Consider the following 57,671-nt stretch of genomic DNA (forward strand, 5'->3'; position numbering starts at 1 on the left):
TCAAAAAGCAGACACATAGAGTCTTTAACTCTTCAACTTTAGAATTTTCAATTTTGAAAAAATAGAACTTTAAAAGAGCCGTGAATTTCACGGCTCTTTTGTTTAAAAAATGAGTTCTACTCTTTCAGTTGGAAAATACAAACAATCAAAAAATCAAGTGTGTTTTTTACACTTGATTTTTTTTATGGGAGTTATTTTAGAATAGTTCAAAATCATCATGGTCATTTTATTGAAATGGTTATTTTTACAATCATTTTAAACTAACAAATTAACTATCTAACTTATGAGTTCTACTTTCAGTTTTTGGGATTACCTTGTATTTATCTGCTATGCAGTGCTAATCCTGGGCGTAGGTTTATGGGTATCTAGAGGTAAAAAAGGGCAAGAAAGAAATGCCGAAGATTACTTCTTAGCCAGTAAATCTTTACCGTGGTGGGCCATTGGAGCATCACTTATTGCAGCAAACATTTCAGCAGAACAATTTATTGGTATGTCTGGATCTGGGTTTGCCGTAGGTTTAGCCATTGCTTCCTATGAATGGATGGCGGCCATTACTTTAATTATTGTAGGTAAATATTTTTTACCAATTTTTATTAATAAAGGATTATACACTATTCCCGAATTTGTGGAACAGCGTTATTCTACCAACCTAAAAACAATTCTTGCAGTTTTCTGGATTGGCTTATACGTTTTCGTGAACCTCTCGTCGGTTTTATATTTAGGTGCATTGGCCATAAAAACCATTATGGGAATAGATCTTATATATGGAGTGATAGGTTTAGCACTTTTTGCAGCCGCATATTCGCTTTATGGAGGACTATCAGCTGTTGCATGGACAGATGTAATTCAAGTATTCTTTTTGGTGCTTGGAGGAGTTATTACAACCTATTTGGCATTGGACGCAGCTTCTAGTGGAGAAGGAATTATTAAAGGTTTTGAAATCATTAGTGATAGAGCGCCTGAGCATTTTGCAATGATTTTGGATAAAGACAATCCAGAGTATGATAATCTTCCAGGTATTTGGGTTTTAATTGGTGGACTTTGGGTGGCTAATTTATACTATTGGGGATTCAACCAATACATCATTCAAAGAACCTTAGCTGCCAAGTCATTGAAAGAATCTCAAAGAGGAATTTTAATGGCTGCTTTCTTAAAGATTTTAATTCCAATGATTGTGGTTATTCCTGGTATTGCAGCGTATGTAATTGTGAACGATCCGGAAATCATGGCTTCTCTTGGAGATTTAGCGCAACATAATTTACCTTCTTTGGATGAGGCAGATAAAGCATATCCATGGTTATTACAGTTTTTACCAACTGGTTTAAAAGGGGTGGCTTTTGCAGCATTAGCGGCTGCGGTAGTTTCTTCATTGGCTTCCATGTTGAATTCTACTTCAACAATTTTTACAATGGATATTTACAAACAATACATTAATAAAGATGCAAGTGACAGAACCACTGTAAATGTGGGTAGAATTTCTGCTGCTGTTGCATTAGTTTTAGGTTGTTTAATTGCTCCACTATTATCAGATTTAGGACAAGCGTTCCAATATATTCAGGAATATACAGGACTTGTTAGTCCAGGTATTTTATCTGTTTTCTTATTAGGGTTATTTTGGAAAAAAGCAACAAACAAAGGAGCTATCATTGGAGTTTTAGCATCTATTCCTATCGCATTATTCTTTAAAGTGGGACCAAATGGTTGGAGCGATAGTCCAATATTTGTAAAGCTTCCGTTCTTGAATCAAATGGGATTAACCGCTATATTAACTATGTTGATTATTGCAGCAGTTAGTTTAGCGCAAAATAAAGGTAAAGAAGATCCAAACGGAATTCCACTTAGTGGAGGTTACTTCAAAACTGGAGGTGTTTTCAATATTGGCGCATTTGCAGTTTTATTAATTATTTCTGCTTTGTACGCCATGTTTTGGAGTGCATAAGAAAAGCATCACTCATCATCATATCAAAAATCCGGATACACTCAGTATCCGGATTTTTTGTGTTTTAAGACTTGGTTTTCCATGCTTTGATAGCGCCTGTAGACCACAAAGCCCATAAAATTAATACAGGTTGAAAAAATAATCTAATCAATCTGGCTTGGTCGGTATCTAACCCAAAAGCATCGGTATGGTTAAGATATTGGGCAATGTTTCCAGGGAAAATCAATACATAAAAAATGGCCAAAGCAATTCCTATCCAAACTTTGTAATTGGTTAAAAAAATCATCCCCAAGCCTAATAGCAATTCTACTACTCCCGAGGCAATCACTACAAAATCTTTAGAAAGCGGAATCCAATTAGGTACCTGTGCTTGAAATTCTTCTCTTTGAAAGGTCATATGTCCAATCGCTGCTAAAACCATTAATGCGCCTAGTGTTATTCTTAATACTGTTTGAAACCAGTTGGTTGGTGTGTTTTTTGAAATCATAAAAAATAAGATTATCGTTGAAGATTTAATCGTTTACGATATAAATATATAGCTTTTTATTTTGAAAGACTATCAATTTAAACAAAAATGAATCTAATTATTTTACTATATTGAATTAAAAATCTGAAAATCATGTTGGTAAAAGTTTACGGAAGTGCCGTTTTTGGGGTTGAAGCTACCACTATCACTGTAGAAGTTGACGTCAATAAAGGAGTTGGTTATCATTTGGTAGGATTACCAGACAATGCCATTAAAGAAAGTAACTATCGTATAGCTTCTGCGCTACAAAATAACGAGTACAAAATTCCGGGAAAAAAGATTACTATCAATATGGCTCCGGCTGATTTACGCAAAGAAGGTTCAGCATATGATATCACGTTAGCCGTAGGTATTCTTGCCGCCAGCAATCAAATAAAAGCCGAAAATTTACACGAGTACATCATTATGGGCGAGTTGTCCTTAGACGGATCTTTACAGCCTATCAAAGGTGCTCTACCCATTGCTATTAAAGCTAGAGAAGAAGGATTTAAGTATTTCATACTTCCGAAAGAAAATGCCAAAGAAGCTGCTATTGTGAATGATATGGAGGTTTTTGGTGTGGAGAACATTAAGGAAGTAATTGATTATTTTGATGGAAACGGAACGCTAGAACCTACCATTGTAAATACCAGAGATGAATTTTATAAAAATCTCGACTTTCCAGAATTTGATTTTTCGGATGTAAAAGGACAAGAAAGTATCAAACGCTGTATGGAAATTGCAGCAGCAGGCGGACATAACATTATTTTGATTGGCCCGCCGGGAAGTGGAAAAACTATGCTTGCCAAACGTTTACCGAGTATTTTGCCACCAATGACTTTGTACGAAGCTTTAGAAACTACCAAAATTCATAGTGTCGTAGGTCGCGTAAAAGATGTAGGTTTGTTAAGTCAAAGACCCTTCAGGTCTCCACATCACACGATATCGGATGTAGCCTTGGTTGGCGGTGGGACTTATCCGCAACCGGGAGAAATTTCTTTATCGCACAACGGAGTATTGTTTTTAGATGAATTGCCCGAGTTCAAAAGATCGGTTTTAGAAGTCATGCGGCAACCGTTGGAAGATAGAGAAGTTACCATTTCCAGAGCGCGTTTTACGGTAACATATCCTTCTTCTTTTATGCTCGTCGCGAGTATGAATCCGAGTCCGGGAGGTTATTTCAATGATCCCGATGCGCCAGTTGCTTCTTCTCCGGCCGAAATGCAGCGCTATCTCAGTAAAATTTCTGGTCCTTTATTAGATAGAATCGATATTCATATTGAAGTGAATCCTGTACCTTTTGAAAAATTATCAAGTAATCAAAAAGCAGAAAGCAGTGTAGAAATTCGGAAACGAGTGACAGCTGCCAGAGAAATTCAAACCAAAAGATTTGAAGATTTGCCCAACGTGCACTACAATGCGCAGATGAATACCAAACAGATCCGAAAATATTGCCAATTAGATACTGCGTCTTTAGAGTTGTTAAAAACTGCTATGGAGCGTTTGAATCTTTCTGCTAGGGCGTACGATCGTATTTTGAAAGTAGCACGTACCATTGCAGATTTAGACAATTCAGAAAATGTGGTTGGACATCATATTAGTGAAGCCATTCAGTACAGAAGTTTAGATAGAGATGGTTGGTTGGGTTAAATAAATTTAGAAAGCCAATTCGCAAATTTTGTCACTTTTTGATAAGGAGCATATCGTAATGGAATATCTAATTTCCCTCGTTTTACAATACTTTTTCTGTGGGTAAACGTGTTAAATGAATGTTTACCATGATAACTTCCGATACCGCTATTGCCAACGCCACCAAAAGGAAGTTCTTTGTTAGTAAGGTGCATCAAAGTATCGTTGACACAACTGCCTCCAAAGGAATAATTTGTTAGAATAGCTTCGGTAAACTTTTTATCATTAGAGAATACATACAACGCCAACGGATTTTCGTAACGTTTCAAAATAACATCTAAATCCTTATCGAACTTATAAATGATAATCGGTAGAATAGGGCCAAAAATTTCTTCTTGCATCAAAGCGCTATCCAAATTAGGTGCATCAACAATCGTGGGAGCTAGGTATAGTGTTTCGGAATCGGTTTGTCCGCCAAAAATCAGTGTTTTATTTTGTAAAAGCGTCGTCAATCTTTCAAAATGTCTTTTATGAATAATTCTAGCAAAATCATCACTTTGCTGAATGTTTTCACCATACATTTTGGTAATCGCTTTTTTCAAAGCATCTACAAGAGCAGTTTTTCTACTTTCATGAACCACTATAAAATCTGGAGCAATACAGGTTTGTCCGGCGTTTACAAATTTTCCCCATGCAATCCGTTTAGCAGCTAATTCAATACTGGCGGTTTCGTCCACAATACACGGACTTTTCCCTCCCAACTCCAAAGTTACAGGAGTTAAATTTTTGGCTGCTGCTTGATATACTTCACGACCAATTTTGGTGCTTCCGCTGTAGAAAATATAATCCCACTGTTGTTTCAAAAGTTGTTGCGCTAATTCTGGGCCGCCTTCAATCACGGTTACGAATTGAATATCAAACACTTTCTGAAGGATCTCTTTGGTTATGGCAGAAGTATGACTCGAAAATTCAGAAGGTTTCAAAACCACACTATTTCCGGCTGCGATGGCTCCAATCAAAGGAGAAATAGCCAACTGAAATGGATAATTCCAAGGAGAAAAGATCAAAACTCTTCCGTAAGGTTGCTTATAAATATATTCTTTCGAAGGAAAATTAAGTAGCGTTCCGCTTACTTTTTCGGGTTTTGTCCATTCCTTTAAATTCGAAATTATAAAAGAAAGTTCAGACAATACAAACTGTGTTTCGGTTGCCATGCTTTCAAATTTTGGTTTTCGTAAATCTTGATAGAGAGCTTCACAAATTGCACTTTCGTGTTGCTTAATAACGCTTTTTAATTTTTTTAAAAGTGTAAGACGTTCTGCAACTGTTGGGAACGAATTTTTTATGAGTATAGACAAAACTTTTCCTTTAAATTGGTTTCTCAGGTTAAAAATAATGGTTAATATTGATGTAACAATGAAACAAGTAAAATCAATTATTATCCGAATTAGCATTATTGTCTACTCCCAAAAGAGTTGATGCAGTTCGGTATATCTATAAGTTAAAGCCTGTATCAACTCACTGATACAGGCTTTTTTTTGTGGTTGAATGTAATTGAAAAACTAGAGTTAACTATTTGTTTTTTAGTTTTTTATGTTTTTATAGCTGCAATTGGATTTTATCCGTTCAGTATTTAAGGTGTTTTATTAAAAAGGAAACCTAATAAATTTGAAATAATAGAGAATAATACAAAGTTTTAACATATAAAATGAGTTTAAAAAAATATAGTTCAATTGTAACCCAAAACGATTCTTTGCCGGCTGCTCAAGCCATGTTGCATGCGTTAGGGTTAACAGATGATGATTTACAAAAACCTTTTGTAGGTATCGCAAGTACCGGTTATGAAGGAAATCCATGTAATGTACATTTAAATGATTTGGCCAAAGAGGTGAAAAAAGGAGTACAAAGTACCAACCTTGTAGGTCTTATTTTTAATACGATTGGTGTGAGTGACGGAATTTCTAACGGAACTCCGGGAATGCGTTACTCGCTGCCGTCGCGCGATATTATTGCAGATTCTATTGAAACTGTTATGGAAGCCATGGCGTATGACGGTTTGGTTACTGTAGTGGGGTGTGATAAAAATATGCCTGGTGCTTTGATGGCGCAATTGCGTTTAAATCGTCCTTCTATTTTGGTGTATGGCGGAACCATAGCTCCGGGATGTCATAACAACAAAAAGTTAGATATCATCTCTGCTTTTGAAGCTTACGGACAAAAAGTAGCCGGAACCATTGATCAGGAGGAATTCAAAGAAGTGATTCACAAAGCATGTCCGGGAGCGGGTGCTTGTGGCGGAATGTACACCGCAAATACCATGGCATCGGCTATCGAAGCTATGGGAATGGCGTTACCTTTTAACTCTTCTATTCCGGCAGAAAATAGCAAAAAAGGTTCAGATGCCGAAGCTGCCGGAGCCGCTTTATTGCACTTGTTGAAAGAAGACATTAAACCAAGAGATATTGTTACTAAAGAAGCTTTGGAAAATGCGTTTCGTTTAGTGACAGTTTTAGGTGGTTCTACCAATGCGGTGTTGCATTTTATGGCAATTGCGCACGCTGCTGAAGTTGATTTTACGTTGGAAGATATTACTAGAATTGGAGAAACTACGCCTTTGTTAGCCGATTTGAAACCGAGTGGAAAATACTTGATGGAAGATTTGCACAACGTAGGTGGAATTCCAGCAGTAATGAAATACATGTTGAAAGAAGGTTTGTTACACGGTGATTGTATAACAGTAACCGGAAAAACATTGGCCGAAAACTTATTAGACGCTCCGGATTTAACCGAAGGACAAGAGATTATCAAAACAAAATCGAATCCAATCAAAGAAACTGGTCACATTCGTGTGTTGTACGGAAACTTAGCAACCGAAGGAGCTGTGGCTAAAATTACCGGAAAAGAAGGATTGAGTTTTACCGGAAAAGCACGTGTTTTTGACAGTGAAACAGCGGTAAATGAAGGAATCAAAAATGGAGAAGTTCAAAAAGGAGATGTTGTGGTGATTCGTTACGAAGGTCCAAAAGGTGCTCCGGGAATGCCCGAGATGTTGAAACCAACTAGTTCTATTATGGGAGCTGGTTTGGGTAAAGATGTGGCATTGATTACAGATGGTAGATTCTCTGGAGGATCGCACGGGTTTGTAGTTGGCCACGTTTCTCCGGAAGCACAAGTTGGTGGCGGAATTGCCTTAGTGAAAACGGGTGACGAAATCACGATTGATGCGGTGAAAAACACCATCAATATGAATGTTTCTGAGGAAGAATTAGCACAAAGAAAAAAAGAATGGAAACAACCTGAATTGAAAATCAAAACAGGAAGTTTATACAAATACGCAAAAACAGTTTCATCAGCCGCCAAAGGCTGTGTAACTGACGAATTTTAATAGATGTCTGGCTTATGGAGACGAAAACTTTGCAGAACAAACAAGAAAACATTGGAGTGAAAATGAAGATCACGGGAGCAGAAGCTGTTATCCGTTGTCTTTTGGCAGAAGGCGTTGATGTCCTTTTTGGATATCCTGGTGGAGCAATTATGCCGGTTTATGACGAATTATTTAAATTTCAGGATAAGCTACATCATGTGTTAACAAGACATGAGCAAGGAGCTATTCACGCGGCACAAGGTTATGCGCGTGTCAACGGAAAAGTAGGAGTGGCCATGGCAACTTCTGGTCCGGGAGCTACAAATTTAGTCACTGGATTGGCCGATGCTCAGATCGATTCTACTCCGGTTGTGTGTATCACAGGTCAGGTAGCCCGTCATTTATTAGGTTCTGATGCATTTCAGGAAACCGATATTGTGGGTATTTCTACTCCGGTAACCAAATGGAATTGTCAAGTTACGATGGCAGAAGATATTCCAGCGATGATAGCCAAGGCTTTTTACATTGCTCGCACAGGACGTCCGGGACCGGTTTTGGTAGATATTACCAAAAATGCACAGTTTCAAGAATTCGATTTTGAATACAAACCGTGTACAGGAATTAGAAGTTATAAGCCAGTTCCGAAGTTAAATGTTGAAAAAATTGAAGCGGCAGCGGCACTCATTAATTCAGCGAAAAAACCTATGATCGTTTTTGGTCAAGGAATTATTTTGGGTGAAGCCGAAGCCGAATTGAAAGCGTTTGTTGAAAAATCTGGAATTCCTGCTGCGTGGACCATTTTAGGATTATCGGCTATGGATTCTGAACATCCGTTGAATGTTGGTATGGTGGGGATGCATGGAAATTATGCACCCAATTTATTGACGAATGAATGTGATGTATTAATTGCTTTAGGAATGCGTTTTGACGACCGGGTTACGGGAGATCTTTCGCGTTATGCAAAACAGGCAAAAGTGGTTCATTTTGAAATTGATCCGGCTGAAATAGATAAAAACGTAAAAACAGAAGTAGCGGTTTTAGGAGATGTTAAAGAAACGCTGGCTGCTATTTTACCGCATATTGAAGAAAAAACATATCCAGATTGGTTAAAGGAGTTTGAAACCTTATACCAAGTTGAATTGAAAAAAGTAATTGAGCCAGAATTGAATCCTGAAAAAGAGGGATTGACAATGGCAGAAGTTATCAATCAAATCAATATTACTTCAGAACAAAAAGCAGTGATTGTTTCAGATGTTGGTCAACACCAAATGTTTGCGTGTCGTTATGCCAAATTCAAACAATCAAAAAGTAACATTACTTCGGGTGGTTTAGGAACCATGGGCTTTGGTTTGCCGGCAGCGATGGGCGCTAAAATGGGAGCTCCAGATCGTCCGGTAGTTGCAATTGCTGGAGATGGTGGTTATCAAATGACCATTCAAGAATTGGGAACCATTTTTCAAACTCAAATTCCTGTGAAAATTGTGGTGTTGAACAATGAATTTTTAGGAATGGTACGTCAGTGGCAACAGTTGTTTTTTGACAAGCGTTATGCTTCTACAGAAATGATTAATCCTGATTTTGTAAAGATTGCAGAAGGGTATCATATCAAAGCGAAGAAAATATCAAAAAGAGAAGAACTTGCCGCTTCGGTTCAAGAAATGATGCAGCATGAAGGCGCTTATTTCTTAGAAGTAATGGTAGAAAAAGAGGATAATGTGTTCCCAATGATACCAACTGGAGCAAGTGTTTCTGAATGTAGATTAAGCTAAGGATTATGGAAAATAAATTTTATACAATTACCATTTATACGGAAAATAATGTTGGATTGCTAAATCGCGTTTCCGGTATTTTCCTTAAAAGGCATATAAATATAGAAAGTATCAATGCTTCTTCAAGTGAGATTCAAGACGTTCATAAATATGTAATCGTAGTGCATACAACAGAAGATTGGGTACGCAAGATTATTGGGCAAATTGAAAAACAGGTAGAAGTGATTAGAGCGTATTATCACACAGACGAAGAAATTATTTATCAAGAATCGGCTATCTTCAAAATTAAGTCAGATTTGTTGTTTGATGAACGCCAGATACAAAACATTATCAAAGAAAGTAATTCTCAAATCGTCACAGTTTCAAGAGAGTTTTTTGTAATTGCAAAAACAGGAAGACGTCACGAAATAGAAGAAGTACATGACAAACTGAAACCTTACGGTATTATGCAATTTGTACGTTCCGGAAGAATTTCAGTCTCTAAAGAAACCATGGAAATCTCTAAAATATTACAAGAGTTTCAGGAAAATTAAATAGAAAAATTAATCAATACGAAATAGAAAATAACAATGGAAAATTATTTCAATACACTGTCTTTACGCGAACAATTGAATCAACTTGGAGTGTGCGAATTTTTGGATGTTTCAGAATTCAGTGACGGTGTAGCAGCATTGGCAGGCAAAAAAGTAGTCATCGTTGGTTGCGGTGCTCAAGGATTGAATCAAGGATTAAACATGCGCGATAGCGGATTAGATGTGAGTTATGCTTTGCGTCCGTCAGCAATTGAAGAAAAAAGAGCATCATATGTAAACGCTACAGACAATGGTTTTGTAGTAGGAACCTATGAAGAATTGATTCCAACAGCAGATTTGGTGTGTAATTTAACGCCAGACAAGCAACATACCAATGTAGTTTCGGCTGTAATGCCTTTGATGAAAGAAGGAGCTACGCTTGCATATTCTCACGGTTTTAATATTGTGGAAGAAGGAATGCAAGTTCGTAAAGATATCACTGTAATTATGTGCGCGCCTAAAAGTCCGGGATCGGAAGTGCGCGAAGAATATAAAAGAGGATTTGGAGTGCCAACATTAATTGCTGTGCACCCTGAAAATGATCCGGAAGGAAAAGGATTGGCGCAGGCCAAAGCGTATGCAGCAGCAACAGGCGGACATAAAGCTGGCGTATTGCGCTCTTCGTTTGTAGCGGAAGTAAAATCTGATTTGATGGGAGAGCAAACCATTCTATGTGGATTGTTACAAACAGGATCGATTCTTTCTTTTGACAAAATGGTTGAAAAAGGAATTGAGCCAGCTTACGCAGCAAAATTGATTCAATATGGATGGGAAACCATTACAGAAGCGTTGAAATACGGTGGAATCACTAACATGATGGATCGTTTATCAAATCCTGCTAAAATTGAAGCCTTCAAACTTTCAGAAGAACTAAAAGATATTATGCGTCCGTTGTTCCAAAAACATATGGATGATATTATGAGTGGTCATTTCTCAAAAACCATGATGGAAGATTGGGCAAATGATGATGTAAACTTGTTAACCTGGAGAAAAGCTACCGGAGACACTGCTTTTGAAAAAACAGCAGCTACAGCCGATGAAATTTCAGAACAAGAATTTTTTGATCATGGAACTTTGTTAGTTGCCTTTGTAAAATCGGGTGTTGAATTGGCTTTCGAAACCATGACAGAAGCAGGAATAATAGAGGAATCTGCGTATTACGAATCGTTACATGAAACGCCATTAATAGCAAATACTATTGCTCGTAAAAAATTATTCGAAATGAACCGAGTAATTTCGGATACGGCAGAATACGGTTGTTATTTATTTGATCATGCGTGTAAACCATTATTAACCGACTTCATGAAAAAAGTAGATACCGATGTTATTGGTAAATCTTTTGGAAGTGGCGATAATAGTGTAGATAATAAAGAATTAATTGAAGTAAATGATGTAATCAGAAACCACCCGATAGAAGAAGTTGGAGCTTGGTTACGAACTGCAATGACTTCAATGAAAAAGATTATTTAGTTGGGAGACAAAACGGCTGCTATGTAGTCCATGCTCATTGGTATGGCAGCCGTTTTTTTTAAATTCGCTTTTTCAAAATAGAGAAAGCAGTATCTTTATAAGCAAGCAACAAATAAGCTTGCTTTACTTTTTAAATTTCCAATTAAATAAGTAGCAGAATTATGCAAGAAGCAGCCACATATTTTCCAAAACTAGAAGCTGTTAAAGAAGCTGCTAAAACATTACAAGATGTTGCAGCAAAAACACCTTTAGCCAAAAATCTTAGATTATCTAAAGAGTTTGAAGCCAATATACTCCTGAAAAGGGAAGATATTCAAATCGTGAGATCTTACAAGATTAGAGGTGCTTATAACAAAATAAGATCACTTACAGAACTACAAAAATCTAACGGAATTGTTTGTGCTAGTGCGGGTAACCATGCGCAAGGAGTTGCCTATTCCTGTAAAGAATTAGGAATCAAAGGAACCATTTTCATGCCGGCTCCAACGCCAAAACAAAAGGTAGAGCAAGTAGCTATGTTTGGAGAAGATTTTGTTGAGATTGTTTTGGTAGGCGATACTTATGACGATTCTTACGCCGCCGCAATGGAATTGTGTACAGAAAAAAAAATGACTTTTGTACATCCGTTTGATGATCAAAAAGTGATTGAAGGTCAGGCTACAGTAGGTTTAGAAGTTTTAGAACAAGCTTCAGAACCTTTAGATTATCTTTTTGTACCTGTTGGAGGCGGTGGATTGGCATCTGGAGTTTCCAGTGTTTTTAAACAACTTTCCCCAGAAACAAAAATTATAGGTATAGAACCACTTGGTGCTCCTTCCATGCTTACATCCATGACGAATGGAGAAAATACAACCTTGGAAGAGGTGGATAAATTCGTAGATGGAGCTTCTGTTAAAAGAGTTGGTGACCTTACGTTTGCAATCTGTAAGCAAAATTTATACAAGATGGCTACAGTTCCCGAAGGAAAAGTGTGCCAAACTATTTTAGATATGTATAACAAAGATGCTGTGGTAGTGGAACCTGCCGGAGCATTAACAATTGCCGCACTCGATTTCTTTAAGGAAGAAATTAAGGGGAAAAACGTTGCCTGCATTATTAGTGGAAGTAATAATGATATAACCAGAACGCCCGAAATAAAGGAACGCGCGCTACTTTATGCAAATTTAAAACACTATTTCATTGTTCGTTTTCCTCAAAGAGCGGGAGCTTTAAAAGAATTTGTTGCCGAGATTTTAGGTCCGGATGATGATATTACCCATTTTGAATATTATAAAAAGACGAATCGTGAAAACGGTCCGGCGGTAGTAGGGATAGAATTAAAGAGCCCTGAAGATCTAGCCCCACTTATAGAACGTATGAAAGCACGTAAATTTTATGGAGAATATTTAAATAACAACCTCGATTTGTTTCAGTTTTTAATTTAGAACTGATAATTGTTAATTTTTTTTCAACTTGAAAATTTCAACTTTTTTATCGTCTGCATAATTGTTAAATTTACAATACTAACTACAAAAAAATATTATTTTGAAAATACCTGAACAATTTCAGATTAAAGAGCCCCTTCATCATAGGACATTCTTAAGTAACGGAGAGCTTAAAGATTGGGAAGGCGAAACTGCGGAAGTATATTCAACCATTTCATCTACCGAAGACTATAAACCAACTTTACTTGGAAGTGTTCCTAATATGGATGAAGCAAGCGCTTTAAAAGTATTAGCCGCAGCTGGTGATGCTTACGGAAAAGGAAAAGGAGCTTGGCCAACAATGAAGGTTTCAGACCGTATTTCGTGTATGGAAAAGTTTGTAGAACAAATGAAAACCAAGCGTGATGAGGTTGTAAAACTTTTAATGTGGGAAATTGGCAAAAACCTACCAGATTCTGAAAAAGAATTTGATAGAACAGTGGAGTACATTTATGATACTATTGAAGATTACAAACAACTAGATAGAGACAGTGCTAAGTTTGAAAAGCGCGATGGTGTGTATGCGCACATTCGTCGTGGACCATTGGGAATTGTATTATGTTTAGGCCCATATAATTACCCGTTAAACGAAACCTTTGCATTGTTGATTCCCGCTTTAATTATGGGGAATACAGCAATCTTTAAACCAGCAAAGCATGGCGTTTTATTAATAACACCGTTGTTAGAAGCTTTTAGAAATAGTTTTCCTAAAGGTGTTGTAAATATCATTTTTGGTCGTGGTAGAGAGGTTGCTGCACCAATTATGAAAAGTGGTAGAATAGATGTGTTGGCTTTGATTGGTAACAGTCAATCTGCTATTGCATTACAAGATCAGCACCCAAATAAAAACCGTTTGCGTTTGGTTCTTGGATTAGAAGCCAAAAATCCGGCGATTATCCTTCCGGATGCAGATTTAAATTTAGCGGTTGATGAATGCATCAACGGAACCTTATCTTTCAATGGGCAGCGTTGTACAGCATTGAAATTAATTTATGTGCACGAAGATATTAGAGAAGAATTCAACAAGCGTTTTGCTGCGAAAGTTGATACGTTGAAATTTGGAAATCCTTGGGATGAAGGTGTCAAATTAACACCGCTACCAGATCCTGAAAAGCCAGCGTATATTCAAGAATTAATTGATGATGCTGTTGCTAAAGGAGCGAAGGTAATTAACAAAAAAGGAGGAGAAACGATTGAGAATTATATTTTTCCACCGGTGTTATATCCTGTAAAAGAAGAAATGAGAGCGTATCAGGAAGAACAATTTGGACCATTAATTCCTATCAAACCATTCAATAGTATTGATGATTTGTTAGATGAAATTGCAGCATCCAATTATGGTCAACAGGTAAGTATCTTTGGGAAAGATGTGTACGAGTTATCTCCGTTGATAGATACGTTGGTGAATTTGGTTTGTAGAGTTAACCTAAACAGTTCTTGTCAAAGAGGACCAGATGTATTCCCTTTCACAGGAAGAAAAGATTCTGCAGCTGGAACTTTAAGTGTACATGATGCTTTACGTTCGTTCTCCATCAGAACTTTTGTAGCTTCAAAAGACAATGAGTATAATTTGGAAATTCTGGAAAAACTACTAGAAACGAAAGTTTCAAATTTCATTAGTACAGATTACATATTATAAAAAATAAGAGTCAATTTTTGAAAACCTGCTAAAAAGCAGGTTTTTTTATGTTCTTTAACTTTTTGTTAGTCAAGTTTCTATAGGCTTATAAGTAATTTGATGTCAGAATTATGACCAACTAAAAGAAATTTGATGAAAAGTATTTTGATTTCCCTTTTTCAAGACTTAGACTTTCAATCTTTAAAAAACAGCTATGAGTGGGTTCCTTATTTGTCTGGAGTAGGAATTACTTTTGTCATTTTGATAGTCGTATACACAATTGCAAATAAAGTAATAAACAGGGTTACCAAACATAGCGATAGTCAACTTACCAAAAGTCTACTTTCAAGACTTAGAACTCCAATTCTACTTTTAATCTGTGTAATCGCACTGTGGGCTCCAATATCTTATACCGAATTACCTGAAAATGTAGTAAATACAGCTATAAAGATTTTGACGATTTTAATGATAGCAATTTTTACGTGGATGGCGATTACAGCGGTACAGTTAATCAAATATTTTGTACTGAAGAAATATGACATCAAACAAAAAGATAACCTCAAAGCACGAAAAATATATACGCAATTTAGAATTATAGAAAGAGTATTGATTTTCATCATATTGATAATATCCATATCTCTGGCATTAATGTCATTTAGTTCTATAAGAAAACTAGGGTTGAGTTTAATAACTTCTGCAGGTATTGGCGGACTTATTTTGGGTTTAGCAGCGCAAAAAGTTTTAGGAGGAATCCTTGCCGGTATACAAATTGCCATTGCTCAACCTATTCGCTTAGATGATGTAGTGATTGTAGAAGGTGAGTGGGGAAGAATTGAAGAAATCAATCTCACATTTGTAGTCGTAAATATTTGGGACGAAAGAAGATTGGTTCTTCCTACTACCTATTTTATAGATAATACTTTCCAGAACTGGACTAGGACAACGTCTCAAATTTTGGGAACCGTATTTATTTATACGGATTATAATGTTCCTTTTGATGACTTTAGAAAAGAGCTCACAAGGTTATTGAAATCTACAGAACTATGGGATGGAAGAGTAAATGTGCTACAGGTAACCGATGCAAAAGAAGGCTCTGTAGAAATGAGAGCATTGATGAGTGCAGTAGATTCTCCTACGGCTTGGGATCTGCGCGTTTATATAAGAGAGCAATTAATTAAGTTTCTTCAAACCAATTATCCAGAAAGTTTACCAAGGTCAAGGGTAGAAATTCATGGTAAGGTAGATGACTTAAAAGACCTTAAAAATGCAGATGGACTAAAATAATTTCCATTCATCAAAATTTTTATGGGTAAATGTTAATTTTAGTTTAATTAGTACTCTTAAAAGACCTTAAAAAACTATGAAAAAAAATTATGTACTCTTATCAATTTCTTTAGTAGCTGTTTGTTTCGCTATTTTAGGATTCAAACCGCAAACTACTAAGACCGTTGTGATTGATGCAGGTCATGGAGGTGATGATACCGGAGTTGTGTACGATAGTATTTTGGAAAAAGATGTGGTAATGAATATTTCAAAATATCTTGAAGAATATAGCGGTAGCAATATGAATTTTGTATTTCTTAGAAGTAAGGATGATTATTTGCCTTTAAGTGCGCGTCTTGAAGAAATTCAAAAAGTATCTCCAGATTTAGTAATCTCTTTGCATCTTGGGACTAATCCAAATGCAGATATTCATGGAGTAGAAGCTTTTATTTACAAAGATTCAACCTATAGTAATAAGCTTTCTGAGCAATATGGAGAAAAGTTATTAAAATCTTTTAATAATACACCGCTTCATGGGAAGGATAACGTTGAGAGCGCAGATTTCTATCTAATCAAAAATTTAAAAGAAACACCAGCAGTTGTTTTAGAGCTAGGGTATCTTTCCAATGCAAAAGATAGAGACTATGTTACCAAAAGTGAAAATCAAAAAAGCATAGCAAAAACCATTGTAAATGCTTTGTAAACTTACATAATTTCTCCCAACCAACTTTTTTTAAAGTTTTAGAGTCAGGTGTTTATTAATATCTGGCTCTTTTTGGTTTAACTAGTTATTAAAAAACCTTTTAAAAAGCTATAACATTGAATGTATATTTTGATTCTTAAATTCGAATAGAATTAAAGTTGAACAAAAAAAATATACTATGAGTTTAGAAAAGAAAATTGCATTTTTAGCAACCGATGGATTTGAAGAAAGTGAATTAACAAGTCCAAAAGAAGCAGTAGAGAAAGAAGGTTGGAAAGCAGAAATTATTAGCATTAAATCTGGTTCTATCAAGTCTTGGGACGTTGATAACTGGGGATCAGATTTTAAAGTTGATAAATTAGTTTCAGAAGTAAGTGCAAACGATTATGATGCATTGGTTCTGCCAGGTGGAGTTATAAATCCTGATACCTTAAGAACAAATGAAGAAGCACTAACTTTTGTGAGAAACTTTTTCAAACAACATAAAATTGTAGCAGCAATTTGTCATGGACCACAAACCTTGATAAATGCAGAAGTAGTAGATGGTAGATCGTTAACATCATATCCTTCCATCAAAAAAGATTTAATTAATGCAGGGGCAGAATGGTACGACAGAGAAGTAGTCGTAGATCAAGGATTTGTAACAAGTAGAACTCCAGAAGATTTACCAGCCTTTAATAGTAAATTAATAGAAGAAGTGAAAGAAGGAAAACATGCCGATCAACATGCGTAATGTTTTTGAATATTGATTTAAAACAAAAATCCCGATCAATAATTTGATCGGGATTTTTTTATATGTTGTAAAAAGAAAGTAAGCTTATGCTAAAACTTCTTTTACTTTATCTGCTGCTTCTTGGAACATTACTGCAGAGTGAACTGCTAATCCTGAATTGTCAATCAATTCTTTAGCAACTTCTGCATTTGTACCTTGTAAACGTACAATAATAGGAACATTGATAGCGTCTCCCATGTTTTTGTAAGCATCAACAACACCTTGAGCAACACGGTCACAACGTACAATACCACCAAAGATGTTAATTAAAATAGCTTTTACATTTTCATCTTTCAAAATAATTCTGAAAGCTTCTTCAACTCTTTTAGCATCAGCAGTACCACCTACATCTAGGAAGTTAGCTGGTTCACCACCTGCTTGCTTAATCAAGTCCATAGTTGCCATAGCTAGTCCGGCACCGTTAACCATACAACCAACGTTTCCGTCAAGGTCAACATAGTTAAGTCCTACAGCTTTCGCTTCTACTTCAATTGGGTTTTCTTCTGTAACATCACGCATTTCTTCAATGTCTTTGTGACGGAAAAGAGCGTTATCATCTATCGTTACTTTTGCATCTACTGCTAAAATTTTATCATCTGAAGTTTTTAAAACCGGGTTGATTTCAAAAAGAGATGAATCAGATTTTACATAAGCAGTATATAAAGCACTAACAAATTTTACCATTTCTTTGAAAGCAGTTCCGCTTAATCCAAGATTAAAAGCGATTCTTCTTGCTTGGAAACCTTGTAAACCTACAGATGGATCAATTTCTTCTGTGAAAATTAAATGTGGAGTTTTCTCTGCAACTACTTCAATTTCCATACCTCCTTCGGTAGAATACATGATCATATTTTTACCAGTTCCTCTGTTTAAAAGAACAGACATGTAGAATTCTGAAGTTTCGCTATCACCAGGATAGTATACATCCTCAGCAACCAACACTTTTCTAACCAACTTACCTTCTGCAGAAGTTTGTGGCGTTACCAAGTTCATTCCGATGATTTGACCTGCAATTTCTTCAACTTCTTGAAGATTTTTAGCAAGTTTTACTCCTCCACCTTTTCCACGTCCTCCGGCATGTACCTGAGCTTTAATTACGTGCCATCCTGTACCGGTTTCAGCAGTTAAATCTTTTGCCGCAGCCACTGCCTCAGAAGCAGTATTGGCTACAATTCCACGCTGAATGCGTACTCCGTGAGAAGCTAATATCTCTTTACCTTGATATTCGTGTAAATTCATCTGTAGCTATTTTAATGTATTTTGTTGATTTATGTTTAGCAATGATTTGGTTTTGAATAAAATCATTACTAGCAAAAATAGAAAACTGATTTATACTACCCTAACTTATGCCAAAAATTATGGTAAATATTTATAGCTAAAAGTTGGAGTAGTATTTTCAGGTTTAAAAATTTATTTCACAAGATTGAATTTTACACTGTCTTTAATATTGGTTGCCGAAGCTCCAATAATAGCCTTGAACTTTCCTGCTTCCGCAATCCAACTATGTTTTGCATCATCAAAATACAGAAGGTCTTTTGCCGAAATCGTAAAGTTTACTGTTTTGGTTTCACCAGGTTTTAGGAACACTTTTTCGAAATTTTTTAGTTCTTTTTCAGGCCTTACTAAGGATGATTTTACATCTGTAATGTATAATTGTACCACTTCTGCGCCGGCAACTTTACCAGTATTGGTAACAGGAATACTTACTTTGATTGTTTCATCTTCATTCATATTCTTCTCATCAACGGATATATCACCATATTCAAAAGTTGTATAACTAAGACCATGACCAAAGCTGAATAACGGTTTTATATCCTCTTTATCAGCATAGCGATACCCAACAAAAATACTTTCGGTGTAGTTTACTTCGCCTTCTTTTCCAAATTCGCCTAATGCATGTGCTGAATTATCTTTTAATTTCACAGGGAATGTAAAAGCCAATTTTCCTGACGGATTTACATCTCCCACCAAAATAGAAGCCATGGCATTTCCTGTTTCAGAACCTAAATACCAACCTTGAATAATGGCAGGAACTTTATCTACCCAAGGCATAGCAACTGCATTTCCAGAAATGTTGATGTATATGAAGTTTTTATTTACGGCAGCGATTTTCGTAATTACATCATCTTGATTATAAGGTAAGCCAAGAGCTAATCTATCGGCACCTTCACAATCTTGATTATCACTTTTGTTAAGTCCACCAACAAAAATAACCACGTCTGCTTCTTTGGCTACTTCAATAGCTTCTTTTAGTAAAGCTTCGGGAGAACGATCGTCTTGAAGATTTTGTCCCGATTTTACTCCGTTGTAATCTCCACTTGCGTCACCAACATAGCCACGAGCATACATTACTTCAACATTATCACCCACACGATTTTTGATTCCGTCTAAAGGTGAAATTTCATATTTTGCTTTAAGAGAAGAACTACCACCACCAACAGTCATCATTTTAATTGCATTTTCTCCAATAACTGCAATTTTCTTTGTTTTGGAAAGATTGATAGGAAGTACATTATGTTCATTTTTTAAAAGAACAATTCCGCCTTCAGCAATGTTTCTGGCTGTTTTTGCATGTGCTTCGGTACCAAAAGATCCAAAAGGTCTTGTGCTATTCATAGTAGTTCTACAAGCTAAACGTAAAATATTTCGAACTTTATCATCTAACTCTTTTGTCCCTACTTTTCCTGATTTGATCATTTCATAGTATGGATCTGCTAAATAATAGGAATCATAAGCGTTGGTTTTTCCCATGGTTAATCCATCTGTCCAAGTACCATATTCCATGTCTAATCCATTGAAAATGGCCTGTTCAGTTTCGTGAACGCCACCCCAGTCAGAAATCACAACTCCGTCAAAATTCCATTCTTTTCTTAAGATATCTTGTAAAAGATATTTGTTGTGGCAGCATTGTTGACCTTTGTATTTGCCATACGCACCCATAATAGCCCAAGCATTTCCTTCTTGAACAGCGGCTTTGAATGCTGGTAGATAAATTTCATATAGCGCACGATCATCAACTACCACATTCACTCCATGACGATCTGTTTCTTGATTGTTTAAAGCGAAATGTTTTACACACGCAGCAACTCCATTTTCCTGAACACCTTTTACATACGGAACCACCATTTGAGCTGCCAGATAAGGATCTTCGCCCATGTATTCAAAATTACGGCCGTTTAATGGTGAACGATAAATATTTACACCAGGTCCTAGCAATACAGTTTTATTTCGGTAGCGGGCTTCTTCTCCAATGGCTTTACCATACGCATATGCCAAATCTCTATCCCAACTAGACGCTAAACAAGTTAGTGCAGGGAAAGCGGTACAAGAATCATTGGTCCAATTTGCTTGTTCCCATTCATCCCATAAAACTTCCGGGCGAATACCGTGTGGACCATCCGTCATCCAAAACTCTGGAATTCCTAATCTAGAAACTCCCGGAGAACTAAATTTTGATTGCGCATGGATCATTGCAATTTTTTCTTCTAAAGTCATTCTCGCGAGCGCATCTTCAACACGTTCTTCCATAGGTTTTGTGTCGTCTAGATACGTTGGAGTTTTTTCTTGTGCATTTGAAAAAAAACTGACAAGAAGAATACCTAAAACGACGAACATTTTGTTTGTCATAAAATTGATTTTTAGTCTTAAATAAAATTTGTTTGTTATACTGAAATTCGAAAATACAACGTTTTAGAAGTGATTCAACTTTGAGAAAGGAAAAAGTAGTGCTTTGGAATCTTCTTGATGTTTATAATCAGATACTTAATATCTGTATAATCGCTGAAAAAGTAGTGAGAATTTAGTTGGTTCATTTAAGATTTCGACGAAAAACCGATTTGCATAACGTGATTTTCAAAATCTTCTCTTGACCCTTTTGCTTTGTTTCTTGCTTTGGTTCTGTAGTTGTAAATAGTACTCAAGGAATATCTTAAAAATGATGCTATTTGCGAGCTATCTGTGATGCCTAATCGTATCAATGCAAAAATGCGTAATTCAGTATTTAATAGCTCATCATTCTTCAAAAGTATCTGTTCGTTATCATTGAGCAGAGAATTGAAATCTTCAATAAAAGTGGGATACAAATTGAGGAAAATACTGTCAAAATTTTGGTATAGTTCTTTTACTTCAGTATTGACTAAAGAATCAGATTTTAAAATTTTGAAAAGCTCTTTGTGTTGTTTTGTAATGGCTAGTTTGTTGAGCGAAATTCTGTAACCATCCAGTTTATCAATATAAGACGAACACATATCAAAAAATTGCGCTATATAAGCTTCCTTGATATGGTTGGACTCCGAAAGATCCTGATTCCTTTGACGTAGTTGTAAATTGGTTTGTTGAATTTCGGCATTTAACGACTCCAATTTAAGATTTGCATCTTTTAAATGCTGTCTAGTTTTTTTAAGCCTTCTGTTCTGTGTATACACAAAAATCAAAGTTAGAATAAGAATACAGCTCAATATTGAAATGTACCAAAGCTGTTTTTGCAATTGATCTTTTTGATGAATTTCTTTTTCAAGATATGCTGTGTTGATGATGTTGTAAAGCTCTGTAATTTGAATAGTCCGGAACTTTACATTACAAAAAAACGCATCTTCCACCGCCGATTCTGTGTATTTGTATGCTTTATCAATGGCACCTTCGTGATAAAAAATCAATGCAAGATTTTGTATAGCCGCGTTGTCTTTTATTGAATTTTGAATATCCGTAATGGCAGCAATACAATAATGTTGTTTTTGCAAGTTTGTTTGATGTTGAATACCATAAATTTCTGCAAGCAGGTAATGCATCATGGCAAAATTCCCATCATGAGTTGTATACGATTTTAAGCTAGAAGAAAGTATGTCTTTAGCTTGATTATATTGTCTTTTAGCGTAAAGCTGTTGTACATATTGAATTTTGAAAGCAATACTTTTAGTTGGAAGTAACCCTAAAAGTGAGTCTCGATAAGCAAGGATTTCTTCGGAATAATTTTGATTGGTTCCATGAGTAGCGTAATGCTCATAAAACTCAATTTTTGTAGCGTAATATAACTGCAATAACTTTTGGGAACTTGTTTTGGTTATAGTATTCAATAAATTTTGAGACTCCAAGTAATTGCCGGCGGTAGAATATAAATTTGCTAATTGCAATGTAGCCTGGGTAAGTAAAGAATCGTTTTCTAGATGTTTAGCAAGTTCCAGATTTTTTTGAATGTAGAAAATAGCAGAGTCTACCTGAAATTTTTTGTATTCTTCATACAGATTTGCTTGAATTTTAAATTTGGAAATGGTTTCAGTTTCTTCTATCAAAAGAGATTTTAATACTTTAATTTTGGTCTGTTTTTCAGTATCAAATTGAGCCTTTTTTTGAATTGTATTTTCTAACAAATTCCATAGAGAATCTTTTTCAGCAAATCCAAATAGATTTACTGAAATACAACAAAACCATACAAATATGAAAAGCTTTTTAAATTTCATTTGCAGGCAAATATAAAGCAATACATTTAGATAAATTTATAGGTTAAAAATCAACTTTTGTTACAAAAATAACAATTTGTTGTATTTTTAGTTTTAATACTGAATTTATTTTCAGCATAGCCTCTACTATCATACTTTTGACAAAAATTGTTTACCATGACAAATGAAGACTTATTAAACGTAGCTCAGGAATTTGGAAGTCCTGTTTATGTATACGATGCGGCAAAAATTGAAAGCCAATACAAAAGATTAACAAACGCTTTCAGTAATGTAAAACAATTGCGAATCAATTATGCAGTAAAAGCATTATCCAATATATCTATTTTAAAATTACTCAACTCGCTAGGTAGTTGTTTAGATACCGTTTCTATTCAAGAAGTGAAACTAGGGTTGTTAGCTGGTTTTGAGCCACAACATATCATTTACACCCCAAATGGAGTTTCTTTAGAAGAAATTGAAGAAGTTGCGCATTTAGGTGTTCAGATAAATATTGATAATCTTTCTGTATTGGAGCAATTTGGTAGTCGTCATCCGGAAATACCGGTTTGTATTAGAATAAATCCGCATGTTATGGCAGGTGGAAATTCTAATATTTCTGTAGGTCATATTGATTCAAAATTTGGAATCAGTATTCATCAAATTCCACATTTACTTCGCATAGTAGAAAACACAAATATGCATGTAAACGGAATTCATATGCATACAGGATCCGATATTTTGGATATTGAAGTATTCTTGTACGCCGCAGAAATTTTATTTGAAACGGCTGCACACTTCAAAAATTTAGATTTTATAGATTTTGGTAGTGGATTTAAAGTTCCTTACAAACCAGGAGATATAGAAACAAATATTGAAGAGCTAGGCGAAAAATTATCGGCTAGATTCAATGAGTTTTGCGCTAGTTATGGTAAAGATCTAACATTAGCTTTTGAACCAGGTAAATTTTTAGTGAGTGAAGCAGGTAGCTTTTTAGCAAAAGTGAATGTAGTAAAACAAACTACTTCAACTGTATTTGCTGGAATTGATAGTGGTTTTAATCACTTGATTCGTCCTATGTTTTACAACTCTTATCATCATATTGAAAATATTTCTAACCCAGAAGGGAGAGAGCGTTTTTACTCTGTAGTAGGATATATTTGTGAAACCGATACATTTGCCAACAATCGTAGAATTTCTGAAATCAATGAAGGTGATATTTTAAGATTTAAGAATGCAGGAGCGTATTGTTTTTCAATGGCAAGCAATTATAATTCAAGATTCCGTCCTGCTGAAATTTTGTGGTACAACGGAAAAGCGCATTTAATTAGAGAAAGAGAAACTTTTGAGGATCTTACAAGAAATCAAGTAGCACTTGATTTTAGTTCTTCGGAAAAAAAAAGTAATAAAAAACGTAAAGAAGATGCGGTAACAGCATAGTCTTTAGGTGTTAGTTAAGCACACAAATAAAAAAGCCGGTTTTTTAAAAAACCGGCTTTTTTTATCATTAAATTTTAAACTAAACTCAAAGATTATGGCTTTTATTTACGAGCCATAACTTTTTGAACTTTTTCAACAATAGCTTTGCTGTTTAGTCCATATTTATCCATTAATTGAGCTGGAGTTCCAGATTCACCAAAAGTATCCATAGTAGCTACAAATTCTTGTGGAGTAGGGGTGTTGGCTGCTAATGTTCTAGCAACGCTTTCTCCTAAACCTCCTAAATAATTGTGCTCTTCACAAGTAACTACACAACCAGTTTTAGCTACAGATTTTAAAATAGCTTCTTCGTCTAATGGTTTGATGGTGTGGATATTGATGATCTCTGCATCGATTCCCAATTTTTCTAACTCTTCACCAGCTTGGATAGCTTCCCATACCAAGTGTCCTGTAGCAACGATAGTAACATCTTTACCTTCGTTGATCATTACAGCTTTCCCGATTTCGAATTTCTGATCTTCTGGAGTGAAAATAGGAATAGATGGTCTACCAAAACGTAAATAAACTGGTCCTTCGTGCTCTGCAATAGCAATGGTAGCTGCTTTTGTTTGGTTGTAGTCACAAGGATTAATAACAGTCATTCCTGGTAACATTTTCATTAACCCAATATCTTCAAGAATTTGGTGAGTAGCACCATCTTCTCCTAACGTTAAACCTGCGTGAGAAGCACAAATTTTAACGTTCTTGTCAGAATATGCAATAGATTGACGAATTTGATCGTAAACACGACCTGTAGAAAAGTTTGCAAAAGTACCGGTGAATGGAATATAACCTCCAATAGTTAAACCGGCTGCAATACCCATCATGTTAGCTTCTGCAATACCTATTTGAAAGAAACGTTCTGGGTTTTCTTTGATGAATTCACCCATTTTAAGTGAAGGTGTAAGATCGGCACAAAGAGCAACCACTTTATCATTGGTTCTTCCTAGTTCCGCTAAACCGGCACCAAAACCACTACGGGTATCTTTTTTTTCTGTATATGTGTATTTTTTCATAATAGTCTTTTTAATAAGAAGAGATTAATAATCACCTAAAGTTTCTGGGTTTTGCTCAAGTGCACTAGCTAATTGCTCATCGTTTGGAGCTTTACCATGCCACTCGTGTGTACCTGCCATGAAGTCAACACCGTGACCCATGCTAGTATGAAGCAATAAACAAACTGGTTTTCCTTTCCCTGAGTTCGTTTTTGCTAATTGTAATCCAGAAATAATTGCTTCTAGGTTATTACCTTCTTCAACTTCTAAAACTTCCCATCCGAAAGCTTCAAATTTATCTCGAAGACTTCCCATGTTCATTACTTCATCTGTAGAACCATCAATTTGTTGCCCATTGTAATCAACAGTAGAAATTAAGTTATCTACTCCTTTTGCACCGGCATACATGATAGCTTCCCAGTTTTGACCTTCCTGTAATTCTCCATCACCGTGAAGGGTGAATACCAAATGAGAATCTTTGTTTAATTTTTTTGCTTCTGCAGCTCCAATAGCCACAGACATTCCTTGTCCAAGTGAACCAGATGCAATTCTTATACCTGGTAAACCTTCATGAGTCGTAGGGTGTCCTTGTAGTCTGGAATCTATTTTACGAAAAGTAGCTAACTCCTTTACTGGGAAATATCCTTTTCTAGCTAAAACGCTATAGAAAACAGGAGAGATATGACCATTAGATAGGAAGAAAAGATCTTCTCCAATACCGTCCATATCAAAACCGTCTTTTAATTCCATTACTTCATTATAAAGTGCTACTAAGAATTCTGTACAACCTAAAGACCCACCAGGGTGACCAGAATTTACATCGTGTACCATTCGAACGATATCTCTTCGAACCTGTACAACTAAATCTGAAAGTTCTTGTTTACTTGACATGCTATATGATTAATTTTAAACGCTAATTTACGTTAAATGAATGCCAGAGCAAAATGAGATGGCATAAATAACTGTTTTAATTCTGTTAACAAATATAAAAATAAATGTAAAATACACACTTATAATAAGTGATTTTTTCTAGTAAATTTTTGTCATACTATCAATATGAATGTATTTTTTTCTTTCAGAAAGTAATAATCATCAAGTCTTACTTATATTTGCCACCTTAATAGATTAGCTGTTATTCAAATGATTTTTGAACTGAATGCAAAAGATGCACAAACCAAAGCAAGAGCTGGTAAAATAACTACAGATCATGGGGTTATTGAAACGCCAATCTTTATGCCTGTTGGAACCGTTGGAACCGTAAAAGGTGTGCATCAAAGAGAATTGAAAGAAGAGATAAATCCTGATATTATTTTAGGGAATACCTATCATTTATATTTACGACCACAGTTAGATATTCTTGAAAAAGCGGGTGGACTTCATAAGTTTATGAATTGGGATAGAAATATACTCACCGATAGTGGAGGATATCAGGTATATTCCCTCTCAGCAAATAGAAAAATCAAAGAAGAAGGTGTAAAGTTTAAAAGTCATATAGATGGTTCTTATCACTTTTTTACACCGGAAAATGTAATGGATATTCAGCGTACAATTGGTGCCGACATTATTATGGCATTTGATGAATGCACACCTTATCCTTGTGATTACGGGTATGCAAAGCGATCTATGCACATGACGCATCGTTGGTTGGATAGGTGTATCAATAGATTAAGTGAGACTGAACCAAAATATGGTTATGAACAAGAGTTATTTCCTATAGTTCAAGGGTCTACTTATAAAGATTTAAGAAAGCAGTCAGCTGAGTACATTGCAAATGCAGGAGCATTTGGTAATGCTATTGGTGGATTATCGGTTGGAGAACCAGCCGAAGAAATGTATGCCATGACTGAGGTGGTTTGTGACATTCTTCCAGAAGAAAAACCAAGATACTTGATGGGCGTTGGTACGCCAATTAATATATTGGAAAATATTGCTTTGGGAGTAGATATGTTTGATTGTGTGATGCCTACGCGTAACGCTCGTAACGGAATGTTATTTACAGCGCATGGAACCATCAATATAAAAAATAAGAAATGGGAAGATGATTTTTCTCCTATCGATGAAATGGGCATTACTTTTGTAGACACCTATTACACTAAGGCATATTTGCGTCATTTATTTGCTGCGAATGAATTCTTAGGAAAGCAAATCGCTTCCATTCATAATTTAGGTTTTTATCTTTGGTTAGTTAGAGAAGCAAGAAAACATATTATTGCCGGCGATTTTGCAACTTGGAAAAACATGATGGTTCAACAAATGAATAAGCGTTTATAGTGAAAATAATAGATTGGTATATACTTAAAAGGTATTTATTAACCTTTACTTTGATGTTACTACTTTTTGTTCCTATTGGAATAATGGTAGACCTTTCAGAAAATATTGATAAAATGATTGCCAAGCAGGCTCCGGCCGATGCTATTTTGTGGTATTATTTTCATTTTACCATTCACTTTGCCAATTTGTTATTCCCGTTTTTCTTGTTCTTGTCAATCATCTGGTTTACCTCTAAATTGGCCAACAATACCGAGATTATTGCCATACTAAGTTCAGGAGTTTCTTTTATGCGTTTTCTACGACCTTACATTGTAGGAGCGTCATTGGTGGCTACCGTTGTTTTTTTTATGGGAATGTTTATTGTTCCGGCAGCAAGTAAAGGGTACAATGAGTTTAGAGCTAATTATATAAAAAGAAACAAACCAAGTCTCAACGCTACCGCACTTTATAATCAAATAAATGATGACGAAATTATTTATGTAAGTAGCTTTAATGGAGGAAATAAAGTAGGTTATAATTTTACTTTGGAACACTTTAATGACAATAAGTTAGAATATAAATTATCAGCACAATCAATCAGGTTTGAACAAAAAGATAGTACATATCATTTAACCAATTACGTAAAACGAACTATAGGCGAAAAAGATGATATAATTGAGCAAGAGCGTGTTTTAGATACTATTTTTCCATTTAAAATGGAAGATTTAGTACCTGTAGATTACGTAGCAGAAACAAAAAATCTTTTTGAGTTAAATGATTTTATAGAAAAAGAAAAACAAAAAGGTTCGGGGAATATAAGTGGATATCAGTTCAATTTATATAAAAGATGGGCTTCTCCATTAACAGCATTTATTCTCACCTTTATTGCCGTAGCGGTTTCATCCATGAAGAGAAGAGGAGGAATGGGAGTAAACTTACTTTTTGGAATTGCCATAGCTTTTGTATTCATCTTTTTTGATAAGGTTTTTGGAGTTTTGGCCGAAAGTTCTGGTTTTCCTCCTTTATTAGCCGTAGCTATTCCAAATATTGTATTTGGAGTCTTAGCCTTCTTTTTACTTCGTAATGCAAAACGATAAACTTAAAAACTACCTTCATCTTCATTTAATTGTTTTTATCTGGGGATTTACGGCGGTTCTTGGAGCGTTAATTTCTATTGATGCACTTCCGCTTGTTTGGTATAGAATGTTATTAGCCTCCATGATTCTTGGAGTTTTTGTTTACAGTAAGAAAAAGAATTTCAAGGTAACTCTTAGATCTTTGTTAGGCCTATTGGGAACCGGAGGTTTAATAGCGCTTCATTGGATTACTTTTTTTGGTGCAATAAAAGTTTCAAACGTATCCGTCACTTTAGCCTGTGTTTCTACAGGAGCTTTTTTTACAGCAATTTTGGAGCCTTTAATTTATAGAAGGAAAATTATCTGGTACGAAATATTTTTCGGTTTACTAGCAGTGGTTGGACTTTATGTGATATTCAACCTAAAAACTGATTATACTTTGGGGATAGTATTGGCGCTCGTAGCGGCTTTTCTGGCGGCATTGTTTTCCATTATAAATGGTAAATTCTCTAAAGTATATGATGCGGGAGTTATCTCTTTTTATGAATTATTATCTGGAGCACTACTCATAACCCTATATTTCTTAGTAAACGGAAATTTCACTAACGAGTTTTTTGATATTTCTTTTAGTGATATCTTTTATTTATTTCTTCTAGCCAGTGTTTGTACGGCCTATGCATTTATGAGTTCAGTAAAAGTTATGCGATTTTTGAGTCCGTATACAGTAATGTTAACCACGAACTTAGAACCGATTTATGGTATATTACTAGCCTATTTTATACTGGGAGATTCAGAAAAAATGAGCTTTCAATTTTATGTAGGAGCTTTCATAATTCTTTCGACAGTAATTGCAAACGGAGTAATTAAAAACAGAAAAAAGAGAAAATCCACCCTAAAGGCAAGGTGAGTTTTTCATAAAGTTTTATATTTGTAGGCTAACAATTTTTAATATTACATAATGGAATATTTAGACTTTGAATTACCCATTAAAGAGTTGGAAGAACAGTTAGATAGATGCCAGGTGATTGGGACTGAAAGTGAGGTAGATGTAACTGATACTTGCAAAAAGATTGAGAAGAAACTTATTGATACCAAAAAAGATATCTACAAAAATTTAACTGCGTGGCAACGCGTTCAGTTATCTAGACATCCATCGAGACCATACACGATGGATTATATCAAAGCTATTTGTGGAGATACTTTCTTCGAATTACATGGAGATCGTACTGTAAAAGACGATAAAGCAATGGTTGGTGGTCTTGGTAAAATAGGAGATCAATCTTATATGTTTATTGGAACTCAAAAAGGATTCAATACCAAAACACGTCAATACAGAAATTTTGGTATGGCAAATCCTGAAGGGTATCGTAAAGCACTTCGCTTAATGAGAATGGCAGAAAAATTCAATATTCCTGTTATTACATTTGTAGATACCCCTGGTGCTTATCCTGGAATCGAAGCTGAAGAGCGTGGACAAGGTGAAGCTATTGCGAGAAATATTATGGAAATGACTCGCCTTAAAGTGCCAATACTTGTATTTATTATTGGTGAAGGTGCTTCCGGTGGAGCTTTAGGAATTGGAGTAGGAGACAAAGTAATGATGTTAGAAAATACTTGGTATTCTGTAATTTCTCCAGAATCTTGTTCTTCTATTCTTTGGAGAACATGGGAGCAAAAAGAACAGGCAGCAGAAGTATTAAAACTAACTGCTCCAGATATGAAGAAACTAAAATTAGTAGATAGTATTGTAAAAGAACCTCTAGGTGGAGCACATTCAGATAGAGAAGCTACGTTTAAAACGGTCATCAAAACTATTGAAGATTCCATGAAAGAATTGAAGAAACTCTCTGTAGAAGAATTGGTTGACCAACGTATGGAGAAATATTTCAACATGGGAGTTTATAAAGAATAGATTTTTTATTCATATTTATATATGGAACCGAAGTATTATTACTTCGGTTTTTTTATCTTATCAACAAAAATTAGTAAGTTATTAACCGTTGTTTTGTTGAAAGATGGTGGATTTAATTCACATGTATTTCAGCAGTTATAAAAATCAATTTTTATACTTTCGTATTTATGGAAAACACCCAACCAATGCAAACAACTAATCCTCGAAAGGGAAATGTAATCAATCTTGAACGTGGAAAAGTCCCGCCTCAAGCTATTGATTTAGAGGAAGTTGTTTTGGGAGCGATGATGATTGATAAAAAAGGTGTAGACGAAATTATTGATATTTTGCATCCGGATGCTTTTTACAAAGAAGCACATAAAGCTATCTTTGAAGCAGTCATTAAACTCTTCGAATCAACAGAGCCAATTGACTTATTAACAGTTTCTACGCAGTTAAAAAAGGATGGAAAACTTGAAACCATAGGTGGAGAGTTTTATTTAATTCAGCTAACGCAAAAAGTAGCCTCTTCTGCGCACATAGAATTTCATGCACGTATCATTCTTCAGAAATATATTCAGCGCCAGTTGATTAAAATTTCTTCGGAAATTATTGAAGATGCCTACGATGAAACTACCGATGTATTCGATTTACTAGACAATGCCGAAGCAAAACTTTATGAAGTAACGCAAGGTAATATTCAAAAATCATCTGAGTCGGCAATGAGTTTGGTGTTGCAGGCAAAAAAGAAGATTGAAGAAATTTCTAATAAAGAAGGTTTGAGCGGTATTCCAACAGGGTTTACCAAATTAGATGCCTTAACTTCTGGTTGGCAGCCAAGTGATTTGATTATCGTTGCGGCACGTCCTGGTATGGGTAAAACCGCATTAACGCTGTCTATGGCACGTAATATTTCGGTAGATCAAGGAATTCCGGTTGCTTTCTTCTCGCTGGAGATGTCTTCAGTTCAGTTGATTACTCGTTTGATTTCTTCTGAAACAGGATTGTCTTCAGAAAAATTACGTACTGGTAAGCTAGAAAAACACGAGTGGGAGCAGTTAAATGTAAAAGTAAAGAGCTTAGAAAAAGCACCTTTATTTATCGATGATACGCCGTCACTTTCTATTTTCGATTTACGTGCAAAAGCAAGACGTTTGTCTTCGCAACACGGAATTCGTTTAATTATAATTGACTACTTGCAGTTGATGACTGCTGGTGGATCTAGCAAAGGTGGTAACCGTGAACAAGAGATTTCCATGATTTCGCGTAACCTAAAAGCACTAGCAAAAGAATTGAATGTTCCGGTAATTGCTCTTTCTCAGTTATCACGTGCGGTAGAAACGCGTGGAGGTAGTAAAAGGCCATTGCTTTCTGACCTTCGTGAATCTGGAGCGATTGAGCAAGATGCCGATATTGTATCGTTTATCTATCGTCCGGAATATTATAAAATAGAAGAATGGGATGACGATGAGCGTTCTCCAACTGCAAACCAAGGGGAGTTTATCGTTGCAAAACACCGTAATGGTGGTTTGGATAACATTCGATTGAAATTCCTTGGTCATTTAGGTAAATTTGATAACTTAGATGATTTTGATACACCTTTCGAGTTTCAGTCTAAGATGAACGATGGGGAAGAAAATCCGTTTGCTACAAACAATCTTCCTAATGCAGATGAAGCTTTTGGAAGCAGCATGAACAGCAATTTTAATTCGAATGATGACGAAGTTCCTTTTTAAGAACATACAAATAATACAAACAAAGAAGGTAAAGAGTTTAGTGCTCTTTACCTTTTTGTTTTTTTATAGTGCCGTAAGTTTTGCCAATTTTATTTTGATTCCAATGGATGCGGAAACGCAGGAGAATCATTTAAAAGCATATGGTATTACGTATTGGGTGTTAACCAAACAACAGAAAGTACAGTGGTTGCTTAACTATAGAGGAGGATCTTTTTTGATGGCTGATGCCGAAGATATTCGTAAAGAATGCATGATTCGCGGGGTTAGTTTTGAAGTAATTTCAAACGGAGAAGCTGCTTCAATTTTGGAAACTATTTCGAGTCCCTCTCAAAATCAGGAATCTGTTATTTTAGAGAAAGCTCCCAAGATTGCGGTGTACACACCTAAAGGAAATTTGCCTTGGGATGATGCCGTAACTATGGTGTTAACCTATGCCGAAATTCCGTATGATAAAGTTTATGATGAAGAAGTGCTAAATGATGAATTATTACTGTATGATTGGTTGCATTTGCATCATGAGGATTTTACAGGACAATATGGGAAATTTTATGGTCACTATAGAGCGGCCGCTTGGTATATTGAAGATAAAAAGAATGCAGAATCCTTTGCTCAAAAAATGGGTTTTGATAAAGTTTCTCAAGAGAAGTTGGCGGTAGCTTTAAAAATAAGAAATTATGTAGTAGGCGGAGGCTTCATGTTTGCCATGTGTTCCGCAACGGATAGTTTTGATATAGCGCTTTCTGCAGAAGGTGTGGATATTTGTGAGCCTATGTTCGATGGTGATCCTTCCGAAGCAAATTATCAGTCAAAAATAGATTACAGTAGAACTTTCGCGTTTACTGATTTTACTTTGGAGAGAAATCCACTGAAATATGAATTTTCATCCATCGACATGACGTCCAAAAGAAGAATTGCCAAAGAAGTAGATTATTTTAGTTTAATGGAATATTCGGCAAAATGGGATCCTGTTCCAACCATGTTGACTCAAAATCATACAGCATTGATCAAAGGTTTTATGGGACAAACCACTAGTTTTGATAGTAATGAAATTAAACCTACAGTTCTAATTATGGGACAAAATAGGAGTAATGGTGAAGCTCGCTATATACATGGTGTAAAAGGAAAAGGTTTTTTTACCTTTTATGGTGGTCATGACCCTGAAGATTATGCACACAAAGTTGGAGATCCTAAAACTGAATTAGATTTACACCCAAATTCACCCGGTTATCGATTAATTCTAAACAACGTATTATTTCCTGCGGCCAAAAAGAAACATCAAAAAACGTAAAATTGTTTATGGAAGTTTTCCAAAAAGAAATGAGATTACCAGCATTTAAGAGAGGTTTTCATTTGATTACAGATATCGTTGAGCGCGAATTTACGGAGCTTCAAAATATCAAATCGGGAATGTTACAAGTTTTTATCAAACACACTTCTGCTAGTTTAACGATCAATGAAAATGCAGATCCAACGGTTCGTAAAGATTTTGAAAGTCATATGAATAAAATGGTGCCCGAAAATGCGCCATACTACATTCATACCTATGAAGGACCGGATGATATGCCTGCTCACATAAAATCATCTTTGATGGGGGCTAGCGTACAAATTCCTATTACAAATGGTAGGTTGAATTTAGGAACTTGGCAAGGAATTTATTTGTGTGAACACCGCAATTATGGTGGTTCAAGAAAAATTGTAATTACGGCGTTTGGTATTTAGGTTTAAACACGTTTAGCAGCCAATAACTGTTCTAAAATTACTTCAACACCTTGTTCATCATTACTTTTAGTAACTAAAGTAGATGCTTTAATAATGTTTGGATGCGCATTTTTCATAGCTACACTAATGGCAGCTTGTTCAAACATTTCAAGATCATTATTATAGTCGCCAAACACTAAGGTTTCCTCTTTAGAAATGTTCATTAGTTTTTGAAGGTCTTGCAATGCATGTCCTTTATTTGCATTTAAATCTGAAAGATCTAACCAGAATTCACCAGAAACTTTTACTTGTAATTTTCCTTCCAAGTGTTTCACAAGAGGATAAATGTGTTCTTCTGAACCTTCAGGACAATATATGGCGATCTTTAAAAAATTATCATTTTCAATTTTAAGTAGATCATCTACCAAATGATATTCTGCATAGAATTCGTGGAAAAAATCTATAAAATCAGGATTATTCTGCTCTATGTAAGCAGCATCTTTACCACAAAGCACAAAAAAGATATTATCTTTCCCAAAGTTGCGAATCATGGAAATAAGTTCATGAATGGTTTCTTTTGGTAAGTCTGTAAGTAATAAGACGTTTTCTTTTTCCTTCGTAACTGCACCATTTTCAGCAATTACCGTAATATCATCTTTTATAGGTTCCAGTTTGTTGATGATGCTGTGGTATTGTCTTCCGCTAGCGGCTGCAAAATGAACACCTTCTTTAGTAAGTTCGTGATATAATTCAAAAAATTTATCGCTAACTCTTCCTTTGGTATCTAGCAAAGTACCATCCATATCGGTTGCTACTAGCTTGATTTTTGATAAATCCATAATTTGATTTTAGTAAAGTAAAAATACTAGGAAATCTTAGATTTCAAAATGAAGCAATGTTATAATAATGATAAACTAAAACAAATCACTATTGAAACGATAAGAAATCAATCTTCTTTAAAACTGATTTTATCGCCCACTTCAACACCCCATTTGTCCATCATTCCTCCATTTACTTCCAATGCATATTGTACTGCTTTTCCTGAAGGTAATGATGTTTCGTCCATTGGTTTTGCATTTTTTGCAAAGCTTACGATTTCTAAATTTTTATTGATATATAAAATATCTAGAGGTATCAATGTGTTTCGCATGTAAAAGCTATGAACAGATTCTCTTGGGAACATAAAAAGCATTCCTCTGTTTTCTTCCATAGTTTTACGATACATCAATCCTGTTTGGGTCTCGTAAGGAGTTTTAGCAACTTCTATTTCTAAATCTTTAATGCTGTTTCCATCGGCGTCTAAAATAGAAAGAGTACCTTCTTTAGTGAATTTTACTTCGGGCATCTCAATATTTTTACCATTTCTGTTCTTATAACCTTTGTAAGCAGAAATTATATAGGTGGAAACTAAGCCTAAACAAATAAGCGCAATTGCAATCTTCGTAAAATGTCTTTTCATACGTTTAATTTTATTGCAGGGCTTGGGGGCAGTTTTATGCTGTTTTTTTTGTTGATTTTCTGAACATTAAAATGATTCCAATGATGATAAAAGGAATACTTAACCATTGTCCTGTAGATAAAACATCTCCAAAGATGGTTTCAAAACCTCCTTGACTTTGTTTTACGAATTCTACCAAGAATCTTACCGTCCAAAGAAGTACAAGAAATAAACCAAAGATATAGCCTGGTTGATTTTTTTTGTCAGTTTTCCAATAAATGTACCATAAGATGGCAAAAACAACTACATATCCAATTGCTTCGTACAATTGAGCAGGATGTCTAAAAGGAATGTTATTTAAAATTTCTGAATACTGAGCATTATTTTCAATCAAGTCATATGCTTTGTTGGCATCTTTGGTTCCCGTAAGGCGCATAGCATCATATTTATTCAGGCTTTCTTCACCACGAATAAATCTTACCGCAAAAGGAAACGATTTTGAAGTTACTTTTCCAATAATTTCAGAATTGAAAAAATTACCCAAACGCACAAAAACACCACCAATGGTAACAGGGATAACAATTCGGTCTAAAATCCAAAGAAGTGTCATATCCTTGTACTTTCTTATAAAAAGGTACATGGCAATGATAATTCCTATGGCCGCACCATGACTAGCTAGCCCAGAAAAACCGGTAAATTCAAAACTAGGTTTTGTTCTTATAGGTAAAAAAACACTCCAGAAATCCTCTGTTAAAAGCTCTGGTTGATAAAAGAATACGTGGCCAAGGCGTGCTCCAACAAGTGTAGCTACCACTGTATAAATAAACAAAGAGTCTAACTGTTCAAGAGGTTTGTTTTCGTTTTGATATATTTTTTTCATGATGAACCATCCCAGAGAGAAGGCTATCACAAACATAAGACTGTAATATCGTAATTGAATAATGCCTAAATCGGCCAAAATTTCACTGGGATTCCAGGTAATACTGCAGAAGTTCATTTAGTTTGTTTTATACAAGGGATAAAGATATAGATAATAGACCAAAAATTGGTTATGATTAATTGAAAATTAAGGAACAGGATCGTATCCGCTGCCTCCCCATGGGTTACAACTAATAATCCGTTTTATAGCAAGCCATCCTCCTTTGAAAACTCCATACTTTTTTAGAGCAGTAATAGTGTAGTTTGAGCATGTAGGCGTGTATCTACATGTTGCCGGAGTTAGTGGAGAAATTACCTTTTGATAAATGAATATCAAAAAAAGAAAAGGAGCTATGCTTATTTTTTTAAATAGATTCATAGCTCCCTTGATTTATGATGCAACGGTAAACGTAGTTCCGTCTTTACCATCTTTAAGTTGTATACCAAGAGCAAGGAGTTCATCTCTGATCTGGTCAGATAATGCCCAATTTTTATCGGCCCTTGCTTCGTTTCTTAATTTTATCAATAATTCAACTGTTCCTGAAAGTGCGTTTTCATTTCCTGTTGATTGATTCCCTTCTGAAGTGCTCGTTAACCCTAACACATCGAAAAGAAAGTTGTGCATGGTCGAAAGCAATAAATCAAGATCTTCTTGAGTAATTGACTCTTTCCCATCTTTAATAAGATTGATGAGTTTTACTCCTTCAAATAGATTTGCAATAAGGATAGGAGAGTTGAAATCATCATTCATAGCATTATAGCAACTCTGCTTCCAGTTTTCAACATCAAAACTAGAAGTATTGGATGTTGCCAGACTTTTTGCAGTTTTAAGAGCTTCCATCAATCTATTGTATCCTTTTTCAGCTGCCAATAGAGCATCATCACTAAAGTCTAAAATACTTCTGTAGTGTGCTTGTAAAATAAAGAAGCGAACTACGTTTGCAGAATAGGCTTTTGATAGATTGCTGTTATTTCCAGTAAATAATTCACCTGGAAGTATGTTGTTTCCAGTTGATTTCGCCATTTTTTTACCGTTTAAAGTAAGCATATTGGCATGCATCCAATAATTTACAGGAGAATGTCCGTTACAGGCTTCTGCTTGGGCAATCTCACATTCATGATGTGGAAATTTAAGATCCATACCACCGCCGTGAATATCAAACTTTTCACCAAGATATTTAGTACTCATGGCTGTACATTCTAAGTGCCAACCAGGAAAACCGTCACTCCAAGGAGAAGGCCAACGCATTATGTGTTGAGGTTCTGCTTTTTTCCAAAGTGCAAAATCTTGCGGATTTTTCTTGTCAGATTGTCCATCTAATTCACGAGTGTTGTGAATCATATCTTCAACGTTACGCTTGCTTAAAGTACCATATTTATGCGCTTCATTGTACTTGATAACATCAAAATAAACAGAGCCATTGATCTCGTATGCATAACCTTTCTCAAGAATATCTTTGATAATTTCTATTTGTTCAATAATATGTCCTGTGGCTGTAGGCTCTATACTTGGAGGTAGAAAGTTAAACTTATCTAGAATCGTGTGAAAGTCTACAGTATAGCGCTGTACAACTTCCATAGGTTCTATTTGTTCAAGTCTCGCTTTTTTAGCAATTCTATCTTCACCTTCGTCAGCATCATTTTCTAAGTGACCAGCATCGGTAATGTTTCGTACATAGCGAACCTTGTAACCTAAATGTTTCAGATATCTAAAAACTAGGTCAAAAGACATAAAAGTTCTTACGTTTCCTAAATGAACGTTGCTATAAACAGTAGGGCCACAAACATACATTCCAACATATCCTTCATTAATAGGAGTAAATTTTTCTTTTTTCCCTGAAATAGAATTGTATAGTTGAATTTCTTGCGATAGATAAAGTTGCATTTGTATTTTGTATTAGTCGCTTATCCTTTTGAAATAGAAAAGGTGTGTGTGTTAAAATTCAGTTTCTAATTTTATGTAGTTTAAGAATTCTCTTCTTGCAGATTCTTCTTTGAATTTACCACCAAACTCGGCAGTTACTGTACTACTTTCAATATCTCTAATACCTCTAGAATTTACACATAAATGTTTTGCGTCTATAACACATGCTACATCATCGGTTCCAAGAACTTTTTGCATTTCTTGAACAATTTGCATGGTTAAACGCTCTTGCACTTGTGGTCTTTTTGAAAAGTAATCTACAATTCTATTCATTTTTGAAAGTCCTACAACTTTTCCTTTAGAAATATACCCTACGTGCGCTCTTCCAACAATAGGTAATAAATGGTGTTCGCAGGTAGAGTAAACTACAATATTTTTCTCTACAAGCATTTCACCATATTTGTATTTATTTTCAAAAGTAGAAGCGCTAGGTTTGTTTTCTGGAAGTAAACCACCAAATATTTCGTTTACAAACATTTTGGCTACGCGCCTAGGAGTGCCTTTGAGGCTGTCATCGGTAAGATCCATGCCCAAAGTTTCTAGAATTTCATACACATTGCTTTCTATTTTTTCCATTTTTTCTAATGGAGATAATTCAAAAGCATCTTTTCTTATAGGTGTGTCGGCAGATGAACCCACGTGGTTATCACCGTATTCTTCATAATGTTGCTCCAAAGCTTTATCAATTTTCATTTGATCCTTGTCTTAAATAAAGACAACAAAGATAGTTAATAATAACGAAACAATGAGTCGTTAAAACTTCATAAAAACTTTAAGGAAATAACAATAATTACTTAAATTTTGTTAAATTTCGGCCCGAAACATGTGAGTTAATGAGAATAATTAATGATTTCTTTAAAATAAGTTATAAGTTTTTTCTGTATAAATTTAATTATTATTAGCTACAGGTGTTTTAAGTTTTCAAATTTTGATTTGAGACAGGCAATAATTCAATTTTCTTAAATAAGTATAACCCAACTAAATTATGACTAATCTTATGATTTGTCACCAAAATTTATGAAAAAACTACTTTTTATTTTACCAATTCTATTCTTTTTGAGCTTTCCTGTTCATTCACAGGAGGAAAAAAGTGTGTGTAACCAAGATTATACAATTAGTGTAGAAAAATGTGATCCGTATGTTTCAAATAGAGAAAAATTTGCAACATTTTCATGGGATTTTTCCAAAATTTCAGACTTTAAATCAGAAGCTATTAAAATTGAAGTTGTACCAATTTTAGATTGTTGGAACGATGTAAATGGTAAAGATTTTAGAGATGAGTTTTACATTGATATAAAAGAGAATGTAGGATCTGTGAAGATTCATCATATAAAAATGAAAGCAAAGTGCTTTAAATGGAGAGTTGTGTTTAACACCAGTTCATGCAAAGGAACAGGTGTTTGGAATTATCATTCTTTTTTGAATTAAATTTTATCTAAAAAAATGAAACCTATGAAGTATTTATACGTCGTTTTTTTAATATTGGTATCTAGTTTTGCATTTGCTCAAGAGGAAACAGGTTCTACATGTGCCGAAGTGCAACCATTCTGTGCAGATGAAACTGGAGAGTTGAATTTTGGTAACGTTTCTGATGGTTCAACTGCGGAATCTGGTGTGGACTATGGTTGTTTAGGGTCTGAACCTAATCCGGCTTGGTATTACTTACAAATTGCAGAACCAGGAGATTTAGACTTTGAAATTTCCCAGACTAGTGACTCAGGAACTGGAATTGATGTTGACTTTATTTGTTGGGGACCTTTTGATACCTATGAATCTTGTGGACCAGAAAATTTGAATCCTGAAACAGAAGTTGATTGTAGTTATTCTGCAGCAGCTGTAGAGAACTTTACTATAACGGGGGCTCAGGAAGGTGAAATATATATATTGTTAATTACCAATTTTAACGGTTCACCGGGAACTATTAGTTTAGGACAAACTAATGGGGATATGACTGGTGCTGGTGCTACCGACTGTTCTATTTTAAATTCATATTTAGGTGATGACCAAGATCTTTGCGATGGAGAATCTTATGCTTTAGATGGAACTACCGAAGGTGCTACTATGTACCAGTGGTATGTTGATATTACAGGAACTGGAAATAACTATGAATTGTTGGAAGGTGTTACTTCACCAGAATATACGGTAAATGAGAACGGTGATTTAAATCCAGGAGAGTACCTGTATATGATATCTGTTTCTAATGAAGATGGTAATGCATCAACAGATGAAGTACTTATTACCATTCATGATTTACCGTTAGCAATACCTTCAAGTGCCGTAGAGCCTTATTCTGTTTGTGAAGATGCTGTGGTAGATGGTTTTGCAGAATTTGATCTTACATCGATGGATGCTACCTTGCTAATTGGACAAACGGAGGTTACCATTTCGTATTATGAGAATTTTGATGATGCAGATTCAGAAGATGGAGCCAGTGCAATTGCAGTACCCGAAGCATACACCAATATTGTTGCAGATGAACAAGAAATATTTGTTCGACTAGAAGATGAATATGGATGTTATAGTACTACCTCTTTTATAATAGTAGTATCAGCTCCTGAGATTACAACTCCTGATGATTTATATTTATGTGATGATGAAAGCAACGATGGTGTTGAAGTTTTTGATTTGACACAGCAAGACGAACAAGTACTTGGTGGTCAAGATCCTTCTGATTTTTCAGTTGTATATTATGAAAGTTTAGAGTTGGCAAATGCAGGAGATACATCAACTGCAATATCAAACCCGGAAGCATATGCCAATACAACCGTAGATGAACAAATAATTTACGTCCGTCTAGAGGATGTTATGTCAGGTTGTTTCAAAGTAACTTATTTTCAGATTGTAGTTGAAGATATGCCTACTGTTATTGCTCCCACCCCATTATACGGTTGTGATTTCGCACCTACGGATGGTTATGTAGAATTCATGTTAACGGAGAAGAATGCAGAGATTGTAAACGGACAATCCAATATCAGTGTAAGCTATTTTGAAAGCGAAGCAGATTATATGAGTGGCGAGAGTCCGCTTTCAAGTGCATATACCAATATAGCCACGCCAACACAGGAACTTTTTGTAGTGTTGCGTAATGTGGTAACCGGTTGTGAAAACTTCACCACCCTTCAATTAGTAGTATCCACACCACCCGTTGCTGTGGCGCCAGCGCCAATGGAATTCTGTGATCCGGACAATGATGGTTATGGCGAATTTGACATAGACGCAGTAGCTAGTGAAGTAGTTCCAGATGACGGAGACTATATTGTAACGGTTCACGAAACGCAATCGGATGCCGATACCAATGTCAATGCCTTTGAAAGCATGTATGAAAACATTTACCCGAATGATCAGACCATGTATGTACGCGTAGAAGATGCTATCACAGGCTGTTATGATGTAGTACCTTTAGAACTGATCGTACATCCAACCCCTGTAGTGCCGGTTAATTTAGAGCCTTTGGAAATTTGTGATGATTCTGTAGCCGATGGCTTAGCAGAGTTTGATTTGAGTCTTCAAAACGAAGCAGTTTACGGCACTCAGAGTACTTCAGAGTTTAGTATCAGCTACCACGCAACCGAAGATGATGCGATAGCTGACCAGAGTCCGTTACCAACATACTATACCAACATCACCCCATTTTTACAAACCATTTACGTACGTTTAGAAACCAACGCTACGGGTTGTTACACGGTGCGTGAGTTTGATCTTATCGTACACCCAAATCCAGTGATCAATCCAGATTATGACAACGAACTAGCTTTGTGTGATGATTTTGGAGAAGAAGGCGATGAAACTTTAATATTCGATCTAACGCTAGAAAATGAAGAAGTAACCGGTGGCGTAGACGGCTATATGGTTATGTATTACGAAACCTTTGCAGATGCACAGAACAATACCAATCAGATCATTCCAGATACAGCATATACCAATTTAGAAAACCCACAAACGATCTTTGTAAGAGTAGAAGATGCCCTTACAGGTTGTACATCGTTCACCACAGTAACCTTAAGAGTGTTGAACAATCCAACGCCGCTTGCAGAGATCGAAGCACAGGAAGCCTGTGATGATGACTTGGATGGCGATGAGAACAACGGCCAAACCGTATTTAATTTAACAGTGGATGAATTGACTATTTTAAATGGCGAAACAGGAGTAACGGCAACCTATTATGAAAACTATGACGATGCTTTTGCAGGTACCAATGCGATTGACAATCCAGAGAGTTACTACAATGTAACCCCTTACAACCAAACGATCTATGTAGCCGTGACCAATAACATGACGGGTTGTTTAACTATTACAGAATTTGAATTGATTGTTCATCCATTACCGGAAGTTACGGAAGAACCAGTATATTATTTATGTGAAGTAGACAACGATGATGTAGAAACCATTCCCTTGACCGATATGGATAGCTTTGTATTGGACGGAGGCGATGCAACCGGACTTGTGATCACCTACCATGCCACTGAAGCAGCAGCTGAGGCCGGCACAGGAGAGATCGTGGGGCCTAACATAACAGTAGAAGGTACCCGAGACATTGCTGCCCGCGTATTGGATACCATCACGGGTTGTGCACAGACACTAGCTTATACCATAGACATAGAACAAGCACCACTAGCAGAAACACCAGAGTCTTACGTACTTTGTGAAAGTTTAACGGCAGAAGGTTATTACAATAACGATGGTGTAGAAGTATTTGATTTAAGCAGTTTAGAAGCAACCATTCTTGCAGGACAGGACCCTAATGGTTTTACGGTAAGCTTCTATGAAAACTATGACGATGCCTTAGCGCAGCTTAATGCTATGCCTTCTGAAGATGTAGCAGCCTATGAGAGCGGTTCAACCATTGTATACGCCGTTGTAACCAATGATGCTACCGGATGTACCAATGGAGAACCTATAGAGATAGAACTGATCGTAGAACCATTACCAGAGATCACGCTATATGAAAAGAATGAAGGGATCGTATGTATCGATGCAACGAACAACCCTGTGATCGGAATGGATCTAGGAGCAGGTTACAGCTACCAGTGGAATACCGGAGCCACCACACCAACGATAGAAGTAACTCAGGGAGGCGAGTACTATGTAACGGTAACCAATATCAATACAGAGAATCAATGTAGTTACACCAGTAACACGGTGGTGTATGAAGAAGCATCGTTACCAAGTGTCACACCAACAGTGATCCAATCAGAGATTTTTAGCGGGAACAATAGTGTAGAAGTGATAGCTGAAGGAACCGGAATCGCCAGCTACACCTATCAGTTAGATGACAATACCCCACAAGACACGGGACTGTTCTTAGGCGTAATCCCTGGTGTACATACCGTAACGATAGCAGAGGAGAACGGCTGTGGAAGTTTAACCATCGAGGTAAGTGTAGTAGACTATATGAAATACTTCACCCCGAATGGCGATGGTGTCAACGATACTTGGAAGATCATCGGATTAGAAAATCAAGAGAATGCACAGATCTTCATTTTTGACAGACAAGGAAAACTGTTAAAACAGATGAGTGCTACCAGTGAAGGTTGGGACGGAACGTACAATGGAAAAATACTCACTTCCAATGACTATTGGTTCAAGGTAGTCTACACCGAACCAAACACTGGCCAAGTGAAAGAATACATCGATCACTTTTCCATGAAGAAATAATCGTAATTAAGAAGTCTCACAAGTATAATAATAACAAAGCCTCCTATTTTGGAGGCTTTGTTGGTTATGATTATGTATAAGATTATTTTCTATACACGGTTATTGTAGTAGTGTCTGATTTGGAAAGAGATGTTTTGGTTTCGATATAATGAGTATAATCATTAAAATCTATTTGTGCAGTATTAGGAGCAAATTCTCCTTCATTTACTGCTTTAATAGTTATTTTAGTTTCATCATTTTTCAAAGGTATTTTTACTTTCAGTTTTTCTTTTGTTACTGTAATATTTTCTTTGTAGATATTTCCATTTCGATAGATACTAACCATGTCTCCATCTATTTTGCCGGAATCATAGATATTCAATTCTATAAAAGGTGTTTTAGTAAACATACTTAGATTTTGTCCTTTACGTAGAATATTCATTCTTAGGGTATCCATTGTTTTTGTGATGCTAATCTTTTCCTTTTGTTCTTCGCTGATTTTTTTTGTTTTCTGAATGACTTTATCTAATTTCTCTGCTTTATTTTCAATTTTTTCAAAAGACATGAGCTCAATTTCACCACTTATGCATTCAGTTCCATCTTCAAAAAGACCAAGAAAATTACCTTTTAGCTTTACTCTCTTATTTATTTTTCTAAGATTCCCATTGAAATGTACATAGCAAAAGTCAAATTGATTAACAGGGGATTTTGTGTAAACGATATCTGTTTCTTTGAAATTTAGTGTGTTTGATTTGGTCTCATAATTTCCTTCAATTATATTCTTAGTTTCATGCTCTCCTCCTAAATCTGTTACAGAGTATCCAGAAATGAGTCCTTCGTTTTCTTCAAGATATATTCTATAAGATATCATTGATGTGTCATTTAATTTAATTACACCGTAATAGTCTTGGTTATCCTGTGAAAAACCTTTAAAAAGGATGAAAAATAAGAATATAGAAAAATAATACTTCATAGTTTTTATGCTAATTGTTATATTTACGCAAATTAAAAATTTTAGCTTATGAATTTCAAAATTATTTTAAGTTTGATGGTACTATTATTAGCTACCAAATTTACCTATGCTTCTTTCCCGGTTGAAAGAGTAGTGAAAACAACTCACGCTCAGGAAACAACTGTAAGTTCATCTGAAGAAGATGAAGAGTATGTTTCACCTGCGGCAATGGCAGGTAAGAAAAGTCAAGGAATTGCAGTTATATTATGGTTCTTTTTGGGTGGATTAGCTGGTCACAGATGGTATTTAGGAAGTCCATGGTATTGGAATGTATTATTTATTATCACTTTTGGTGGTTTTGGAATATGGTGGGTTATCGATTTAATAGATATCCTTACAGGAAATTATCCTGCAAAAGGTGGTTTCAAAAGTGATTTCTTTTAATAGTAGTCGATCAAAATTATGCAAACCCGGTTTTTACCGGGTTTTTTTATATTCACTATTTAGTATATTTACTTTATGAAAAGAATTCTAGTATTGAATGGTCCTAATTTAAATTTGTTAGGAAAGCGTGAGCCGGAAGTTTACGGAGATCAAACTTTTGAAGATTATTTTGTACACTTAAAAAATAAATTCCAAAAAGCAGAGTTATTTTATTATCAATCAAATATTGAAGGAGAGTTATTAAATAAGTTGCACGAAACAGGTTTTGAATATGATGGAATTGTATTAAATGCTGGAGCATATACGCATACATCCGTGGCGTTAGCAGATGCCATAAAGGCGATTACAACTCCAGTGATAGAGGTTCATATTTCAAATACATTTTCACGAGAAGAGTTTCGTCATCATTCTTTTATATCTCCAAATGCTGCTGGAATTATAGTAGGTTTTGGTTTAAAAAGCTATGATTTAGCTATTGCATCTTTAATTTAAAATCGAAATTATATGAAAAAGAAAATCTTAATTGTTTTGGTCAGTTTTTTAGGTGGAATGGGTTTACTTAGAGCACAGGAATCTTCACTGGGTATTAAAGCAGGGGTGAACTTTTCAACACTCACTGGTGATGGTTTTGAAGGTTTAGATAGTAAAACTGGTTATCATTTTGGTATTGTAGGAGAACTTGGAATATCAGAAAAATTTTCAATTCAGCCAGAGGTATTATATTCTACCCAAGGTGCAGAGTCCGAAGATGTTGATTTTGACATTAATTATCTGAATGTGCCAATTCTTGCTAAAATTTATTTTTTAAGAAATATAAGCTTTCAAGTTGGTCCACAGTTTGGATATGTAACAGATCAAAGTGGAGATGGATTTGACTTGGCTAATGTAGATTTAAAAGATTACGATCTTAGCGGAGCAGCAGGTGTTGAAGTGAAATTTAAATCTATTTTTCTTCAAGGGAGATACAATTTTGGACTTTCAGATGTTACCGATTCAGGAACTAAGAACGCTGTTTTTCAGTTTTCGGTTGGATATAATTTTTTGTAAAAAATTTCAGAAAATTTGTTCGGTATAAAAAAAATCATAACATTTGCAGCAGAAATCGAATTATTAACCTTTTAAAAACGAAGAAAATGTTCAAATTAAGTCAACACTTCCGTACTGCACCATCAGGATTAATGGTGAGTTTTCTTCGTGGTTTTTATTGTTCATAGCAAATAAGTTTAAATACTATTTATATAATGAAAAACCCGAAGAATTAAATTTTCGGGTTTTTTTGTGTTTATGCTTTAGGTATTTACTTTCCGAAACTTCCCGAAAATTTAGAATCTGTCGAAAGACATTTTAGAGATTGATGTTCTGCATCAATATGAAAAATTTAAGAAATAAATTATGGGAAGTAAACTCTCTGGGAAAGACCTGATTAAGTTAGGGTTTCCTAAGAATAATAGTATCAATATTGCATTAGGACAAATTCATAGATATCGAAAAAAAGAAAAGAAGTCTGCAATATTAGAAGAGGCAAAAGAAGTTTTATTAATGCCTCAAAAGTTTAAAAATCATGGAACTTGGGGTAAAGTAGCTGAAGGACTCATTGCCCCGGTAGAAATACGAAAACAAGAACTAAGAAATCTAAGAGCTCCATTTTCAATTTTTGGAGAAAATGAAATTGACGCTAGTGCCAAAGAGCAATTGTATAGTGCTTTAAAATTACCAATAGCGGTACAAGGTGCCTTAATGCCCGATGCGCATTCTGGTTACGGATTGCCAATAGGTGGCGTATTGGCCACGGAAAAGGCGGTGATTCCCTATGGAGTAGGAGTAGATATTGGTTGTAGAATGAGCATGTCTATATTTGATTTACCTGAAAGTTTTATGAATGGTAAAGTAGACAAGTTACAAGCTATTTTGCAAAACCATACCAAGTTTGGAATGTATGAAACACACGATCGGAAAATGGATCATGAATTATTTTCAAGATCAGAGTTTAAAGAAATTCCACTTGTAAAAAGTTTGTTGGATAAAGCATATAAGCAATTGGGAACTTCTGGAGGAGGAAATCACTTTGTAGAATTTGGAGTAGCCGAAATTCTAGGAGAAATTCCGGGTGTGAAATTACCTCCGGGAAAGTATCTTTCTGTGTTGTCACACAGTGGATCTCGTGGTTTAGGTGCTAATATTGCCAAACATTATACATATTTGGCAACCAAGCAATGTCCTTTGCCTTCGAAGGTGCAGCATTTAACTTGGTTAGATTTAGATACTCATGACGGACAAGAATATTGGAGTGCCATGAACTTGGCAGGAGATTACGCTAAAGCTTGTCATGATAATATTCATTACCGAATAGCTAAAGCTCTTGGTAAACAAATTGTCGTAACCATAGAGAATCACCATAACTTTGCATGGAAAGAGTTAGTAAATGGGAAGGAATGTATTGTTCACAGAAAAGGAGCTACTCCTGCTTCTGAAGACCAGTTAGGAATTATTCCTGGTTCCATGACAGCTCCGGGATTTATTGTAAAAGGCAAAGGGAATTCAGCTAGTTTAAATTCTGCTTCACACGGTGCAGGGCGTTTATTTTCTAGATCAACATGTAAAAGTAGTTTCACAAAAAGTGAAATGAAGCGCGTTTTAAAAGAAAAAAATGTACATTTAGTTGGTGGTGGTATCGATGAGGCTCCAATGGCTTATAAAGACATTCATAAAGTGATGAAGCTTCAAGATGAATTAGTTTCTGTTCTTGGCACATTTACACCAAAAATTGTAAGAATGGCTTAGATATGGAGACTATTATTCAAATAACATCTGGTCGAGGACCATCGGAATGTACTTGGGTTGTAGCTCAAGTTTTGAAGCGATTTCTAACTGAAGCTAAAGAAAACGGTATTCACTATGAAGTGCTACAAAAAGAGGACGGATTAGAAAACGGAACTGTAGCTTCTGTATTACTTCATTTGAAAGGAGATAAAGTAGAAAGTTTTACAGAATCTTGGTTAGGAACTATTCAGTGGATAGGCCAAAGTAAATTTCGAAAATTTCATAAGCGGAAAAACTTGTTTATAGGTATATTTGCGCTTGAAAAAAATGATTTTGATGAAGTTTCAGAGATGGATATCAAATATCAGGCAACGAGAAGTTCTGGAGCAGGTGGTCAACATGTAAATAAAGTAAGTTCAGCGGTGAGAGCCACCCATTTACCAACGGAAATAACTGTTCAGGCTATGGACTCAAGATCACAGCATCAAAACAAGAAGTTGGCAAGAGAACGTTTATTGTTGAAGTTGAATGAAGATAAATTAAAAAAAGTCCAAGAACAATTTCAGCAAAAGTGGATGAATCAATTAGAGATTCAAAGAGGAAACCCAATAAGGGTGTTTAAAGGATCAGATTTTAAAAAGTTTAAAACTGATAAGAGTTATAAGAAACAGCGACAAGCGTTAAAAACGAGATTGAGAAATGACATCGATTGATAAATACTTGTTTCAGGCTATGGATAGTTATCCATATAGTTTAGAAGAGACTTTGGAGTCTTTGGATTATGCTTTGTCATATGACGAGAATAATACTATGGCATTATGTTTATATGGAAGATTGTATTCCGAACAGCTACAGAAGTTCGATATTGCAAAATCATATTTTCAGAAAGCATTGAGCATTGATATTCAGGCACTAGAAGTATATCCATATTATATTGAAGCTCTTTTGTTTAATGAAGATTATGAAGAAGCAGATACATTGATAGAGTTTGCTTTGAAAATAAAAGGAATTAATAAAATAGAAATAAAGTTAAAAGAAGTGTTGTTGCACGAAATGCAACAAGATTTGTTGAAAGCCTTAGAACTGGCGAAACTTTTAAAATTATATGTTTTTAATTCTGAATGGAATACTGTCATAGAGGAAACAGAAAAAAGACTGAAACAGAAGAAGAAGATTCTTTTTGGAGAACCTAAAAAGAAGAAAAAGGAGAAGAAAAAAGAAAATTCTGATGTAGAAACAAAAGAAAAAGAGGCTAAATAAGCCTCTTTTTTTATTTATATAAAACCGCTCTGTGAGGTTTCAATTCATTTCTAATTGCCAAAGTATGTTCTTCAGATATTGCAATGTAAGCAATAGTATGGTGTTCATTTATCACTTCAAGATCAATTGTTATAAAAGGTAAATCTTTTGCAGAAGCGTATTCTTTTAAATGTATCACATGGTGTTTTGCAGTATGTTCTGCATCAGGACCTCTAAAATCCCAAATAACTTTTAAATCTCTCATTTTTCAGCTACGGAAATTCCTTTTTCAATATAATTTTTAAAATCGATCATGTACTGATAACTAGTTTTTTTAAAGCTGGAAGGCATCAAAAAACCAATAAGTTTCATTTTAAAATTTGTAAACTTAAAGTCGGAAACAGTAATCCACTTGGTTGCATTTTCATCTAAAATTTCAAAATAATTTTCTTGTGTATTGTAAACACCTGTGGTCTCAAAAGTACCATGAAATTCATGCGGAAGATTTTTTTTGATAATGGTTTCCGTCATCTCAATTTCACGATTTCCCATTTGGTAAATCATTTTAGCTTTTGAACCCTCTTCGCCTAGTTCTCCAGAAATTGGAGAAAAACTAACAAAACCTTTTTGCCAATGCTTTAGATTCTCAGTGGAATCAAAGGTTTCCATTACTTTTTTTACAGGCTTTTGTAGAACTATTTCCAGTCTGTATCTCATTATTGGAGGAATGTTAAATTGTAATTAACTATAACAAATAAAACAAAATCTAAATAACGTTATGTTATTTAGTAAGTGAACTAACTATTTGGTAACGATTTTAAAAGTTTTTTTAAAGTTTTCTGTTTGAACAGATACAATAAAAATGTTGTTCATAGGTAACGAGAGTCTCTTATTGAAATTATTAGTTAGCTGAACATTGCTAAAATCAGCAACTCTTTTACCTAACATGTTGTAAATTTCAATAGTAGCTTTCTCGTTTAAACCAGTTATGTATAACGAACTTTTGTTATAGAATACCTTAACCTGCTCATCTTTTTGAAGAACAACCACATCCTCTACAATAGGGAAAGTAAAGCTTGCAGCTTGTAGCTGAGCAATTTGTAGAGTAGAAAGTAGTAGTAATAAAAAGTAAAATTTCTTCATAGAGCATGATTAATGTTAAAAATAAAATTACAACTTTTGTGCCAAATATAATAGTTAAAATCCTAATTTTAAACAATATTTAGGATATGCCACGTTTTTAGCTATTGAATAATTAAAGCTATTGCTTACATTTGTTACCCTAAAAACAAACTAAATTCATGAAAAACACAATTTTTCTAGTGTTTCTAATGCTGTCAGCTCTTACATCAGCACAAAAAAAAGAAGTAATTTTTACCATAGACGAATCACCAGTTTATTCAGATGAATTTATAAGGATTTATAATAAAAATATAGATCTTGTTCAAGATGAATCACAAAAAGATGTTGATGAATATTTGCAACTTTTTATAGATTATAAACTGAAAATTAAACAGGCCGAAGAATTAGGCTTAGATGAAGATAAAAATTTTTTAAGAGAATTTAATGGTTATAAAAGGCAACTTGCAAAAAACTATTTGACCGATACGAATGCCACGGAAAAGTTATTGAACGAAGCATATAACAGATCTCAACAAGAAGTAAAAGCACAACATATTTTAGTTATAGTTGGTGATGCTGCATCTCCAGAAGATACTTTGAAAGCATATAACCAAATTGTAGCTTATAGAAAAGATGCTTTGAAAAATGGTTTTGATGCAGAAATGAAGAAGGTAAACAATGGTAAAACTGTTTATGCGGAAGATCTTGGTTATTTTTCTGCATTTAGAATGGTTTATCCTTTTGAAACCGTTGCTTATAATACCAGTGTAGGTGAAATTTCTCAACCGGTTAGAACTCGTTTTGGATACCACATCATAAAAGTTTTAGATAAAAGACAAAATCGTGGAGAGCTAGATGTGGCTCATATTATGATTGCTTCAAATGCAAAAGACCCTGCTGATGAACAGCAACATGCTAAAGAAAAAATTGATAGAGTTTATGCAGAATTGTTAGGCGGAGCAGATTTTGATGCTATGGCTAAAAATTTCTCAGAAGATAAGGCTTCAGCTCAAAATGGAGGTAGAATGTCCAAAATATCATCAGGAAAAACTACATCACCTATATTTGAAGATACAGCCTTCAGTCTTAAAAATCCTGGAGATATATCGCATCCAATAAAAACAAAATTTGGTTGGCATATCATCAAATTGATCAAGAAATATCCATTAGGCACATTTGATCAAGAAAAAAGAATGCTTGAAATGAAGATTAAAGATGATAGCCGTTCAAAGTATATAACCGAGTCTTTTATAAAGAAATTGAAAGCAGAATATGATTTTTCTGAAAACGAAGAAGGATATAGTTTGGCTTTGAATGCGTTTGATGAGAATCTTAAAACTAGAAATTGGACCTTTGATAAAGGAAATGACAAATACAGTATTGATCTTTTTACAATTAATAATGACGAAAAAGTTACTGCAAAAGAATTTTTAGAATGGATAGAAATTCGTCAAAGAAGATTTAATAATGTGGTAAATGTGAAAGATTTTGTAGCTGAGAGTTATCAATATTTTGTTCAGCAAAAAATAATGGATTATAGAGAAGCACATTTAGCTGATCAAAATGCTGAATATGCAAATATTCTTCAAGAATATAGAGATGGTTTGTTACTTTTTGATTTGATGGAACATCAAATTTGGGATAAAGCTAAAGAAGATACTGTTGGTTTAAAAAAGTTTTACAACGCTCACAAAACTGATTATAAATGGAAAAAACGAGGAACAGTTTCTGTAGCTTCGTGTTCTTCCAAAGAAATAGCAGAAAAAGTAGCTGCTAAATTAAAAAATGGTGTGGCTATTGATGCTATAAAGGAAAGTTTTAATTCAGAGGAGAAAATCAATGTGATGTTCTCAGAAGGTATTATGGAGATTGATAATGACAATTTACCGGAAAATTATACGTTGACAGAAGGAGTTTCTTCTGTATACGAAAAAAACACCAATGAATTTTTGGTAGTAGCGGCTAAAGAAATCAAAGAGCCTGCAATCAAGAAACTAGATGAAGTAAAGGGTCGTGTGATTAGCGATTATCAAAAGTACCTTGAAGATGAGTGGATGTCAAATTTAAGAAAAGGACACGCTATAGAGGTGAACAAAAAAGTGTTGAAAAAAGTAAAACGTAACGTAGGGAAATAAGAGTGAAGTATTTTTTGTACATAATCCTTTCTTTCGTTTTGGTTTCTTGTAATTTAATAAAGAAAGAACCAGAAAAGGAAGTAGTGGCAAGAGTTGGTGAAGATTTTTTGTATAAAGATGAGTTGCTTAGTTTGATGCCAAAAGGGGTTTCTTCCCAAGATAGTTTGCTACTTGTTCAAAATTACATCAACTCATGGGCAACCAAAAGGTTGCTTATGAAAAATGCTCAAAAAAACCTAAGTGAACAGAAAATCCAAGAATTTAATCTGCTAGTTTCAGATTATAAAAATGATCTTTATACAAAGGCTTATTTAGAAGCGCTGGTGCTTCGATCTTTAGATACAATTGTGAAAGATACTGTCTTGTCCAAATATTATGTAGAGAATAAAGACAACTTCAAATTAAGTGAATCAGTTTTGAAGTTGAGATTTATTAGTGTGCCAAAGAACAACGATAAAATCTCAAAATTTAAAGAGAAATTAAAGCGTTTTAATGAAGAAGATCAGCAATACTTAGATTCACTTTCCTATCAATATTCAAACTATATGTTTAATGATAGTGTATGGTTGAAGTCTTCTGAGTTGATCAGGAAAATTCCGCCGTTGAACCAGGAAAATCTGGGGGATTATCTAAAAAAATCCCAATTTTTTGAGTTACAAGATTCATTAGGAGTATATTTGATGCGCGTAAACGATTTTAAGAAAACCAATGATGCAGCACCTTTGGCTTTTATAAAGCCAACAATACGTCAAATCATCTTAAATCAGCGCAAATTAGAATTTATAAGAAATTTAAAGAAAGATATTTTAAACGATGCCATTGAGGATAAGCAATTTCAAATTTATGATGAGAAGGATGAATAAGAATATTTTTGCAGGTATGATGCTTACATTGAGTGTGTTTGGAGCAAATGCGCAGGAAGATGTAGTAGCAATGAATACAGATGAAGTAGTTGCCGAGCCAAAAGATACAACAGTAGTTAGAAATTATGTGAAAGTAGATGGTGTGGCTTCGGTAGTAGGAGATTATATCATTTTAGACTCAGATATTGAAAAAGCATTAATCAGTCTTAAAAGTCAAGATGTAAATACTGATAATATTTCTTCTTGTAACTTACTTGGCAAGTTAATGGAAGATAAGCTTTTCATGCACCAAGCCATTCAAGATAGTATCGAGGTTACAGATACCGAAATTCGAGCAATGGTAGATAGAAGAGTAGATTACTTTTTGGAATCAACAGGTGGAGATTTGAGTAAAGTACTTGAAATTTATAAAATGGACTCTGAAGGTGAGTTACGAGAAGAGTTAACCGAAATCTTGAAAGAGCAAGAGTTAACCAATAGAATGCGTACTCAAATTACGGATAAGATAGAAGTAACTCCAGAAGAAGTTAGACAGTTTTTCTATAGTATTCCTGAAGAGGAAAGACCTACATTTGGGAAATCAGTAGAAATATCTCAAATAGTTGTAGAACCTGAAATTCCTGCTGAAGAAACTGAGAAGGTTGTTGAAAAACTGCGTAAAATGAAAGAAGATATAGAAGATAACGGAGTTCGTTTTTCTTCTAAAGCAATGTTATATTCTCAAGATCCAGGTTCTAAAACAAGAGGTGGGTTGTATGTTGGTATTACCAGAAAATCTCAATTTGTTAAAGAATTCAAAGACATCGCATTTAGTTTACAAGAAGGAGAAGTTTCAGACCCTTTCAAAACAGAATTCGGATGGCATATTTTAACGGTTGATAAGGTGAGAGGTGAACAAAGAGATATTCGTCATATTCTTATTAAACCAGAAATTCCAAGATCAGCAGTGACCAAAGCTAAAGCCGAAATTGATTCTATAAGACAACTAATCTTAGACGATAAGATTTCTTTTGAAGAAGCTGCAAAATCATTTTCAGATGAGAAAGAAACAAAAGATGAAGGAGGAAAATTAATAAACCCTAGGACTTTTGATTTCCGTTTTGAATTATCAAAAATGGATCCTACCATGTATAGTAATGTTTCAGAATTGAAAGAAAGCGAAATTTCTCAGCCAATTTATGAGCAGGATGATAGAAGCGGTAGAATCTATTACAAGATTATTAAAGTGAGTAATTTGCTTGATGATCACAAAGCCGATTATTCAAAAGATTATACACGAATTCAAGAATTGGCGCTTCAGGACAAACAATTGAATGAAGTAAAGGATTGGATTCAAAAGAAAATTAAAGATACTTACATCAGTGTTAGTGAAGATCACGAAGGATGTGATTTTGCAAATGACTGGGTGAAAGAAGAAGACCAATAAAATTTATATGTCAGACGTAAAAACTATTGAAAATCTCGTTGCAAAACATCGAGTACTAAAACAAGAAATAGCTAAAGTAATCATAGGTCAAGAAGAAGTTATAGATCAAATTTTGATTTCTATATTTTCAGGCGGACATTCATTATTGGTTGGGGTGCCAGGTTTGGCCAAAACCTTAATGGTGAATACTATTTCCAAAGCTTTGGGACTTGATTTTAAGAGAATTCAATTTACGCCTGATTTAATGCCAAGTGACATTGTTGGTAGTGAAATATTGGATCAAAATAGGAATTTCAAATTTCTAAAAGGTCCCATTTTCTCCAACATTATTCTTGCAGATGAGATTAACCGAACGCCACCTAAAACGCAAGCCGCACTTTTAGAAGCAATGCAAGAGAAATCGGTGACAGTTGCAGGAACACAATACCAATTGTCAAAACCATATTTTGTTTTAGCTACTCAAAATCCAATTGAGCAAGAAGGAACTTATCCTTTACCAGAAGCGCAGTTAGACCGATTTATGTTTTCTATTGAATTGAAATATCCTTCTTTTGAAGAAGAAGTAAATGTGGTAAAAGCAACCACAACTGATGTTCAAAATGAAGTAAATGCACTGTTTACAGCAGATGAAATTATCAATTTTCAACAGGTGATTCGCAAAATACCGGTGGCTGACAATGTAATTGAGTATGCAGTTCGCCTAGTTGGAAAAACAAGACCAAATACTGAAGGTACTGCAGATATCGTCAAAAATTACCTCGACTGGGGCGCAGGACCTAGAGCATCACAGAACCTTATTTTGGCGGCTAAAACTCATGCGGCAATCAATGGGAAATTCTCTCCGGATATCGAAGATGTTCAAGCGGTAGCCGTTGGTATTTTACGCCATCGAATCATCAAAAATTATAAAGCAGAAGCCGAAGGAATCACAGAAGAAAAATTGATTACGGAACTATTTTAAATTTAACTTCTGAAGAACCCGTTAAAAGTTAGATTTCTTGTATATAAAGTTAGCAATTATAGGTGTTCTCATTAGATTTGTCTTTAATTTATATCAATCCTAAATAACTGTGAAAATTGATTAATTTATAAAAAAGAACTTTTTTTATTTTCAATTCTTTAAATAAACCTTAGTTAGGGGATTAAATCCTTGTCTTAAATTCAGTGATTCATAGAATTCATTAGAAATTTTAAAATCATTATAAAATTTGTAATTTTGTCTGAATAATTCAAAATTCTGAAAACGTTTTGAAAAGAACGTTTTTTTGATTTTAACCTTTATTTATGCAAACGTACAAAGACTATATGACGGAGATAGAAGAGCGTAAAGCTCAAGGTCTCCAACCAAAACCGATTGATGATGCTGCATTGCTTAGCGAAATCATTTCTCAAATCAAAGATGTAAATAATAGTAACAGAGAAGATTCTTTGAACTTTTTTATTTATAACACCTTACCAGGTACAACTAGTGCAGCAGGTGTAAAAGCAAAATTTTTAAAAGAGATTATTTTAGGCGAATCTACAGTAGCCGAAATTTCTACAGATTTTGCTTTTGAACAATTGTCGCACATGAAAGGTGGGCCATCTATCGAAGTGCTTTTAGATTTAGCTTTAGGTAGTGATGAAGCTATTGCAAATCAAGCAGCAAAAGTGTTAAAAACACAAGTGTTCTTGTACGAGGCAGATACAGAGCGTTTGGCAAGTGCTATGAAAGCTGGTAACAGCATTGCTAAAGAAATTATCGAAAGCTATGCGCAAGCCGAGTTCTTTACAAAACTTCCAGACGTAGAAGAAGAAATTCAAGTAGTAACGTATATCGCTGGTGTTGGAGATATTTCTACAGATTTATTATCACCAGGTGCAGATGCGCACTCAAGATCAGATCGTGAATTACACGGGCAGTGTATTTTTGAGCATAACAAAGACATGCAAAAAGAGGTATTAGCTTTAAAAGAGCAACACCCAGATAAGCGTGTAATGTTAATTGCCGAAAAAGGTACAATGGGTGTAGGGTCTTCTCGTATGTCTGGTGTAAACAACGTAGCGTTATGGACAGGTATTTCTTCGTCTCCATACGTTCCGTTCATCAACATCGCTCCAGTAATTGCAGGTACCAATGGTATAGCACCAATTTTCTTAACAACAGTTGGGGTAACAGGTGGTATTGGTATCGACTTAAAAAACTGGGAAAAACAAAAAGATGAAAACGGTAATACCATTGTAGATAAAGATGGCGAACCTATTTTAAAAGAAGTATATTCTGTAAAAACAGGAACCGTTTTAACTATAAATACAAAAGAGAAAAAATTATATAACGGTACTACAGAGTTAAAAGACATCTCTGCAGCCTTAACTCCACAAAAAATGGAGTTCATAAAGGCAGGTGGTTCTTATGCTGTAGTATTTGGTAAAAAATTACAAACCTTTGCTTGTGCAGCTTTAGGGATTGATATTCCTCAAGTTTATGCAGCTTCAAAAGAAATTTCTATTGAAGGGCAAGGGTTAACAGCTGTTGAGAAAATTTTCAACAAAAATGCTGTAGGTACCACTCCAGGTAAAACATTACATGCAGGGTCTAACGTTCGTGTAGAAGTAAACATTGTAGGTTCGCAAGATACTACTGGTTTAATGACGTCTCAAGAGCTAGAAATGATGGCTGCTACTGTAATCTCTCCAATTGTAGATGCTGGTTACCAATCTGGTTGTCATACTGCTTCTGTATGGGATGATAAGTCAAAAGCCAATATCCCTAAATTAATGAAGTTTATGAACGACTTCGGATTAATTACTGGTCGTGACCCTAAAGGTGTGTACCATGCAATGACCGATGTGATTCATAAAGTATTGAATGATATTACGGTAGATGATTGGGATATTATTATTGGTGGAGATTCGCACACACGTATGTCTAAAGGTGTGGCTTTTGGTGCAGATTCTGGTACTGTAGCGTTAGCTTTAGCAACTGGTGAAGCAACAATGCCAATTCCAGACTCTGTAAAAGTTACTTTTAAAGGTAACATGAGAAGCTTTATGGATTTCCGTGATGTTGTACACGCTACACAACAACAAATGTTAAAGCAGTTTGAAGGTGAAAACGTATTCCAAGGTCGTGTTATCGAAGTGCATATTGGTACATTAACTTCAGATCAAGCGTTTACATTTACAGATTGGACTGCAGAAATGAAGGCAAAA

The 57,671-nt window shown here is 35.0% G+C and carries 50 protein-coding genes (2 of these 50 running past the window's edge); 33 read left to right on the forward strand and 17 right to left on the reverse strand.

The window, feature by feature from the left end; translation table 11 throughout:
* Positions 1-65, forward strand: partial view of a CocE/NonD family hydrolase gene (locus tag BM383_RS05000; protein ID WP_093023647.1) — the final stretch only. The gene continues 1,783 nt to the left of window position 1, outside the view; the window shows 65 of its 1,848 coding nt (coding positions 1,784-1,848); its start codon lies beyond the left edge, outside the window; its stop codon occupies positions 63-65.
* Positions 66-283: 218 nt separating this feature from the next.
* The gene (locus BM383_RS05005) at positions 284-1,939 is read left to right on the forward strand and encodes a sodium/sugar symporter (protein ID WP_093023649.1); all 1,656 of its coding nucleotides are present in this window, start codon (positions 284-286) and stop codon (positions 1,937-1,939) included.
* A 64-nt stretch (positions 1,940-2,003) separates the two neighbouring features.
* On the opposite strand, the gene BM383_RS05010 is transcribed toward BM383_RS05005, so the two are convergent.
* On the reverse strand, positions 2,004-2,426 hold the full coding sequence (locus BM383_RS05010) for a DoxX family protein (RefSeq protein WP_177229065.1): 423 nt from the start codon (positions 2,424-2,426) through the stop codon (positions 2,004-2,006).
* A gap of 132 nt (positions 2,427-2,558) precedes the next feature.
* Here BM383_RS05010 and BM383_RS05015 point away from each other — a divergent pair, with 132 nt between their 5' ends.
* Complete coding sequence (locus BM383_RS05015; RefSeq protein WP_093023651.1) at positions 2,559-4,094, forward strand: YifB family Mg chelatase-like AAA ATPase; 1,536 nt, start codon at positions 2,559-2,561, stop codon at positions 4,092-4,094.
* Here BM383_RS05015 and BM383_RS05020 read toward each other — a convergent pair.
* Positions 4,091-5,431: an aldehyde dehydrogenase gene (locus BM383_RS05020; RefSeq protein WP_245766526.1), complete on the reverse strand. Its 1,341-nt coding sequence runs from the start codon at positions 5,429-5,431 to the stop codon at positions 4,091-4,093. The genes BM383_RS05015 and BM383_RS05020 overlap by 4 nt on opposite strands.
* A gap of 350 nt (positions 5,432-5,781) precedes the next feature.
* Between BM383_RS05020 and ilvD the strand changes: the two genes are divergently transcribed.
* The 9 genes from ilvD (at position 5,782) to BM383_RS05065 (ending at position 17,028) form a co-directional block, all read left to right on the forward strand.
* Entirely contained in the window at positions 5,782-7,458 is a 1,677-nt protein-coding gene (ilvD, locus tag BM383_RS05025; RefSeq protein ID WP_093023655.1) for a dihydroxy-acid dehydratase, read from the forward strand.
* Between the two features lie 14 nt (positions 7,459-7,472).
* On the forward strand, positions 7,473-9,206 hold the full coding sequence (gene ilvB, locus BM383_RS05030) for a biosynthetic-type acetolactate synthase large subunit (RefSeq protein WP_093023657.1): 1,734 nt from the start codon (positions 7,473-7,475) through the stop codon (positions 9,204-9,206).
* A gap of 5 nt (positions 9,207-9,211) precedes the next feature.
* Positions 9,212-9,739, forward strand: coding sequence for an acetolactate synthase small subunit (ilvN, locus tag BM383_RS05035; protein ID WP_093023658.1), 528 nt, complete (start codon positions 9,212-9,214; stop codon positions 9,737-9,739).
* Between the two features lie 36 nt (positions 9,740-9,775).
* Positions 9,776-11,248, forward strand: coding sequence for a ketol-acid reductoisomerase (gene ilvC / locus BM383_RS05040; RefSeq protein WP_093023660.1), 1,473 nt, complete (start codon positions 9,776-9,778; stop codon positions 11,246-11,248).
* A 161-nt stretch (positions 11,249-11,409) separates the two neighbouring features.
* Positions 11,410-12,672, forward strand: coding sequence for a threonine ammonia-lyase IlvA (ilvA, locus tag BM383_RS05045; protein WP_093023662.1), 1,263 nt, complete (start codon positions 11,410-11,412; stop codon positions 12,670-12,672).
* A gap of 100 nt (positions 12,673-12,772) precedes the next feature.
* Positions 12,773-14,350, forward strand: coding sequence for an NADP-dependent glyceraldehyde-3-phosphate dehydrogenase (locus BM383_RS05050; RefSeq protein ID WP_394331584.1), 1,578 nt, complete (start codon positions 12,773-12,775; stop codon positions 14,348-14,350).
* A gap of 132 nt (positions 14,351-14,482) precedes the next feature.
* Positions 14,483-15,613 (forward strand): mechanosensitive ion channel family protein, encoded by a 1,131-nt coding sequence (locus BM383_RS05055; RefSeq protein WP_093023666.1) that lies wholly within the window; start codon positions 14,483-14,485, stop codon positions 15,611-15,613.
* A 76-nt stretch (positions 15,614-15,689) separates the two neighbouring features.
* A complete protein-coding gene (locus tag BM383_RS05060) occupies positions 15,690-16,295 on the forward strand; it encodes an N-acetylmuramoyl-L-alanine amidase family protein (protein WP_093023668.1) in 606 nt (201 codons plus the stop codon).
* Positions 16,296-16,473: 178 nt separating this feature from the next.
* Entirely contained in the window at positions 16,474-17,028 is a 555-nt protein-coding gene (locus BM383_RS05065) for a type 1 glutamine amidotransferase domain-containing protein (RefSeq protein WP_093023670.1), read from the forward strand.
* 84 nt (positions 17,029-17,112) lie between these two features.
* On the opposite strand, the gene sucC is transcribed toward BM383_RS05065, so the two are convergent.
* The 3 genes from sucC to BM383_RS05080 all read right to left on the reverse strand — a co-directional run bounded on the left by sucC (position 17,113) and on the right by BM383_RS05080 (position 22,523).
* Positions 17,113-18,306 carry an ADP-forming succinate--CoA ligase subunit beta gene (gene sucC, locus BM383_RS05070; protein WP_093023672.1) on the reverse strand — a complete coding sequence of 398 codons (1,194 nt, stop codon included), beginning with the start codon at positions 18,304-18,306 and terminating at the stop codon, positions 17,113-17,115.
* Positions 18,307-18,477: 171 nt separating this feature from the next.
* On the reverse strand, positions 18,478-20,694 hold the full coding sequence (locus BM383_RS05075; protein ID WP_093023674.1) for a glycoside hydrolase family 3 C-terminal domain-containing protein: 2,217 nt from the start codon (positions 20,692-20,694) through the stop codon (positions 18,478-18,480).
* 185 nt (positions 20,695-20,879) lie between these two features.
* On the reverse strand, positions 20,880-22,523 hold the full coding sequence (locus tag BM383_RS05080) for a DUF6377 domain-containing protein (RefSeq protein ID WP_093023676.1): 1,644 nt from the start codon (positions 22,521-22,523) through the stop codon (positions 20,880-20,882).
* Between the two features lie 156 nt (positions 22,524-22,679).
* On the opposite strand from BM383_RS05080, the gene lysA reads away from it, so the two are divergent.
* Positions 22,680-23,939, forward strand: coding sequence for a diaminopimelate decarboxylase (lysA, locus tag BM383_RS05085; protein ID WP_093023678.1), 1,260 nt, complete (start codon positions 22,680-22,682; stop codon positions 23,937-23,939).
* Between the two features lie 101 nt (positions 23,940-24,040).
* Here lysA and BM383_RS05090 read toward each other — a convergent pair whose 3' ends face one another.
* Positions 24,041-24,994: a transketolase family protein gene (locus BM383_RS05090; protein WP_093023680.1), complete on the reverse strand. Its 954-nt coding sequence runs from the start codon at positions 24,992-24,994 to the stop codon at positions 24,041-24,043.
* A 24-nt stretch (positions 24,995-25,018) separates the two neighbouring features.
* On the reverse strand, positions 25,019-25,864 hold the full coding sequence (locus tag BM383_RS05095; RefSeq protein ID WP_093023682.1) for a transketolase: 846 nt from the start codon (positions 25,862-25,864) through the stop codon (positions 25,019-25,021).
* 249 nt (positions 25,865-26,113) lie between these two features.
* On the opposite strand from BM383_RS05095, the gene tgt reads away from it, so the two are divergent.
* From tgt to BM383_RS05130, 7 genes are all read left to right on the forward strand, one after another.
* Positions 26,114-27,244, forward strand: a complete 1,131-nt coding sequence (gene tgt, locus BM383_RS05100) for a tRNA guanosine(34) transglycosylase Tgt (protein ID WP_093023684.1) — start codon at positions 26,114-26,116, stop codon at positions 27,242-27,244.
* Complete coding sequence (locus BM383_RS05105; RefSeq protein ID WP_093023686.1) at positions 27,244-28,320, forward strand: LptF/LptG family permease; 1,077 nt, start codon at positions 27,244-27,246, stop codon at positions 28,318-28,320. Before tgt ends, BM383_RS05105 begins: the two co-directional genes overlap by 1 nt.
* A complete protein-coding gene (locus tag BM383_RS05110; RefSeq protein WP_093023688.1) occupies positions 28,307-29,206 on the forward strand; it encodes a DMT family transporter in 900 nt (299 codons plus the stop codon). Before BM383_RS05105 ends, BM383_RS05110 begins: the two co-directional genes overlap by 14 nt.
* 51 nt (positions 29,207-29,257) lie before the next feature.
* Positions 29,258-30,211 (forward strand): acetyl-CoA carboxylase carboxyltransferase subunit alpha, encoded by a 954-nt coding sequence (locus tag BM383_RS05115; RefSeq protein WP_093023690.1) that lies wholly within the window; start codon positions 29,258-29,260, stop codon positions 30,209-30,211.
* A 167-nt stretch (positions 30,212-30,378) separates the two neighbouring features.
* Entirely contained in the window at positions 30,379-31,926 is a 1,548-nt protein-coding gene (gene dnaB, locus BM383_RS05120) for a replicative DNA helicase (RefSeq protein WP_093023692.1), read from the forward strand.
* Complete coding sequence (locus BM383_RS05125) at positions 31,907-33,214, forward strand: asparagine synthetase B (RefSeq protein WP_394331585.1); 1,308 nt, start codon at positions 31,907-31,909, stop codon at positions 33,212-33,214. The genes dnaB and BM383_RS05125 overlap by 20 nt, the downstream gene beginning before the upstream one ends.
* Positions 33,215-33,222: 8 nt before the next feature.
* Positions 33,223-33,645: a secondary thiamine-phosphate synthase enzyme YjbQ gene (locus BM383_RS05130; RefSeq protein WP_093023694.1), complete on the forward strand. Its 423-nt coding sequence runs from the start codon at positions 33,223-33,225 to the stop codon at positions 33,643-33,645.
* A gap of 2 nt (positions 33,646-33,647) precedes the next feature.
* On the opposite strand, the gene BM383_RS05135 is transcribed toward BM383_RS05130, so the two are convergent.
* The 6 genes from BM383_RS05135 to folE all read right to left on the reverse strand — a co-directional run bounded on the left by BM383_RS05135 (position 33,648) and on the right by folE (position 38,597).
* Positions 33,648-34,463 (reverse strand): HAD family hydrolase, encoded by an 816-nt coding sequence (locus BM383_RS05135; RefSeq protein WP_093023696.1) that lies wholly within the window; start codon positions 34,461-34,463, stop codon positions 33,648-33,650.
* A gap of 107 nt (positions 34,464-34,570) precedes the next feature.
* Complete coding sequence (locus BM383_RS05140) at positions 34,571-35,083, reverse strand: DUF192 domain-containing protein (protein ID WP_093023698.1); 513 nt, start codon at positions 35,081-35,083, stop codon at positions 34,571-34,573.
* Between the two features lie 34 nt (positions 35,084-35,117).
* Positions 35,118-36,059: a prolipoprotein diacylglyceryl transferase gene (gene lgt / locus BM383_RS05145; protein WP_093023700.1), complete on the reverse strand. Its 942-nt coding sequence runs from the start codon at positions 36,057-36,059 to the stop codon at positions 35,118-35,120.
* 69 nt (positions 36,060-36,128) lie between these two features.
* A complete protein-coding gene (yidD, locus tag BM383_RS05150; protein ID WP_093023701.1) occupies positions 36,129-36,359 on the reverse strand; it encodes a membrane protein insertion efficiency factor YidD in 231 nt (76 codons plus the stop codon).
* 12 nt (positions 36,360-36,371) lie between these two features.
* Positions 36,372-37,865: a cysteine--tRNA ligase gene (gene cysS / locus BM383_RS05155; protein WP_093023703.1), complete on the reverse strand. Its 1,494-nt coding sequence runs from the start codon at positions 37,863-37,865 to the stop codon at positions 36,372-36,374.
* Between the two features lie 51 nt (positions 37,866-37,916).
* Positions 37,917-38,597, reverse strand: coding sequence for a GTP cyclohydrolase I FolE (gene folE, locus BM383_RS05160; RefSeq protein ID WP_093023705.1), 681 nt, complete (start codon positions 38,595-38,597; stop codon positions 37,917-37,919).
* 324 nt (positions 38,598-38,921) lie between these two features.
* Between folE and BM383_RS05165 the strand changes: the two genes are divergently transcribed.
* Together BM383_RS05165 and BM383_RS05170 are read left to right on the forward strand one after the other, a co-directional pair.
* A complete protein-coding gene (locus tag BM383_RS05165; protein WP_093023707.1) occupies positions 38,922-39,332 on the forward strand; it encodes a hypothetical protein in 411 nt (136 codons plus the stop codon).
* 24 nt (positions 39,333-39,356) lie between these two features.
* Positions 39,357-43,559: a T9SS type B sorting domain-containing protein gene (locus BM383_RS05170; RefSeq protein ID WP_177229067.1), complete on the forward strand. Its 4,203-nt coding sequence runs from the start codon at positions 39,357-39,359 to the stop codon at positions 43,557-43,559.
* Positions 43,560-43,641: 82 nt separating this feature from the next.
* Here the strand turns inward: BM383_RS05170 and BM383_RS05175 are convergent, their stop codons facing one another.
* Positions 43,642-44,511 carry a hypothetical protein gene (locus BM383_RS05175; RefSeq protein ID WP_093023711.1) on the reverse strand — a complete coding sequence of 290 codons (870 nt, stop codon included), beginning with the start codon at positions 44,509-44,511 and terminating at the stop codon, positions 43,642-43,644.
* 48 nt (positions 44,512-44,559) lie between these two features.
* On the opposite strand from BM383_RS05175, the gene BM383_RS05180 reads away from it, so the two are divergent.
* The 6 genes from BM383_RS05180 to BM383_RS05205 all read left to right on the forward strand — a co-directional run bounded on the left by BM383_RS05180 (position 44,560) and on the right by BM383_RS05205 (position 48,954).
* Positions 44,560-44,934 carry a TM2 domain-containing protein gene (locus BM383_RS05180; RefSeq protein WP_093023713.1) on the forward strand — a complete coding sequence of 125 codons (375 nt, stop codon included), beginning with the start codon at positions 44,560-44,562 and terminating at the stop codon, positions 44,932-44,934.
* A gap of 75 nt (positions 44,935-45,009) precedes the next feature.
* Positions 45,010-45,426, forward strand: a complete 417-nt coding sequence (gene aroQ / locus BM383_RS05185) for a type II 3-dehydroquinate dehydratase (protein WP_093023715.1) — start codon at positions 45,010-45,012, stop codon at positions 45,424-45,426.
* Between the two features lie 12 nt (positions 45,427-45,438).
* Positions 45,439-45,981, forward strand: a complete 543-nt coding sequence (locus BM383_RS05190) for a porin family protein (RefSeq protein WP_093023717.1) — start codon at positions 45,439-45,441, stop codon at positions 45,979-45,981.
* A gap of 345 nt (positions 45,982-46,326) precedes the next feature.
* Positions 46,327-47,715 carry an RtcB family protein gene (locus tag BM383_RS05195; RefSeq protein ID WP_093023719.1) on the forward strand — a complete coding sequence of 463 codons (1,389 nt, stop codon included), beginning with the start codon at positions 46,327-46,329 and terminating at the stop codon, positions 47,713-47,715.
* Between the two features lie 2 nt (positions 47,716-47,717).
* Positions 47,718-48,407: a peptide chain release factor H gene (gene prfH, locus BM383_RS05200; RefSeq protein WP_093023721.1), complete on the forward strand. Its 690-nt coding sequence runs from the start codon at positions 47,718-47,720 to the stop codon at positions 48,405-48,407.
* Positions 48,394-48,954 (forward strand): tetratricopeptide repeat protein, encoded by a 561-nt coding sequence (locus BM383_RS05205; RefSeq protein ID WP_093023723.1) that lies wholly within the window; start codon positions 48,394-48,396, stop codon positions 48,952-48,954. The genes prfH and BM383_RS05205 overlap by 14 nt, the downstream gene beginning before the upstream one ends.
* A gap of 10 nt (positions 48,955-48,964) precedes the next feature.
* Here the strand turns inward: BM383_RS05205 and BM383_RS05210 are convergent, their stop codons facing one another.
* The 3 genes from BM383_RS05210 to BM383_RS05220 all read right to left on the reverse strand — a co-directional run bounded on the left by BM383_RS05210 (position 48,965) and on the right by BM383_RS05220 (position 50,076).
* Positions 48,965-49,198 (reverse strand): hypothetical protein, encoded by a 234-nt coding sequence (locus BM383_RS05210; protein ID WP_093023725.1) that lies wholly within the window; start codon positions 49,196-49,198, stop codon positions 48,965-48,967.
* Complete coding sequence (locus BM383_RS05215) at positions 49,195-49,650, reverse strand: SRPBCC family protein (RefSeq protein ID WP_093023727.1); 456 nt, start codon at positions 49,648-49,650, stop codon at positions 49,195-49,197. Before BM383_RS05215 ends, BM383_RS05210 begins: the two co-directional genes overlap by 4 nt.
* A gap of 84 nt (positions 49,651-49,734) precedes the next feature.
* The gene (locus tag BM383_RS05220) at positions 49,735-50,076 is read right to left on the reverse strand and encodes a T9SS type A sorting domain-containing protein (RefSeq protein ID WP_093023729.1); all 342 of its coding nucleotides are present in this window, start codon (positions 50,074-50,076) and stop codon (positions 49,735-49,737) included.
* A gap of 158 nt (positions 50,077-50,234) precedes the next feature.
* Here BM383_RS05220 and BM383_RS05225 point away from each other — a divergent pair, with 158 nt between their 5' ends.
* The 5 genes from BM383_RS05225 to BM383_RS05245 form a co-directional block, all read left to right on the forward strand.
* On the forward strand, positions 50,235-52,190 hold the full coding sequence (locus BM383_RS05225; protein ID WP_093023731.1) for a peptidylprolyl isomerase: 1,956 nt from the start codon (positions 50,235-50,237) through the stop codon (positions 52,188-52,190).
* 2 nt (positions 52,191-52,192) lie between these two features.
* Positions 52,193-53,053, forward strand: coding sequence for a peptidyl-prolyl cis-trans isomerase (locus BM383_RS05230; RefSeq protein WP_245766528.1), 861 nt, complete (start codon positions 52,193-52,195; stop codon positions 53,051-53,053).
* Positions 53,046-54,479: a peptidylprolyl isomerase gene (locus BM383_RS05235; RefSeq protein ID WP_093023735.1), complete on the forward strand. Its 1,434-nt coding sequence runs from the start codon at positions 53,046-53,048 to the stop codon at positions 54,477-54,479. Before BM383_RS05230 ends, BM383_RS05235 begins: the two co-directional genes overlap by 8 nt.
* Positions 54,480-54,486: 7 nt before the next feature.
* On the forward strand, positions 54,487-55,440 hold the full coding sequence (locus BM383_RS05240) for an AAA family ATPase (RefSeq protein ID WP_093023737.1): 954 nt from the start codon (positions 54,487-54,489) through the stop codon (positions 55,438-55,440).
* A gap of 323 nt (positions 55,441-55,763) precedes the next feature.
* A protein-coding gene (locus BM383_RS05245; protein WP_093023739.1) for a bifunctional aconitate hydratase 2/2-methylisocitrate dehydratase crosses the window boundary here: on the forward strand, positions 55,764-57,671 show its 5' portion. 870 nt of this gene lie beyond the right edge of the window; only the first 1,908 of its 2,778 coding nucleotides appear in the window; it begins with the start codon at positions 55,764-55,766; the stop codon falls past the right edge of the window.

Source organism: Pustulibacterium marinum (genome assembly GCF_900116665.1).
Taxonomy (GTDB): Bacteria; Bacteroidota; Bacteroidia; order Flavobacteriales; family Flavobacteriaceae; genus Pustulibacterium; species Pustulibacterium marinum.

What these genes read in the sequence shown, in the direction of transcription:
- BM383_RS05005 (WP_093023649.1), top strand. Translation starts at nt 284, where the DNA reads ATGAGTTCTACTTTCAGTTTTTGGGATTACCTTGTATTTATCTGCTAT.
- BM383_RS05010 (WP_177229065.1), bottom strand. Translation starts at nt 2,426, where the DNA reads ATGATTTCAAAAAACACACCAACCAACTGGTTTCAAACAGTATTAAGA.
- BM383_RS05015 (WP_093023651.1), top strand. Translation starts at nt 2,559, where the DNA reads ATGTTGGTAAAAGTTTACGGAAGTGCCGTTTTTGGGGTTGAAGCTACC.
- ilvD (WP_093023655.1), top strand. Translation starts at nt 5,782, where the DNA reads ATGAGTTTAAAAAAATATAGTTCAATTGTAACCCAAAACGATTCTTTG.
- ilvB (WP_093023657.1), top strand. Translation starts at nt 7,473, where the DNA reads ATGGAGACGAAAACTTTGCAGAACAAACAAGAAAACATTGGAGTGAAA.
- ilvN (WP_093023658.1), top strand. Translation starts at nt 9,212, where the DNA reads ATGGAAAATAAATTTTATACAATTACCATTTATACGGAAAATAATGTT.
- ilvC (WP_093023660.1), top strand. Translation starts at nt 9,776, where the DNA reads ATGGAAAATTATTTCAATACACTGTCTTTACGCGAACAATTGAATCAA.
- ilvA (WP_093023662.1), top strand. Translation starts at nt 11,410, where the DNA reads ATGCAAGAAGCAGCCACATATTTTCCAAAACTAGAAGCTGTTAAAGAA.
- BM383_RS05055 (WP_093023666.1), top strand. Translation starts at nt 14,483, where the DNA reads ATGAAAAGTATTTTGATTTCCCTTTTTCAAGACTTAGACTTTCAATCT.
- BM383_RS05060 (WP_093023668.1), top strand. Translation starts at nt 15,690, where the DNA reads ATGAAAAAAAATTATGTACTCTTATCAATTTCTTTAGTAGCTGTTTGT.
- BM383_RS05065 (WP_093023670.1), top strand. Translation starts at nt 16,474, where the DNA reads ATGAGTTTAGAAAAGAAAATTGCATTTTTAGCAACCGATGGATTTGAA.
- sucC (WP_093023672.1), bottom strand. Translation starts at nt 18,306, where the DNA reads ATGAATTTACACGAATATCAAGGTAAAGAGATATTAGCTTCTCACGGA.
- BM383_RS05075 (WP_093023674.1), bottom strand. Translation starts at nt 20,694, where the DNA reads ATGACAAACAAAATGTTCGTCGTTTTAGGTATTCTTCTTGTCAGTTTT.
- BM383_RS05080 (WP_093023676.1), bottom strand. Translation starts at nt 22,523, where the DNA reads ATGAAATTTAAAAAGCTTTTCATATTTGTATGGTTTTGTTGTATTTCA.
- lysA (WP_093023678.1), top strand. Translation starts at nt 22,680, where the DNA reads ATGACAAATGAAGACTTATTAAACGTAGCTCAGGAATTTGGAAGTCCT.
- BM383_RS05090 (WP_093023680.1), bottom strand. Translation starts at nt 24,994, where the DNA reads ATGAAAAAATACACATATACAGAAAAAAAAGATACCCGTAGTGGTTTT.
- BM383_RS05095 (WP_093023682.1), bottom strand. Translation starts at nt 25,864, where the DNA reads ATGTCAAGTAAACAAGAACTTTCAGATTTAGTTGTACAGGTTCGAAGA.
- tgt (WP_093023684.1), top strand. Translation starts at nt 26,114, where the DNA reads ATGATTTTTGAACTGAATGCAAAAGATGCACAAACCAAAGCAAGAGCT.
- BM383_RS05110 (WP_093023688.1), top strand. Translation starts at nt 28,307, where the DNA reads ATGCAAAACGATAAACTTAAAAACTACCTTCATCTTCATTTAATTGTT.
- BM383_RS05115 (WP_093023690.1), top strand. Translation starts at nt 29,258, where the DNA reads ATGGAATATTTAGACTTTGAATTACCCATTAAAGAGTTGGAAGAACAG.
- dnaB (WP_093023692.1), top strand. Translation starts at nt 30,379, where the DNA reads ATGGAAAACACCCAACCAATGCAAACAACTAATCCTCGAAAGGGAAAT.
- BM383_RS05125 (WP_394331585.1), top strand. Translation starts at nt 31,907, where the DNA reads ATGACGAAGTTCCTTTTTAAGAACATACAAATAATACAAACAAAGAAG.
- BM383_RS05130 (WP_093023694.1), top strand. Translation starts at nt 33,223, where the DNA reads ATGGAAGTTTTCCAAAAAGAAATGAGATTACCAGCATTTAAGAGAGGT.
- BM383_RS05135 (WP_093023696.1), bottom strand. Translation starts at nt 34,463, where the DNA reads ATGGATTTATCAAAAATCAAGCTAGTAGCAACCGATATGGATGGTACT.
- BM383_RS05140 (WP_093023698.1), bottom strand. Translation starts at nt 35,083, where the DNA reads ATGAAAAGACATTTTACGAAGATTGCAATTGCGCTTATTTGTTTAGGC.
- lgt (WP_093023700.1), bottom strand. Translation starts at nt 36,059, where the DNA reads ATGAACTTCTGCAGTATTACCTGGAATCCCAGTGAAATTTTGGCCGAT.
- yidD (WP_093023701.1), bottom strand. Translation starts at nt 36,359, where the DNA reads ATGAATCTATTTAAAAAAATAAGCATAGCTCCTTTTCTTTTTTTGATA.
- cysS (WP_093023703.1), bottom strand. Translation starts at nt 37,865, where the DNA reads ATGCAACTTTATCTATCGCAAGAAATTCAACTATACAATTCTATTTCA.
- folE (WP_093023705.1), bottom strand. Translation starts at nt 38,597, where the DNA reads ATGAAAATTGATAAAGCTTTGGAGCAACATTATGAAGAATACGGTGAT.
- BM383_RS05165 (WP_093023707.1), top strand. Translation starts at nt 38,922, where the DNA reads ATGAAAAAACTACTTTTTATTTTACCAATTCTATTCTTTTTGAGCTTT.
- BM383_RS05170 (WP_177229067.1), top strand. Translation starts at nt 39,357, where the DNA reads ATGAAGTATTTATACGTCGTTTTTTTAATATTGGTATCTAGTTTTGCA.
- BM383_RS05175 (WP_093023711.1), bottom strand. Translation starts at nt 44,511, where the DNA reads ATGAAGTATTATTTTTCTATATTCTTATTTTTCATCCTTTTTAAAGGT.
- BM383_RS05180 (WP_093023713.1), top strand. Translation starts at nt 44,560, where the DNA reads ATGAATTTCAAAATTATTTTAAGTTTGATGGTACTATTATTAGCTACC.
- aroQ (WP_093023715.1), top strand. Translation starts at nt 45,010, where the DNA reads ATGAAAAGAATTCTAGTATTGAATGGTCCTAATTTAAATTTGTTAGGA.
- BM383_RS05190 (WP_093023717.1), top strand. Translation starts at nt 45,439, where the DNA reads ATGAAAAAGAAAATCTTAATTGTTTTGGTCAGTTTTTTAGGTGGAATG.
- BM383_RS05195 (WP_093023719.1), top strand. Translation starts at nt 46,327, where the DNA reads ATGGGAAGTAAACTCTCTGGGAAAGACCTGATTAAGTTAGGGTTTCCT.
- prfH (WP_093023721.1), top strand. Translation starts at nt 47,718, where the DNA reads ATGGAGACTATTATTCAAATAACATCTGGTCGAGGACCATCGGAATGT.
- BM383_RS05205 (WP_093023723.1), top strand. Translation starts at nt 48,394, where the DNA reads ATGACATCGATTGATAAATACTTGTTTCAGGCTATGGATAGTTATCCA.
- BM383_RS05210 (WP_093023725.1), bottom strand. Translation starts at nt 49,198, where the DNA reads ATGAGAGATTTAAAAGTTATTTGGGATTTTAGAGGTCCTGATGCAGAA.
- BM383_RS05215 (WP_093023727.1), bottom strand. Translation starts at nt 49,650, where the DNA reads ATGAGATACAGACTGGAAATAGTTCTACAAAAGCCTGTAAAAAAAGTA.
- BM383_RS05220 (WP_093023729.1), bottom strand. Translation starts at nt 50,076, where the DNA reads ATGAAGAAATTTTACTTTTTATTACTACTACTTTCTACTCTACAAATT.
- BM383_RS05225 (WP_093023731.1), top strand. Translation starts at nt 50,235, where the DNA reads ATGAAAAACACAATTTTTCTAGTGTTTCTAATGCTGTCAGCTCTTACA.
- BM383_RS05235 (WP_093023735.1), top strand. Translation starts at nt 53,046, where the DNA reads ATGAATAAGAATATTTTTGCAGGTATGATGCTTACATTGAGTGTGTTT.
- BM383_RS05240 (WP_093023737.1), top strand. Translation starts at nt 54,487, where the DNA reads ATGTCAGACGTAAAAACTATTGAAAATCTCGTTGCAAAACATCGAGTA.